52 protein-coding genes (1 of these 52 only partly in view) are annotated in these 57,671 nt (G+C 68.8%); 32 read left to right on the plus strand and 20 right to left on the minus strand.

Annotated elements, in window-relative coordinates:
• Positions 1–176 precede the first annotated feature (176 nt).
• From QM806_RS29260 to mshC, 5 genes are all read left to right on the plus strand, one after another.
• Positions 177–1,022 (plus strand): undecaprenyl-diphosphate phosphatase, encoded by an 846-nt coding sequence (locus QM806_RS29260; protein WP_043788485.1) that lies wholly within the window; start codon positions 177–179, stop codon positions 1,020–1,022.
• 40 nt (positions 1,023–1,062) lie between these two features.
• Positions 1,063–1,761, plus strand: a complete 699-nt coding sequence (locus QM806_RS29265; RefSeq protein WP_005564195.1) for a histidine phosphatase family protein — start codon at positions 1,063–1,065, stop codon at positions 1,759–1,761.
• A gap of 104 nt (positions 1,762–1,865) precedes the next feature.
• Positions 1,866–2,459, plus strand: a complete 594-nt coding sequence (locus QM806_RS29270; protein WP_005256347.1) for a DUF3090 domain-containing protein — start codon at positions 1,866–1,868, stop codon at positions 2,457–2,459.
• Positions 2,460–2,462: 3 nt separating this feature from the next.
• Complete coding sequence (locus QM806_RS29275; RefSeq protein ID WP_005564197.1) at positions 2,463–3,266, plus strand: SCO1664 family protein; 804 nt, start codon at positions 2,463–2,465, stop codon at positions 3,264–3,266.
• Positions 3,267–3,338: 72 nt separating this feature from the next.
• A complete protein-coding gene (mshC, locus tag QM806_RS29280) occupies positions 3,339–4,586 on the plus strand; it encodes a cysteine--1-D-myo-inosityl 2-amino-2-deoxy-alpha-D-glucopyranoside ligase (protein WP_133984384.1) in 1,248 nt (415 codons plus the stop codon).
• Between the two features lie 39 nt (positions 4,587–4,625).
• On the opposite strand, the gene QM806_RS29285 is transcribed toward mshC, so the two are convergent.
• The 6 genes from QM806_RS29285 to QM806_RS29310 form a co-directional block, all read right to left on the minus strand.
• On the minus strand, positions 4,626–8,783 hold the full coding sequence (locus QM806_RS29285) for a TIGR02680 family protein (RefSeq protein ID WP_167120026.1): 4,158 nt from the start codon (positions 8,781–8,783) through the stop codon (positions 4,626–4,628).
• Positions 8,780–10,174, minus strand: coding sequence for a TIGR02678 family protein (locus QM806_RS29290; protein ID WP_133984380.1), 1,395 nt, complete (start codon positions 10,172–10,174; stop codon positions 8,780–8,782). The genes QM806_RS29285 and QM806_RS29290 overlap by 4 nt, the downstream gene beginning before the upstream one ends.
• Complete coding sequence (locus tag QM806_RS29295; protein WP_007299036.1) at positions 10,171–11,622, minus strand: TIGR02677 family protein; 1,452 nt, start codon at positions 11,620–11,622, stop codon at positions 10,171–10,173. Before QM806_RS29295 ends, QM806_RS29290 begins: the two co-directional genes overlap by 4 nt.
• 308 nt (positions 11,623–11,930) lie before the next feature.
• Entirely contained in the window at positions 11,931–13,094 is a 1,164-nt protein-coding gene (locus QM806_RS29300) for a hypothetical protein (protein ID WP_037203530.1), read from the minus strand.
• 183 nt (positions 13,095–13,277) lie between these two features.
• The gene (locus QM806_RS29305) at positions 13,278–14,399 is read right to left on the minus strand and encodes a helix-turn-helix domain-containing protein (protein WP_005562906.1); all 1,122 of its coding nucleotides are present in this window, start codon (positions 14,397–14,399) and stop codon (positions 13,278–13,280) included.
• A 170-nt stretch (positions 14,400–14,569) separates the two neighbouring features.
• Complete coding sequence (locus QM806_RS29310; protein WP_133984378.1) at positions 14,570–15,421, minus strand: class I SAM-dependent methyltransferase; 852 nt, start codon at positions 15,419–15,421, stop codon at positions 14,570–14,572.
• A 47-nt stretch (positions 15,422–15,468) separates the two neighbouring features.
• On the opposite strand from QM806_RS29310, the gene QM806_RS29315 reads away from it, so the two are divergent.
• A complete protein-coding gene (locus tag QM806_RS29315) occupies positions 15,469–16,050 on the plus strand; it encodes a helix-turn-helix domain-containing protein (RefSeq protein ID WP_133984376.1) in 582 nt (193 codons plus the stop codon).
• 11 nt (positions 16,051–16,061) lie between these two features.
• Positions 16,062–16,274 carry a helix-hairpin-helix domain-containing protein gene (locus tag QM806_RS29320; RefSeq protein ID WP_133984374.1) on the plus strand — a complete coding sequence of 71 codons (213 nt, stop codon included), beginning with the start codon at positions 16,062–16,064 and terminating at the stop codon, positions 16,272–16,274.
• A gap of 16 nt (positions 16,275–16,290) precedes the next feature.
• Here the strand turns inward: QM806_RS29320 and QM806_RS29325 are convergent, their stop codons facing one another.
• Positions 16,291–17,091, minus strand: coding sequence for a helix-turn-helix domain-containing protein (locus tag QM806_RS29325; RefSeq protein ID WP_054246583.1), 801 nt, complete (start codon positions 17,089–17,091; stop codon positions 16,291–16,293).
• 65 nt (positions 17,092–17,156) lie between these two features.
• Here QM806_RS29325 and QM806_RS29330 point away from each other — a divergent pair, with 65 nt between their 5' ends.
• Positions 17,157–17,597 carry a DUF3224 domain-containing protein gene (locus QM806_RS29330; RefSeq protein ID WP_054246582.1) on the plus strand — a complete coding sequence of 147 codons (441 nt, stop codon included), beginning with the start codon at positions 17,157–17,159 and terminating at the stop codon, positions 17,595–17,597.
• A 38-nt stretch (positions 17,598–17,635) separates the two neighbouring features.
• On the opposite strand, the gene QM806_RS29335 is transcribed toward QM806_RS29330, so the two are convergent.
• The 6 genes from QM806_RS29335 to QM806_RS29360 form a co-directional block, all read right to left on the minus strand.
• Positions 17,636–18,214 (minus strand): carboxymuconolactone decarboxylase family protein, encoded by a 579-nt coding sequence (locus QM806_RS29335; RefSeq protein ID WP_054246581.1) that lies wholly within the window; start codon positions 18,212–18,214, stop codon positions 17,636–17,638.
• 99 nt (positions 18,215–18,313) lie between these two features.
• Positions 18,314–20,500 (minus strand): acyltransferase family protein, encoded by a 2,187-nt coding sequence (locus QM806_RS29340; RefSeq protein ID WP_133984372.1) that lies wholly within the window; start codon positions 20,498–20,500, stop codon positions 18,314–18,316.
• Between the two features lie 124 nt (positions 20,501–20,624).
• A complete protein-coding gene (locus QM806_RS29345) occupies positions 20,625–20,951 on the minus strand; it encodes a Rieske 2Fe-2S domain-containing protein (RefSeq protein ID WP_283293714.1) in 327 nt (108 codons plus the stop codon).
• Positions 20,948–23,443: a nitrite reductase large subunit NirB gene (gene nirB / locus QM806_RS29350; protein ID WP_283293715.1), complete on the minus strand. Its 2,496-nt coding sequence runs from the start codon at positions 23,441–23,443 to the stop codon at positions 20,948–20,950. Before nirB ends, QM806_RS29345 begins: the two co-directional genes overlap by 4 nt.
• A 90-nt stretch (positions 23,444–23,533) precedes the next feature.
• Entirely contained in the window at positions 23,534–24,685 is a 1,152-nt protein-coding gene (locus QM806_RS29355) for an MFS transporter (RefSeq protein ID WP_005562921.1), read from the minus strand.
• A complete protein-coding gene (locus QM806_RS29360; RefSeq protein WP_005256316.1) occupies positions 24,682–25,623 on the minus strand; it encodes a PAC2 family protein in 942 nt (313 codons plus the stop codon). Before QM806_RS29360 ends, QM806_RS29355 begins: the two co-directional genes overlap by 4 nt.
• Before the next feature lie 51 nt (positions 25,624–25,674).
• On the opposite strand from QM806_RS29360, the gene metH reads away from it, so the two are divergent.
• The 6 genes from metH to hisG are packed head-to-tail and all read left to right on the plus strand — an operon-like array spanning position 25,675 to position 32,903.
• On the plus strand, positions 25,675–29,244 hold the full coding sequence (gene metH / locus QM806_RS29365; protein WP_005562922.1) for a methionine synthase: 3,570 nt from the start codon (positions 25,675–25,677) through the stop codon (positions 29,242–29,244).
• The gene (locus QM806_RS29370) at positions 29,237–29,929 is read left to right on the plus strand and encodes an HAD family hydrolase (RefSeq protein WP_005562923.1); all 693 of its coding nucleotides are present in this window, start codon (positions 29,237–29,239) and stop codon (positions 29,927–29,929) included. Before metH ends, QM806_RS29370 begins: the two co-directional genes overlap by 8 nt.
• Before the next feature lie 15 nt (positions 29,930–29,944).
• A complete protein-coding gene (gene trhO, locus QM806_RS29375) occupies positions 29,945–30,802 on the plus strand; it encodes an oxygen-dependent tRNA uridine(34) hydroxylase TrhO (protein ID WP_007299048.1) in 858 nt (285 codons plus the stop codon).
• 1 nt (position 30,803) lies between these two features.
• Positions 30,804–31,697, plus strand: coding sequence for a pseudouridine synthase (locus QM806_RS29380; protein ID WP_005562925.1), 894 nt, complete (start codon positions 30,804–30,806; stop codon positions 31,695–31,697).
• A gap of 25 nt (positions 31,698–31,722) precedes the next feature.
• Positions 31,723–32,004, plus strand: coding sequence for a phosphoribosyl-ATP diphosphatase (locus QM806_RS29385; RefSeq protein ID WP_009473527.1), 282 nt, complete (start codon positions 31,723–31,725; stop codon positions 32,002–32,004).
• Between the two features lie 47 nt (positions 32,005–32,051).
• A complete protein-coding gene (gene hisG, locus QM806_RS29390) occupies positions 32,052–32,903 on the plus strand; it encodes an ATP phosphoribosyltransferase (protein ID WP_283293719.1) in 852 nt (283 codons plus the stop codon).
• A gap of 64 nt (positions 32,904–32,967) precedes the next feature.
• Here the strand turns inward: hisG and QM806_RS29395 are convergent, their stop codons facing one another.
• Both QM806_RS29395 and QM806_RS29400 read right to left on the minus strand, forming a co-directional pair.
• Positions 32,968–33,804 carry a thioesterase family protein gene (locus tag QM806_RS29395; RefSeq protein WP_054246576.1) on the minus strand — a complete coding sequence of 279 codons (837 nt, stop codon included), beginning with the start codon at positions 33,802–33,804 and terminating at the stop codon, positions 32,968–32,970.
• Positions 33,801–34,706, minus strand: coding sequence for a RecB family exonuclease (locus QM806_RS29400; protein WP_005573973.1), 906 nt, complete (start codon positions 34,704–34,706; stop codon positions 33,801–33,803). The genes QM806_RS29395 and QM806_RS29400 overlap by 4 nt, the downstream gene beginning before the upstream one ends.
• A 94-nt stretch (positions 34,707–34,800) precedes the next feature.
• Here QM806_RS29400 and QM806_RS29405 point away from each other — a divergent pair, with 94 nt between their 5' ends.
• Positions 34,801–35,655: a tRNA (adenine-N1)-methyltransferase gene (locus QM806_RS29405; RefSeq protein WP_043793627.1), complete on the plus strand. Its 855-nt coding sequence runs from the start codon at positions 34,801–34,803 to the stop codon at positions 35,653–35,655.
• A 48-nt stretch (positions 35,656–35,703) separates the two neighbouring features.
• Here QM806_RS29405 and QM806_RS29410 read toward each other — a convergent pair whose 3' ends face one another.
• A complete protein-coding gene (locus QM806_RS29410) occupies positions 35,704–36,204 on the minus strand; it encodes a WKL family lipoprotein (RefSeq protein ID WP_043793623.1) in 501 nt (166 codons plus the stop codon).
• A gap of 182 nt (positions 36,205–36,386) precedes the next feature.
• Between QM806_RS29410 and arc the strand changes: the two genes are divergently transcribed.
• Positions 36,387–38,162 carry a proteasome ATPase gene (gene arc / locus QM806_RS29415; RefSeq protein ID WP_005256296.1) on the plus strand — a complete coding sequence of 592 codons (1,776 nt, stop codon included), beginning with the start codon at positions 36,387–36,389 and terminating at the stop codon, positions 38,160–38,162.
• 65 nt (positions 38,163–38,227) lie between these two features.
• Here the strand turns inward: arc and QM806_RS29420 are convergent, their stop codons facing one another.
• Positions 38,228–38,776: an NUDIX domain-containing protein gene (locus QM806_RS29420; RefSeq protein ID WP_005573976.1), complete on the minus strand. Its 549-nt coding sequence runs from the start codon at positions 38,774–38,776 to the stop codon at positions 38,228–38,230.
• Positions 38,777–38,858: 82 nt separating this feature from the next.
• On the opposite strand from QM806_RS29420, the gene QM806_RS29425 reads away from it, so the two are divergent.
• The 5 genes from QM806_RS29425 to prcA all read left to right on the plus strand — a co-directional run bounded on the left by QM806_RS29425 (position 38,859) and on the right by prcA (position 42,831).
• Positions 38,859–39,236, plus strand: coding sequence for a nitroreductase family deazaflavin-dependent oxidoreductase (locus QM806_RS29425; RefSeq protein ID WP_005573978.1), 378 nt, complete (start codon positions 38,859–38,861; stop codon positions 39,234–39,236).
• A 74-nt stretch (positions 39,237–39,310) separates the two neighbouring features.
• Complete coding sequence (dop, locus tag QM806_RS29430) at positions 39,311–40,810, plus strand: depupylase/deamidase Dop (RefSeq protein WP_005242993.1); 1,500 nt, start codon at positions 39,311–39,313, stop codon at positions 40,808–40,810.
• A 169-nt stretch (positions 40,811–40,979) separates the two neighbouring features.
• Positions 40,980–41,174 (plus strand): ubiquitin-like protein Pup, encoded by a 195-nt coding sequence (locus QM806_RS29435; RefSeq protein WP_005242990.1) that lies wholly within the window; start codon positions 40,980–40,982, stop codon positions 41,172–41,174.
• Positions 41,171–42,055, plus strand: a complete 885-nt coding sequence (gene prcB, locus QM806_RS29440) for a proteasome subunit beta (RefSeq protein WP_005256288.1) — start codon at positions 41,171–41,173, stop codon at positions 42,053–42,055. Before QM806_RS29435 ends, prcB begins: the two co-directional genes overlap by 4 nt.
• Positions 42,052–42,831: a proteasome subunit alpha gene (gene prcA / locus QM806_RS29445; RefSeq protein WP_005256287.1), complete on the plus strand. Its 780-nt coding sequence runs from the start codon at positions 42,052–42,054 to the stop codon at positions 42,829–42,831. Before prcB ends, prcA begins: the two co-directional genes overlap by 4 nt.
• Here prcA and QM806_RS29450 read toward each other — a convergent pair.
• Positions 42,822–44,288, minus strand: a complete 1,467-nt coding sequence (locus tag QM806_RS29450) for a phosphatase PAP2 family protein (RefSeq protein WP_054246573.1) — start codon at positions 44,286–44,288, stop codon at positions 42,822–42,824. The two genes, prcA and QM806_RS29450, sit on opposite strands and share 10 nt — an antisense overlap.
• Before the next feature lie 73 nt (positions 44,289–44,361).
• Here QM806_RS29450 and pafA point away from each other — a divergent pair, with 73 nt between their 5' ends.
• The 8 genes from pafA (at position 44,362) to QM806_RS29490 (ending at position 53,795) form a co-directional block, all read left to right on the plus strand.
• Entirely contained in the window at positions 44,362–45,720 is a 1,359-nt protein-coding gene (pafA, locus tag QM806_RS29455; RefSeq protein WP_005256282.1) for a Pup--protein ligase, read from the plus strand.
• A 47-nt stretch (positions 45,721–45,767) separates the two neighbouring features.
• Positions 45,768–46,760: a helix-turn-helix transcriptional regulator gene (locus QM806_RS29460; protein WP_085990310.1), complete on the plus strand. Its 993-nt coding sequence runs from the start codon at positions 45,768–45,770 to the stop codon at positions 46,758–46,760.
• Positions 46,757–47,737, plus strand: a complete 981-nt coding sequence (locus tag QM806_RS29465) for a helix-turn-helix transcriptional regulator (protein WP_005563472.1) — start codon at positions 46,757–46,759, stop codon at positions 47,735–47,737. The genes QM806_RS29460 and QM806_RS29465 overlap by 4 nt, the downstream gene beginning before the upstream one ends.
• Positions 47,734–48,795, plus strand: coding sequence for a 2-dehydropantoate 2-reductase (locus QM806_RS29470; protein WP_283293726.1), 1,062 nt, complete (start codon positions 47,734–47,736; stop codon positions 48,793–48,795). The genes QM806_RS29465 and QM806_RS29470 overlap by 4 nt, the downstream gene beginning before the upstream one ends.
• 72 nt (positions 48,796–48,867) lie before the next feature.
• Positions 48,868–49,143, plus strand: coding sequence for a Sec-independent protein translocase subunit TatA (tatA, locus tag QM806_RS29475; RefSeq protein ID WP_005256278.1), 276 nt, complete (start codon positions 48,868–48,870; stop codon positions 49,141–49,143).
• A gap of 71 nt (positions 49,144–49,214) precedes the next feature.
• Positions 49,215–50,255, plus strand: a complete 1,041-nt coding sequence (gene tatC, locus QM806_RS29480; RefSeq protein ID WP_283293728.1) for a twin-arginine translocase subunit TatC — start codon at positions 49,215–49,217, stop codon at positions 50,253–50,255.
• Positions 50,256–50,273: 18 nt separating this feature from the next.
• Positions 50,274–53,003 carry a DEAD/DEAH box helicase gene (locus QM806_RS29485; protein ID WP_283293729.1) on the plus strand — a complete coding sequence of 910 codons (2,730 nt, stop codon included), beginning with the start codon at positions 50,274–50,276 and terminating at the stop codon, positions 53,001–53,003.
• Between the two features lie 102 nt (positions 53,004–53,105).
• A complete protein-coding gene (locus QM806_RS29490; RefSeq protein WP_081792281.1) occupies positions 53,106–53,795 on the plus strand; it encodes a DUF4333 domain-containing protein in 690 nt (229 codons plus the stop codon).
• A 24-nt stretch (positions 53,796–53,819) separates the two neighbouring features.
• On the opposite strand, the gene QM806_RS29495 is transcribed toward QM806_RS29490, so the two are convergent.
• Positions 53,820–54,776 carry a 5'-3' exonuclease gene (locus QM806_RS29495; RefSeq protein WP_283293732.1) on the minus strand — a complete coding sequence of 319 codons (957 nt, stop codon included), beginning with the start codon at positions 54,774–54,776 and terminating at the stop codon, positions 53,820–53,822.
• A 36-nt stretch (positions 54,777–54,812) separates the two neighbouring features.
• Here QM806_RS29495 and QM806_RS29500 point away from each other — a divergent pair, with 36 nt between their 5' ends.
• A complete protein-coding gene (locus tag QM806_RS29500) occupies positions 54,813–55,952 on the plus strand; it encodes a M24 family metallopeptidase (RefSeq protein WP_005256261.1) in 1,140 nt (379 codons plus the stop codon).
• A gap of 118 nt (positions 55,953–56,070) precedes the next feature.
• A complete protein-coding gene (locus QM806_RS29505) occupies positions 56,071–56,829 on the plus strand; it encodes a polyprenol monophosphomannose synthase (protein ID WP_005256260.1) in 759 nt (252 codons plus the stop codon).
• Here QM806_RS29505 and QM806_RS29510 read toward each other — a convergent pair.
• Complete coding sequence (locus tag QM806_RS29510; RefSeq protein WP_005564285.1) at positions 56,789–57,202, minus strand: TIGR03618 family F420-dependent PPOX class oxidoreductase; 414 nt, start codon at positions 57,200–57,202, stop codon at positions 56,789–56,791. The genes QM806_RS29505 and QM806_RS29510 overlap by 41 nt on opposite strands.
• A gap of 30 nt (positions 57,203–57,232) precedes the next feature.
• On the opposite strand from QM806_RS29510, the gene dprE2 reads away from it, so the two are divergent.
• Positions 57,233–57,671, plus strand: partial view of a decaprenylphospho-beta-D-erythro-pentofuranosid-2-ulose 2-reductase gene (gene dprE2, locus QM806_RS29515; RefSeq protein WP_005256257.1) — the 5' portion only. 338 nt of this gene lie beyond the right edge of the window; 439 of the gene's 777 nt are visible here — the first part of the coding sequence; its start codon is at positions 57,233–57,235; its stop codon lies off the right edge, out of view.

A 57,671-nucleotide genomic window follows, 5' to 3' on the forward strand; every position in this document is an offset into this window, starting at 1 on the left:
CCCCCCGGAACCGGCCACCACAGGTGCAGAGTAGTGGGGTATCGCGTGGCAGGGGTCCTGCCACGCCGGATTCTGCCGGAGGTCGCCCTCCCCGGTACCGTGGCGCCGGTGAATTACGAACGCGACATGGGAAATTGGCGTCAGAGCGGCACATTCGACCTCGGGACCGGTGAGTGATGGGCGAGGCGATGTCCTGGCTCCAGGCGATTGTCCTCGGTGCGGTCCAGGGATTGACCGAGTTCCTGCCGATCTCCTCGTCCGGCCATCTCCGGATCGTGTCGGAGATCTTCTTCGGTGACGACGCCGGTGCGTCCTTCACCGCAGTCACCCAGCTCGGCACGGAAGCCGCGGTGCTCATCTACTTCGCCCGCGACATCGGACGGATCATCGCCGGATGGTTCCGGGGACTGTTCCATCCCGAGCATCGCAGTGATCTCGATTACCGGATGGGCTGGTATGTGATCATCGGCACGATCCCGGTGGGTGTGCTCGGCTTCCTCTTCAAGGACCAGATCCGCACCGGTGCCCGCAACCTGTGGCTGATCGCCACCATGCTGATCGTGTTCGCGTTGGTCATCGCGGCGGCCGAGTACTACGGGCGGAAGGTGCGTCCCGTCGAGGACCTGCGTGCCAAGGACGGCATCATCATGGGTTCGGCCCAAGCGCTCGCCCTGATCCCGGGCGTCTCGCGCTCGGGCGGCACGATCAGCGCCGGCCTCTTCCTCGGACTCACCCGTGAAGCCGCGGCGCGCTACTCCTTCCTCCTCGCGATCCCCGCGGTTGTCGCGTCCGGGCTGTTCAGCCTGCCGGACGCGTTCGAACCGGCCGGTGAAGGTCTCAACGCGAGCGGCCCGCAGCTCCTCGTCGCGACCGCGATCGCGTTCGCCATCGGCTACGCGTCGATCGCGTGGCTGCTCCGTTTCGTCGTCGACCACTCGATGTACTGGTTCGTCGGCTACCGCATCATCCTCGGCGTGATCGTCCTGTCGCTTCTCGCGACCGGCGTCGTGTCGGCCACCTGAGATCGGGCGGCCAGGGAGTGCACGACACTAGGCTGGTCCAATGACAGTTGTGCTGCTGCGCCACGGGCGGTCGACCTCGAACACTGCACACACGCTTGCCGGCCGGTCGCCGGGAGTCGAACTCGACGACCGCGGCCGCGAGCAGGCTCAGGCCGTCGTGTCCCGCCTCGCCGACGTGGCGATCGAGGAGATCGTGCATTCGCCCCTCGTGCGGTGCGAGCAGACCGTGGAACCGCTCGCCCGGGCCCGGGGCCTGACCCCCGTGGTGGAACATCGGCTGGTCGAGGTCGACTACGGCGAGTGGACGGGTCGCGAGCTGAAGGTCCTGCTCGAGGAACCGCTGTGGAAGATCGTGCAGCAGCACGCGTCCGCCGCGGTGTTCCCGGGAGGAGAAGGTCTGGCGCAGGTCCAGGCCCGGGCCGTCGCCGCGGTCCGCGAGCACGACGCCCGGCTCGCGGAACTGCACGGCCGCGACGTCGTGTGGGTGGCGTGCTCGCACGGCGACGTCATCAAGTCGGTCCTCGCGGACGCCCTCGGCGCGCACCTCGACGGATTCCAGCGGATCGTCGCCGAGCCGGCCTCGATCAGCGTCGTCCGGTACACCTCCACCCGTCCGTACGTGCTGAAGATGAACGACACCGGGGCCGATCTGTCCGGAGTGAACACGCCACCGGTGTCCGGCGACGGCGCCCGCGCCGAAGTATCCGGATCGGTGCCCGGCGGGGAGGTCCGCCTGTGACGATTGACGGATAATGAACGCAACATGCTGCGAGGAACAGTCCGAGACGGAACAACGAGTGGGCAGCGCCGCAGTAGGGCCCGGCTCCAGCCGAAGGAGGTGCAATGTCACGCGCAATTCACGTATTCCGCACTCCTGACCGATTCATTGCCGGGACGGTGGGTGAACCCGGTGACAGGTCGTTCTATCTCCAGGCAGTACACGAGGCGCGAGTGATCAGCGTCCTGCTGGAGAAACAGCAGGTCCAGGTACTGGCCGACCGGATGGGACTCCTCCTCGAGGAAGTGCACCGCCGGTTCGGGACGGAGGTTCCCCCGCAGGGGGCCGAACTCGACGACGCGAGCCCCCTCGTCACCCCGATCGACGCCGAGTTCCGGGTCGGCACGATGGGCCTGGGCTGGGACGCGGACGCCGGAGCCGTCGTGGTGGAACTGCTCGCCGTCAGCGAAACGGAGTTCGACGAGTCCGTCGTTCTCGACGACTCCGAGGACGGACCGGACGCCGTGCGTGTGTTCCTCACCCCGTTGCAGGCGCGGGACTTCTCGTTGCGGTCCGAGCGGGTCATCGCCGCCGGGCGCGCGCCGTGCCCGCTGTGCGGTGAGCCGCTGGCCCCGGAGGGGCACATCTGCATCCGGACCAACGGGTACCGCCGTGGCCAGAGCTTCGGTCTCACCCCGGAGATGGACGAGGAGGACTGACGGTTGCCTGCCGAGGAGTCCGATCCTCTGGAGTCCGGCGAGCTGACCCTCATCGGCCAGATCACCCACGCCAGTAACGCCACCCTGGTGTGCGACGCGGTCGAGGGCGAGACCACCGTCCGCTGCGTGTACAAGCCGGTCCGCGGGGAGCGTCCGTTGTGGGACTTCCCGGACGGCACGCTCGCCGGCCGTGAATACGCGTCGTACCTCGTGTCCGAGCAGCTCGGATGGGGCGTGATTCCCCGCACTCTCCTGCGGGACGGTCCGTTCGGCCCGGGGATGGTGCAGCGGTGGGTCGACACCCCCGACCGGCACGCCGACGACCCCGGCGGTCTCGACCTCGTCGACATCTGCGCCCCCGACGCCGTCCCCGAGGGCTGGTTCGAGATCCTGCGCGCCACCGACATGGACGGCGAACCGGTCGCGCTCATCCACGCCGACGACCCGCGGCTGCAGCGGATGGCGGTCCTCGACGTGCTGATCAACAACGCCGACCGCAAGGGCGGCCACGCACTCGAGGGGCTCGACGGTTCCGTCTACGGCGTCGACCACGGCATCTGCCTGCACACGCAGAACAAACTGCGGACCGTGTTGTGGGGGTGGGCCGGGACGGAGGTGCCGGGCGCCCTCGTCGTCGACATCGCCGAATTGATCTCCGCGCTCGAGGGCGACTTCGGTGCGCGCCTGGGTGAGCACATCACGTCCAACGAGGTCGCCGCCCTGTACGAACGTGCCGTGGACCTCCTCGCGGCGCCGGTGATGCCCCGGCCGAACGGTCACCGGCCCATCCCGTGGCCCGCGTTCTGACGAACCCGATCAGCGGCCTGCGGGCGGCGGCTCCCTCCGAGGCGGAAACGCGGGTCCACTAGGCTCGCTGTCATGCAGTCTTGGTCCGAAACCGCTGTCCCGTCCGTTCCAGGCCAGGGGCCTCCGCTGCGGTTGTTCGACACCGCTGACCGGCAGGTTCGTCCCGTCACTCCCGGGCGCACGGCCACGATGTACGTGTGCGGTATCACCCCCTACGACGCCACCCACCTCGGTCACGCGGCCACATACCTGACGTTCGATCTGGTGAACCGGATCTGGCGTGACGCCGGGCACGACGTGCACTACGTCCAGAACGTCACCGACGTCGACGACCCGCTGTTCGAGCGCGCCAACCGCGACGGCGAGGACTGGGTCGTCCTCGGCATGCGCGAGACGGCGCTGTTCCGCGAAGACATGGAAGCCCTCCGGGTACTGCCCCCGCGCGACTACGTCGGCGCGGTGGAGTCGATCGGCGAAGTGATCGAGATGGTCGAGAAGTTCGTCGCGTCCGGCGCCGCCTACGTCGTCGACGACCCAGAGTTCCCCGACGTGTACTTCCGCGCCAAAGCGACGGAGCAGTTCGGCTACGAGTCCGGATACGACCGCGAGACGATGGACAAGTTCTTCGCCGAGCGCGGCGGCGACCCCGACCGCCCCGGCAAGGAAGATCCCCTCGACGCGCTGGTGTGGCGTGCGGTGCGCCCGGGCGAGCCGTCCTGGCCGTCGCCGTTCGGTCCCGGGCGTCCCGGCTGGCACATCGAGTGTTCGGCCATCGCCCTCAACCGCATCGGCTCGGGTTTCGACGTGCAGGGCGGCGGCAGCGACCTGATCTTCCCGCACCACGAGTACTCCGCGGCGCACGCCGAGTCGGCCACGGGCGACCGTCGCTTCGCCCGCCACTACGTGCACACCGGCATGATCGGTCTCGACGGCGAGAAGATGTCGAAGAGCCGCGGCAACCTCGTGTTCGTGTCGAAGCTGCGCGGCGAGGGGGTCGACCCGGCCGCCATCCGCCTCGGACTGCTGTCCGGGCACTACCGGCAGGACCGTCCGTGGACCGAGCAGGTTCTCGCCGACGCCCACACCCGGCTGAAGCTCTGGAAGGACGCCGCGGCACTCGAGTCCGCGCAGTCGGCCACCGACACGATCGCCCGGCTGCGCCAGCATCTCGCGGACGATCTCGACACCCCGAAGGCGCTCGACGCCCTCGACGGCTGGGCCCGTCGCGCCCTCGACAACGGTGGCTCGGACGCGAACGCGCCGGGCGAATTCGCTGCCGCCGTGGACGCTCTCCTCGGTGTGCGCTTCCGGCGCCCGTGAGTACTTCTTAACCGCCCGCGGTTAAGAAGTACTCACGGGTCAGGCGAACTCGAAGGCACCCTCCGCGGGCGTCGGGACGCGCCGGCGGAGGGGCGAACCGAGCGCCTGCGCCAGGTCGGTGCCGTCGTGTTCGGCGAGCAGTTCGCCATCCGACCACACGAGCAGCGTGGCGCTGACACTCTGCTCGGCCGTCGAGTGCGCCAGATCGTAGTGCGCGCACCCCGGGACGCCGCCGTACGTGATCCACAGGTCGAACCCGGTCATGAACAGGTCGAGGTCGAATTGCACGCTGAGGCCGAGCAGTTCGGCCCGGCCGTTGTCGTCGACGCCGGCGAACGCCTCGTCCAGCGCCAGCAGTCGCGGTGCATGGGGGTCGGCCGAATCGAGCATGACGTGTGCCGCGGCGAACAACGGCAGGTGCAGCGAGACGGACTGCTCGCCGCCGGAGAGTGCGCTGTGCCGGGCGACCGTCAGCCGGTCCTCGTTGCCGTTGCCGCTGATCAGGGTGAACGAGAACACCCGCCACCGCCGGTAGTCGAGGGCTGATGCCAGGATCTCCGGGTACGAACGCTCCGGGTGGGCGGCGCGGGCGGTTCTGATCTGGTGGGCGAAGTGGGCGCGCATCGTGGCGAGCTCGTCCGGCCCCAGCGCCGAGGTGTCGCGCTCGAGCAGTTTGGAGATCGCCTTCGCGCTGTCGTCGAGGTTGTCGGCGAGCACCCAGTGGACGCCGATGGTGTTGCCGGACGACATCCGCCGCTCCCGCATCTCGGTGCCCATCCGGGCGATGAGTTCGCGGGCGTCGACGGTCCGTTCGTGGATCTGCTGTGCGAGACCCGTGAGCAGCGCGTCCTCCAGGATGCGACGTTCGGATTCGGTGAGCAGCAATTCCTGATCGGAGCGAGCGGACGCGATGCGGGCGGCGAACTCGCCGATCGACGAGTATCCCTCGTCGTCCTGCACCTGCACCACGGTCACGCCGTCCGGGGCGTCCCACTGCAATCGGTAGTCCTGGCCGGCGACCGCCAACTGTGCGTCGAAGTCCTGCAGGGCGGTGGTGAGCGCGGTGCGCGTCGATTTGCGCGCCGAGTCACTGACCCGCACCGATTCGGTGGCGCCGTCCAGTGCGTGGAACAGCGCATCCACTTCGGGCGGCAGGATCGGGGTGTCGCCTTCGGCGTTCTGGATGCGGTACACCAGCTGTTCGGCACTCATCCACGCCGCCGAGCTCGCCGGCCAGGTGTGGCCGCCGTCGACGCCGAGGAGTTCGAGCAGGTCGCGCCGGGCATACGGGGCGAGGCGGGCGGCGTCGGCGTGCGTTTCCGTGAGCGCCAGCCGGAGCGTCTGGACAGCGGTGTTGTACGCGCCCTCGGCTTTACCGATCGCCTCACCCGCGTCCTTGTCCGCCTTGCGGGCGTCGCGCTGCTCCTTCTTGCACGCCTCGATCCGCGCGTGCGCCTCCTCGAGCTGCCGGTCGAGCTGCTCGGCCCCCGCTCCCAGCGTGTCGCGAAGCGTCTCGAGACGTTGGATCTGTTGCGCGAGAACCTCTTCGGCGATGGCCGCCTCTTCCGCGAACTCCTCTGCGTTGCCGCGCGCCTCGTGCAGTCGGTCCTCGGACTCGCGAGTATGCTCCACCTCCTTGGCGTGTTCGCGCCTGCACCGCTGCACCATCTCGCCCTGCTTCTCGAAGTGCCGGACGGCCGCGGCGAGCGAGTCGATCTCGCGGGCGACGTGGGGAGTCCGATGTGTGGACGCGGTGGCCCGGAGCTGCTTCTCCTTCGCGGACAGGTCGGCGATGGCCTGGTCGAGTTCGCGTCCGACCGCGGTCGCCGTGTCCGAGCGGCTGCGAAGCGCGCCTGCGGATTCGGTGACCTTCTTCAGCGCGGTGAGGATCGACCCGGTGCGGGGCAGGGCCTGCGCCGCCGCGGTCGTCCGCGTCAGCAGTGCCGCCGTCGCATCCGCCGACGCCCGGGTTTCGTCGAGGGTCGCCCGGGTTTCCTCGAGGGTGCTGTCGAGTTCGGTGATACGGGCGGCGCGCCTGCGGGCCCGTGCGGTGGTGCCGATGTACTCCGCGTCCGATTTCGTGTGGCGTCCCCGCTGGATTCCCTGCCGGTACGCACCGTCTTCGGCGACACCTACAGGTCCTTCACACAGGTCGAGGGATTCGAGGGCGATGGACTCGAGGAGCCCGCGCACGCGATCGTCGGGAACACCCGTGTCCTGCTCGACCTCGAGAACGTCCGCGAGGGTCTTGCCGGTGGGCCGATCCGCGGCCGGAAGGGCCACGAGGAACTGTTCGGATTCGACGTCGGGGAGCGCGTCGTCGACGGTCACCCAGCCGTCGAGGAGATTCGCGGCCTCCAGCGCGGCCTCGATTCCCGCCGCCGCTGCGGCGTCGACACCGTCGGTGAAGCGGACAAGGCGCCACAGCGGTGCGCCGGTCAGCCGGGAACGGGCGTCCTGCCGGGCGGCCGAGAGCGGTGGGGCGTCGTCGTGCTCGGATTCGATGGCCGCGCGGGCCGATTCGTGTTCGGCGATCGCTTCCTCGGCGGCGGCGACGTCGCGGTCGTACTGCTGACGACGCAGCCGGAGCGAGTCGACGGCGTCCGTGGTCTGTTCCGTCAGCGTTTCCGACAGGGTGGCGGCGTCGTCGTCGCCGATCCGGCCGAGGGCGGTGTCCAGGGAGTCGAACAGTGAAGCGGGCGCGTCGATCTCGGCGTAGAGGGACGACTGTTCCGTCCACCAGGACCGGAGTTCGGTGGCGCACCGGCTGCGGGCCGACTCGACCGCGGTCTCGGCCTCGAGTACGGCCACCTTCGCGGTGTCGAGTTGCTCCTGGCCACGGCGGGCCGCCTCGTCGGCGCGGGTCCGCTCGGTGGCGGCCCTCTCGACGGTGGCGAGCGCGGCCCGGACCGCGCGGATGTCGCCGTCCCGTTCCTCGGCGTGCCCGCGCAGCGCAGCGGTCAGCTGGTCGGTGCGCGCGTTCTCTGGGAGTGCGGTCCAGGTGATTCCCGCGTCCTCGGCGGCGAGGTGAAGCTCGTCCTCGGCATGGGTGAGCGCCTCGACGGCGCGGGCAACGGCGTCACCGGCCTTGTCGTGCTCCTCGGCTCGCTGTTCGAGGGTCGCCTTCGCCTTGCGTGCCTTCTCGGCCTGCAGTTCGGTCGATTTCTCGAGGGTCGCGACAGCCTGCGCGAGGTCGTCGAGCTGCGTCCGTCCCTCGTACGCCGTCGATCGCTTCAGTGCGTCGAGGGTGGCATTGGCCTGGTCGAGTGCGCGTTCGGCGGCGGTGAAGCGTTCCTCGGCGGCCGCTCGGCTCTCCTGGCTGCGGGCCCGGTCGGCCGCCGCGTCGTGGAGGGCGGCGATGCCGGACCGGACGGTCTCGAGACGGGTCGCGAGGTGATCGACGTCCGTACGCGCCTGCTGGCGAAGGTATTTCGCGTACACGCCGACGAAGCTCTGCGCTGCCTGGTCGGCCGCGGCCAGCCCCTCGAGCGCGCGGCCGACCTCCTCCATGTCGCTGAACGAGCGGGCGGCCTCGAGGACCAGTTGCTCGTCGAGCGGTCGCAGACCGTCGGTGAGTGCCTGCGACAGTCCCTTGGGGTCGAGGTTCTTCGCGAGCTGGGGCCGCCGGAGCGTGAGGATGAGGTTGATCAGCTGGTCGTAGCGTTGGACGCCGAGCCCGAACATCCGGGCGTCGATGGCGGCGCGGTAGTCGAGCGGCCGGTCGGTGATGGAGTCGGTGCCGATCTGTTCGCCCAGTTGCTTCTTCGTGAGCGGACGGTCGTCGCTGCCGAGTAGGGAGAAGTCGACGCCGACGCGACCGTCGGCCACGAAGTACCAGCGGGTGACCTTGTCGTTGGTGCGGGTGGCGCGCATGCCGATGCCCACGGTGACGGCCTCGGGGTCGTCCTTCGCGCCGCGGCAGAATTCCATCCAGACGTACGAGTACGCGCTCTCCTGTCCGCGGTACAGGAGGTTCGACTTCATGGTGCGTTCCTCGCCGGCGAACGGATTGAGCCGCCGGGGTTCGATCCTGCCGTCGAAGACGAACGGGAACAGCACTTCGAGGGCCTTCGTCTTGCCGGATCCGTTGGGACCGCGGAGAACGAGGCGACCGTCGGCGAAGGAGAACTCCTGATCGCGGTAGTCCCAGAGGTTGATGATCCCGGCGCGGGTGGGCCGGAAACGCGCACTCGTCATGCTGTGACTTCCTCGCTGTCGTTCGCTGAGCTCTGGAACAGGTCGATCTCGGGTGTGCGGTCGCGGATCGTGACCACCACACCCCGGTAGCGGGCGAGTGCCGGGAGTGCGAGCACACCACCCGGGACCGCCGCGGTGAGGCGCAGCCGCTCGAGCAGCGCCAGCGCCGCGCGTCCCAGACCGTCGGGGTCCGCCTGCCACCCGGCGGCGAACGTGCGCCCGAACCGTTCGGTCAGTGTGCGGACGGTACCGGCGATCCATTCGTCCTCGACGACCGGGAACAGCCGGTCCGCGGGGGCGGGGTCGGCGGGTTCGAATCCGTCGTGGCCGGCGAGGCTGTCGAAGATCCCGGACTGCGGAATGGCGCTGTCGACCTGTTCGATCAGGTCGTCGCACCGGCCCCGCGGCAGCGGCATCCGGGCGGTCTCCGGGGCATCGGGATCCAGTACGTGATCGGCGATCTCCCCGGCGAGCAGGAGTGCGACCTGCGCGACCGTTCCAGTCCCGGGGAACCGGACGTCGGAGAGACGCCCGGAGGAGTCGATCATCGCGACGCCCTCCTCACGCCGTTCCGCGACCAGTCCGGTGAGCAACTCGACATCGGCTGCGGTGCGGGGGAGCGCGAGTTGCACCAGTTCGTCATCGTCCAGGTCGGCGGCGTAGACCACGGGCCGTTCGACGAGGGCACGCCGCACCCGCCGCGCCGTCTCCTTCACGTCCACCGGCCTGGCCGTCCCGAACTCCGAGGTGTCGTCCTCGGTCGCCGAGTCCGCACCGGCAAGCAGTCCGCGGATGGACCGGAGGTGCTGCAGTGCGCGCGGCGGCCGGAACAGGGCGATGACGACGGACCTGTCGATGTCGTACAGCGCCTCTCCCGCATCGGGATTGGCGGCCCAGCCTCCCGCGTCACCGTCGGCGAGTGCGATCGCGCCGCGGGCGGCGAGCCAGCCGACGGCGTCGACGAACGCGTCCCGGTCGGACGCGCGTTCCGTGGACAGATCCACACCGTCGACCTGTGCGGCGTCGGCGGCCACGTGATCGGCGAGTTCGGACAGGGTGATCTGGTTTCCGGCGCGGCCCAGCGCGGCCAGCGCCAACGCGAGGTAGGCGTAGCGGTACCGGTCGAACGTGCGGTCGGTGGCCGTCTTGGCCGGCGTCCCGGCGTCGAGTCGGTCGCTCACCGTGAACAGCCGGGCGGTCGTCTCGGTGACGTCGAGTCGGTACCCGAAGAGCGTCATCAGATCGTCGCGTAGTTCGGTCGCCCACCGGCGGAGCAGGGGAAGAGCGATGCGATCCGGATAGGTCTGTGTCACCAGGTGATTCGACAGGATGACACGGGCGGCGCGCTGATACGAATCGAGGGCGAGCGGCGAGATCTCCCGCGCCTTCACCGAACGCTCACCTGAAGTCCGTCGAGGTGCAGACGTCCCCGGGCGGTGCGCACCACCGTCGATTCGCTGTGCGGGCTGAGGGTCAGCTTCACGCCGTTCTCCGATCCTGTGCTGCTTTTCACTCGGCCGCTGACCGGTACCCGCGCCGTCAGCGCGGCGTTGAGCAGACTCAGCAGCACGTCGGTTTCGGCCTCGTCGAGTTCCCGCTCGTAGACTCCGCCCCGGGCCAGCGACTGGGCGGCGGCGGCGCGAAGTCGTTGCGCGGTCAGCTGTTCCTCCCGCAGGCGGCGCACGCTGCCCTCGTTGCGCTGCACCCGCGCGGGCAGACCGGGCGACGGGGGACGTCCGGTCTCGGCCAGCGTGCGGGAGATCTCCACGGGCTGGGCCTCCCACCACGACCGCGTGTCGGGAATGATGTCGGCATCCGGATGCACCATCGACAGATGGCGCGGACGCCCGAGGTCGAACACGGCTCGGAACAGCGCATGCGCGGCGTCCTCGGTCGGAGTGGCGGCGAACCAGCCTGCGAGGTGACGCAATTGGCTCTCCCTGCTGACACCACCCCTGCGGGTTTCGGTGACGCGGCGCAGCAGCGACAGGACGGCGGCGATGGCGCTCATCGTGCCCTCGCGCAGGCGTTCCGACTCGCTGAGACCGGCCTCGCTCCCGACGAACCAATGCGTCAGGCCCGCCCACCGCGCGCGCCAATCGGCTTCGCGCTCGTCGATGCCGAGGAACACCCGCTCGTCGCTGGCGGCGGCTCGCGCCACCATCGTCTCGACGCCGGTGTCTTCCACGAGCGCGATCGCCGCCGCGAGTTTCGGTGCATAGCGCGAGAGGTCGGAGCTGAACTCGCGCATGTGCGTGAGGAGAGCGTCCTTGTGGGACATGAACGTCTCCGGCGTGATCTCCGTGGTGCGGACGAGGTCGCCCAGGGTCAGGTAGAACTGCGCGGCGCGCCCGGCCATGTCCGACAGCGTCGCATCAAGGCGGTTGAGTTTCCGGTACACCAGGTCGTTGTCGGCCGCGCGGTTCGCCGCGGCCAGGTCGTTCATGTCGGCGAGGAGGTCGGGCAGCGCCAGCCGGGACAGCGACGCGTCGTCGAGCCGGGCTGCCAGAGCGTCCTCGACGGCTCGGAACACCTGGTAGCCGGCCTGGCTGAACTGATAGACGAAGTGCCGGTTCCGGTATTCGGCCAGCGTCGCGGCGCGTGTTCCGTCGTAGCTGCGTTCGAGCACTTCCCAGACGTGAAGTTGCTCGAGCAGTGGAGTGACGTCTCCGGCGCCGAGTTGTCCGGCCGGATCGTCGCCGGCGAGGCCGTCCAGAATCCGGGCGACGTCGGCGGCGTGCAGCAGGACGACGTAGTTGGCGCGGGCGTGGTCGAAGGCCCGCAGCACCCACAGGTACTCCGCGCGCTTCTCCGCCGTGGTGAAGGCGAACAGTTTCAACCGGTCGTCCCGGAGAGGGGAAGCAACCGCCGGGCGCGCTGCACGCAGCCCCGAGGGGGACCGACCTGGAACGCTGCCTGATTCACTCACCGTGACAGGTTATGCGGTCGCGCAGCCGTCGAGCGAACGCCGTGCCGACCTGCGTCATCAACCTCATGTTCTGAATCAGCCCCTGACGGAACACCGTTAATTCACGAATTAGCGGTACCCGGCTCAGCACGAACCACCCACTGTCACCAATGTTTCATCGTCACGATCCGCCCCGCCTCACCCCACCGCTGCACCGATGTAGGGAGGGAGGCAGGCATTCAGAGGACGAACAGCACGAAGACGATCGCCACCAGCACGAGAGCCAGCCCGACCACCGCGGCGACGAGCCAGGACGCCCGGGACGTCGAGTCGGCGGTGGATTCGTCCCCGGCCTGCGCGACGGCGCGAGGTTCCGGCGGTGTCGCCACGGCCGTTCCGCCCGACACCCGGGCGGGGGACGCGCCGACCGCTGCGGCCGACGCCGGGTTGTGCGTGCGCGTCGCCGGCCGGCTCGGGGTTGTCGAGGTCGAGGGCACCGGCTCGCCGACGACGGCGTCGATCACCTCGGTGACGTCGTACGACGGCGGCAGGCCGATCGGGGTGACCTTGTGGGTGGTCGGGTTGAACCCGGCGGCGCGGATGGCGGCACCGAGCGCTGCGGTCTGCTCGGGGCCGGGGCCGACGACACACCGCACACCGAACTTCTCACCGACCGTGGTCGCGAACCCGTGAATGGTCGCGGAGTCCCGCGCGATCAGCCCGTCGCCCGTCACGACCACGGCATCGAGGTTGCTGGGCAGCCAGCCGAACGCACCGAGCGCGGTGGCGATCTGGGCCGTGGGGGAGCCCCCCGAGGAGAAGCGGAACGCCTTGCCTGCCTCGACACCCGAGCGGATCAGCGCGACAGTCGCGCCGGTGTCGTCGACGTGATAGATGCCGACCAATTGCCCGGGACGCTCCGCGATCTCGGATTCGAACCAGGCCGCGGCCGCTTCGGCGTCCGAGACGAGGGACAGGTAGGACATGTCGGCGTAGTCCAGCGCGTCGCGCAGCGCCGCGACGGCGGCCGAGTCCCAGCGGGTGGGGTAGGTGGCCATGATGTCGGGGGCGCCGCCGGTCCGGCCGCCGTGGTCGGGGAGAGGTTCGCACTCCCGGAGCAGGCATCGCATCGCGCCGGCGACCAGGTCTTCGGCGCGGTACCGCGATCCGTCGCCTACCGCGACACCGGCCGGGTCGCCGACGCGGGGAAGGAACCCCGACACGGTGTGGGTTTCGCCGATCGTGTGCGGCGCCGATCCGCCGAGAATTGCGGTGCCGTCCGGGCACATGTGCAGGACGGTGTCCCGGACGATGACGACCGGATCCGGGGATCCTGGATCGTTCGACGCCACCACGGCGGTGGACACGACACTGCCGATCCTGAGCCCGACTCCCATGGACATGCAAGTACCTCTATTCGTTTCACGAACGGATTGCGACTTCCGTCAGGCCCGTTCCGATTCGCTCGGTGAGGCCACAAGATGTACATCCTGCTACCCGAACGCGCTTGTGCGCGCCATCACGCGCGGCGTGGCGTGGTCGTGTTGCGCACACTCGGGTCGTTTTCGCTCCCGGCGTGCGATCCGTCAGGTAATCGTCGGTGCGCCGAGGGCCGTTCTCCATTCGGTCACGTTCTCGGTCATCCAGTCGAGGAGGTGCTCCGCCTCCTGCGGATGGCGACCGGTGCCGGCGAGAAGATCCGCGAAGGCCTGCGCGGGGGCGACCAGACGGACGTTGTCGCGGAAGAGGGTGCGCTCGAAGACCGCAGCCGATCGGGGAGTCGCGACGAGGACGTTGGCGCCCTGATCGACGGGGCGTAGCTCGAGTGCGCCGGCCAGCGCCTCGCCGTGGTCGGCGTAGATCTGGATCTGATGCGCCGGCGCGTATTCGACGAATGCCGCGGCGGCGAGTGACCCGGTCACCGCGTAGAGGTGGCCGGAGACCTTCGCGAGTTTCGCGACGAACGACTGCACCCCCTCGGGTGCGAAGTAGCCGACGGTGGGGCAGTCCTTGAAACTGGAGTCGCTGCTCCAGGCGCGCAGCATCGGCTGCCACCGGACGCTGGTGATGGGACCGCGGGGGAGTCGTTCGAGCAGATCGCGTTCTTCGAGGGTTTCGACCACCCGATAGGTCGCGCCGGTGGACGCGCCGGACAGCCGGACGAGTTGGGGGACCGTCAGCTGACCCGAATGATCGGCGAGGGCACGCACGACCCGGGCGGCAGGATCGCCGGTCAGCTGTGCGGCCGGACGGCCCGGGCCGCGCCATGGGTCGGCGTCCGCGCCCCGGTCGCGCACCCAGATCGCGGGCCGGTCCGCGGCAAGGGAGGTGTTGCCCGTCGCATCGGCGTAGGAGAGACCCCTGGCGTCGAGTTGGCGACGAACCGGCTCGGAAAGGTAACGGGCACAGACGAATCCGCGATCCGATCCGGACAGTCCGTCGGCGAACCGGGCGGCGTCGCCCGCGAGCACTCCTCGGGCGGGGATGACGGAGAAGGACGCGACCTCGCCGTTGGGCGCGCCGACCAGCAGCCGTTCCGGCGCGTCGGCGAGGGAGCGGGACTTTCCGGACGTCAAGGTCCAGCCGTGGGGGAGTGCGGCCTGGAGGGTGGCGATCGCCCGGCGGTAGAGATCGATATCGCGTTCAGGCTTGGGAAACGGCACCTTCGGCTCGCTACCTGCGAATTCGGCGTTTTCCTGATTCGGCACATCGCCAGTCTACTGAATCGGTCCGAGACGGAACCGGAAAATAGACCGAACAATCGTGGTCCGCTCCCAGCGCCACCGAGTAGTCGGATGCCACCACAACTCGCCACCTCCGCGTGAACGGTTCCCCGAGGCCGGGGCGGCGTGGGGGAGTTTCACTCCCTCCGGGGGGTTCAGGGGCGGCGGGCAATCCAGACGGTCCGGCTGCCCCGGACCGTCAGGTCCCCGCGGTGCAGGACGCTGTCGGGGTTGTCTTCCGAGAGAAGGCGATCGAGAGTCGCGCGGTCGTCGGCGGCAAGTTGCCCGTCGAGCGCGGAGCGGATGCGGCGCAGGAAATTCTGTGCGTAGCGTCCGGTGCTCGGCGGGGCCGGGGTTGCCTCGCTGGTGAAACTGCGCTCCTCGACGTCCACGAAACCGGCCCGCTCCACGTGGGCCCGCCAGTTCGGGTGTGAGTTCCAGTCCAACCGCGCCAAGGCTTCGTGGCAGCGCGACTCCAGGCCCGGGCGGCCCAGGCCGAGGTCGTCCGGCAGCAGGCGCGGCAGCGCGTCCATCTCGACGACCACCAGCACGCCGTCGGTGTTCAGCGCGCCGTACATGGCACGGAGCACCCGGTCGGGATCGGCGACCTCGTGCAACGAGGACGCCGCCCACACGACGTCCGCCGCGTCGACTGCCGGCCAGGCGACATCCAGATCGGCGTGCACGACGCTCAATCGGCCGGCCAGTCCCCACCCGTTCGCGGCCGTGCGGAGGCGCTCGAGCATCACCTCCGACCTGTCGATCGCGATCACCTCGGCCGCGGGGAATTGTCGAGCAAGGGTCAGGCTGCCGACGCCCGTTCCCGCCCCCACGTCCACGACCCGGTGCGTGGTCTCCCCGGTGCGCTGTCCGACCCATTCGGCCACCGGGTCGAGGTAGGAGCCGAAAACCTCGGCGTCCAGGTCCAGTAGATCCGCCAGCGCCGCCTCGTGGTCCCGGGTGTGCCCGCCGTGGTGAGGGGAGTGGTGATGAGAATGCTGTGTCATTACTCCAGGCTAGCCACATCCTGCGCGATACGCATACACTCTTGCCTATGACGCAAGAAGTGGGGTTGGACAGCGTGATCCGTCAACGCATCCGAGGCCTTCGGCTGGCCCGCGGCTGGTCACTGGACGTGCTCGCTGCGCGCTGCTTTCTCAGTCCGTCCACCCTCAGCCGCATCGAAACCGGCCACCGCAGGATCGCCCTCGACCAACTGGTTCCCATCGCGCGGGCCCTCGGCACCACGCTCGATCAGCTCGTCGAGTCCGTCGAGGACGAGGATGTGGTGATCCGGCCGCAGCCCGAACACACGCGAGGTCTGACGATCTGGCTCCTGTCCCGCGAACGCGCGCTCCACGGCGCGACCGTGGCGAAGATGCGCATCACCTCCGATCGGCCCGCGGGCCCGGAGCATGTGAGTGTGCACCCGGGCCACGAGTGGTTCACGGTGCTGTCGGGGACAGCCCGCCTGCAGCTCGGTGAGCGAACCATACTGATCGAAGAGGGTGCCGCAGCGGAGTTCTCGACCATGGTGCCGCACTCCATCGGCGCCCACGACGGTCCCGTGGAGATCCTCACGATCTTCGACCACGACGGGGAGCGTGCCCACCTGCACGCCGGTCACAACGAGTAGTGAGGACAGGCATGTCGACTTCCGACACCGCAGGCCAGACGGAGTTTCCGGCGAGCATGGGGAAGGTTTCCCGTCGTGAGCTCGCGTCTCACGGCTATACGCGTTTCGACCAACTGACGACGGTCACCGCCAAGGAGCTGTCGAAGATCCACGGCGTCGGACCGAAGGCGATCCGAATCCTCGAGGAGGAACTCGCGGAGCGGGGGCTCGGCTTCGCGAACTGAGTCGAGCCCGGCCGGGCTACAGCAGGCCGTGCGTGCGCTGATAGGTGGCCGGTGGTGTCCCGACCACGTGAGTGAAGACACGGGTCAGGTGCGCCTGGTCGCTGAACCCCAGTTCGTAGGCCAGCGCAGACCAGTCGATCCTCTCGCCCGAGTGGGCGGCGCCGGCCGCGTCGAGGATGCGGAATCGCTGGATCACCCACTTCGGGCCGATGCCGACGTACTCGGTGAACAGCCGTTGCAGGGTGCGCAGGCTGCAGCCGGCATGTGCGGCGAGCTGGTCTGCCCGGACGATGTCGCGGCGGCGCTGGGCGTCGCCCACCAGGGCTGTGATCTCCCGACCCGTGGGATCCGGAACGGGATCGGTGTGAAGAAGGTATCGCTCGAAGGCGTCGATCATCTCCGCGCTGTCCGTGCCGGTCAGAATTCGCTCCGCGACCGGGCGATCGTCACCGGCGAGCAGATCCCGGCCGGGCTGGACGGTTCCCGAGATCGCGCCGACGCTGCCCCTCAGCAGAGGCCGGAACCCGCCGGCGTGGAAGGCAGCTCCCAGGACGTGGCCGTTCCCGGTCAGCGTTCGGTAGAACGGCGACCGGGAAATCCCGTGCACCAGCAGCTGTCCGTCCTCGGCAGCGACATGTACGCGGGGCTGGGGCACCACCTGCTGTCGATGGGGTTGCGGCACCGACCACCTCACCAGCCAGTGGTAGTCGACGAACTCGGCCAAAGCCTCTCGGGGAGCGACCCGTTCGACCTCGAACCCCGGTGCGGCGGCCGTCGGGTGGACGATCGCCTCGGGATGTCCTGGCACGGTCGGCATTCGCTCATCCTAGTGTCGCGAATGTTCAAGAATGCCACGCTGCCGCGTACCTAGAGTCACGTGTCATGAGCTACTCACACACTGCACGTGGCAAGTTCTCCATCGCCTCGTGGTCGGAATCGATGATCGTCGACATCGACGGCGAAGGTACGACCGCCGGCGACACCTATTACCCCACTCGCGGTGCCAACCGAGCGACCGTCGCGTACTCGTACTCCGGGGACATCGACGGGACGAGCACGGTGGTCTACCTGATCGCATACAAGGCCGATGCCGCGCCGGTGCTCGGACTCGAGCGCTTCGAGGGCTCGATCGGCGGGCACGACGGAACGTGCGTGTTCCAGCACATCGGCAGCCAAGACCAGGGTTCGGTGTCGGCACGGATCGAGGTGGTGCCGGGTATGGGCACCGGCGGTCTGATCGACCTACGCGGCAGCGCGGACCTGTCCATCGCGGGCCCCGGCGACAGCGGCTACGAATTCGTTCTGTCGTACGACATCGGATGAGCTTTCGTCGTCGATCGTGTCTTCGCGCCCGGCGGCCGTCATGTCGTCGAGGGTGCGGCGAGGGGCTTCAGGCCACACGCCGTCGCGAAGCCCTGTGATTCGATGCCGAACGCGGTGTTGGTGCGGGTCGCGAAGTTCGCCAGCGCGATGAACGCGGTCAGTTCCACCAGCGCGGCCGGGCCGAGCGCGTCGAGCAGCCTGGCCGACATTTCGTCGGTGACCGTCGGCGGGGTCAGGGTCATCGCTTCGGCGTACTCGAGCACGTCCCGCTCCAGCGGCGTGAACACGTCCGACTGGCGCCAGCGGGGTACTTCGCGTGCCTTGGTCAGATCGAGCCCCTCGTTGTGGGCTTGGAAGTAGCCGAAGTCCAGGCAGAAGCTGCAGCCGACCAGGCCGGCCACCGCCATGTGGGCAAACGACTTCAGGTTCGCGTCACACCGATCCCACTTCTGCGCTTGGCGACCGACGCTGAAGCTGAAGTTCAGCACCTTCCGGTTGTGCCACGCGACCTCGACCGGCTCGGCCACCTCGCCGAGCATCTTGCGGGACATCCGCTTGACGATCGCGCCGTAGATGCCGGTCAGCTCGGCCTTCGGGATCCGGGTATTGCCGGCCATGATTCCTCCTCCGGTTGTCGTGCTCTCGGCATGAGACACCGGCCACGAACCGAATGTGACACCCGAACCGGAATTGGCGGCAGGAACCTTCGCTACCGCTCAGCCCGGTGCGAGTGCGCGGTCGGCCAGCGCGGCGACGACGGGCGAGAGTGCCTGAGCGTGTTCGAGGGTCAGGTGATTGTCGTCGCGGTAAACGAGGTCGTTGCCGACGATGACGGGGCAGCGCTCGGTGGTGCAGAACAGGGCGGTGAGGTCGGCGTACCGTCCGCCGCCTGCCGCGGTGGCCACCGCCTCGGCCACGACGCCGGCGTCGTTCACCGCGACCGGCCGTGGCGGCGAGCAGGCGGTCGCGTCGTCCAGGTGGGCGGATAGGCACGTCGGCACGGTCGACTGCGGATCCGGGATCGGTCCGAGGACGAGGACGGCCGCACCCGTGGCCCGCAGTTCCGTGACCAGGCGGGTGAGGCTGTCGAGCCAGGCCTGACCGTAGACGGTGAAACCGAAATCGGCGCCGTACCGCCGGGACATGCTCAGCACGACCAATCGGGGCCGTTCGGTCCGCAGCCGATCGACGATCTCGCCGCGCCACTGCTCGCACTCGGTGTATTCCCGCCCGAGGTAGGGGCTGGTGAGTGGGAGGTCGAGAAGCGGGCAGGTGACCTTGCCCATCGTCTCGAGCCGCCAATGATTCTGCTGGGCTGCCGATTCGAATGCCGGGGCCCACATCGCGGCATGCGAATCGCCGACCAGCGCCACCGTCGTCGGAGACGCCACGTCCCCCGACGCGCACTCGCCCTGACCCACTTCGAGCCACGACCGCACACAGCCGTTGACGAACACCTCCGGCTTGTCTGCCGGCGCGTCGGCGAGCGGTGGAGAAAGATTCGACGGGACCGCTTGCAGCCCTGCCGATTCCGCGACCGCTGCCTGCACCTGCGCGGTCATGTCGTGCACCGCCGCGTCGCGCGGATCGACTGCGGTAGGCGCCGATTCGGCCGGCGCAGAGACGGTGAGGGCTGTGGCCGCGGCTCCGTGTCCGACCGGAACCGGCCGCGCGATCAGCAGCACCAGTGCCGCACACACTGCGATGGCGGTGACGGCGCCGCCGAGTACGAGGCTGCGCGTGGCCGAACGACGCAGCGGAGCAGCGAAGCGGACGGGATTCTCGACCAGGACCAGTGTCAGTCCGGCCAGACCCGCGGACACCATGACCATCGCCAGACGATCGGTCAGGTCGAGCGAGCGGCCGAGCACGATCGGCGCGAGCAGCAGTACCGGCCAGTGCCACAGGTACCAGGAATAGGACACCCGACCGACCGCCCGCATCGGCGGCAGCGACAGGCTCCGACCGACCCCCAGCCGGGGTGTGGCACACCCCGCCCCGATCACCAGCACCGTGCCGACGACCGGAACCAGCGCGGCGGTTCCGGGGTAGGGCGTCGTCTCGCCGAGTCGAAAACAGGCGACCACGATCAGTGCGAAACCCGTCCATCCGGCCGCGGCGGCGACCACCGACGGCAGCCGCTGCCAGTGTCGAACCGACAGGGCGACCAACCCGCCTGCGGCCAGTTCCCAGCCGCGGGCGGGCAACGAGAAGAACGCCCACGGCGGCAGGGTCCGGGTCCAGTCGAGTGAGACCGCGAACGACACTGCGGCGACCACGGCGAGCACGATCAGATACGGGGTCGTCGACGGTGTTTCGTCCGCGTCGAGGCGCCGTGTCCTGCGCCGGACGAGCCAGGCGACCCCGATGATCAGCGCCGGCCACAGCAGGTAGAACTGCTCTTCCACGCCGAGCGACCAGTAGTGCTGGAACGGTGACGGGGGTGCGTCGGCGGCCAGATAGTCGGTGCCGTGCAGCGCGAACCGGTAGTTACCGACGTAGAGCGCACTGGCGATCCCGTCGCCGAGGACCGCGCGGGCCTGCAGAGGGGGCAGGAGCAGGGCCGAGCCGATCGCAGTGGCCACCAGCACGATGCACCCGGCGGGCAGCAACCGGCGGGCCCGGGCACCGTAGAACTCGGCCAACCGCACACGGCCGGTGCTGGCGACGTTCCGCCACAGCAGGCCGGTGATGAGAAACCCCGAGACGACGAAGAAGATGTCGACACCGACGAACCCTCCGTCGATTCCGGGCACGCCCGCGTGAAAGAGGACCACGGCCAGCACGGCGACGGCGCGTAGACCCTCGATGTCCGCGCGGAACCTCGGCTCGGCCGGCCGGACACCGGCCGGAGGGCGGTTACCGGATCGGCGTCGCCGTTCCGGACTCGCGACGGTATTCACTCGACCAGCGATCTGTCCATGCGACGCGCCCCTTCAGCTGCAGCATTGAGCTCATGATGACAGCGGTGCCGAGACTTTCCCGAAAGGCACGCCGTATCAGGGCAGAGCGCTCGTGAATGGCCAGTCACACGTGCACGACGACCGACCCCTCGCGAACCGAGGCGGCGTAGGTGCGGACCGAGCCCACACCCTCGGATGCGCAGGCGCCCGTGTCGAAGGCGAACGCGTACTGGTGGAGCGGGCACGTCACGCCGGCGGCGTCGATCTGTCCGTCGGCGAGGGGGCCGCCCTTGTGCGGGCACACCGCATCCATCGCCCGAACGGTGCCGTCCGACAACAGGAACACGGCCACCTGACGGTTCTGCACGACGTACATCCGGCCTTCGCCCGGCGTCAGGTCGCTGACCGGCCCCACCGCGACCTCGGAAGGCCCCTCGACCAGGGCGGTCATCGGACCGGCACCTGGGGAAGCGGCAGCAGCGGGAGCGACGGAGCGAACTGTGCGGGCGATTTCGGCGCGCTGCGCTCCTTCCAGGGATCCCGGTAGCCGTCCACCGCCGTCTGGATCCGCTCGTCCAATCCCGTCATGATGTCCTCCTCGTCTCGGACCAGTAGCGCCTGAAGATGTTCGAGTCCCATCCGCGGCACGAAGTCGTACGTGCGCTCGAGCCATTTCGCGTTCTCGCGGTAGTACTGGATGAACCGTCCGCCGAGTTCCACTACGGCGTCCGGTGATTCGACCGTGGCCAGCAGATCGCCCTTGCGGATGTGCGCTCCGGCGGCGCCGCCGACGTAGATTTCCCACCGGCCGTCGCCGACCGCGACCACACCGAAGTCCTTGCACAGGGCCTCCGAGCAGTTGCGTGGGCACCCGGCGACCGCGAGTTTCAGTTTCGCGGGCGTCTCCAGGCCCTGGAACCGCTCCTCGAGCGCGATGCCGAGGCTGGTCGAATCGCCGAGACCGTAGCGGCAGAAATCGGCTCCGACGCACGTCTTCACCGTGCGCATGCTCTTGCCGTAGGCGAACCCGGACGGCATGTCGAGGTCACCCCACACCTTGGGTAGATCCTCCTTCTTGATGCCGAGCAGGTCGATGCGCTGCCCGCCGGTGACCTTCACGAGCGGCACGCCGTACTTGTCGGCAACGTCGGCGATCTTGCGGAGTTGCTCCGGCGTGGTGACGCCGCCCTTCATCTGCGGGACCACCGAGAACGTGCCGTCGCGCTGGATGTTGGCGTGCACGCGGTCGTTGATGAACAGCGCGCCGCGCTCGTCCACCCAGTCGGGTCCCCAGATGGTGCGGAGCAGCGAGGCCAGGGGCATCTTCGCGGACGCGTCCTCCTTCGCGTCCGTCGCGAGCTCGGCGAACACCTGGGACACGGCGCGGAGATCGCGTTCCCGGATGGTCGCGATGAGTTCGGGCTTCGTCATCGGGATGCAGGGCACATACCAGTCTGCGGAGGGGTCGGCCTCGAGTTCGCCGCCCGCGGCGCAGGCCACGATGTCGGCGACGAGACCCTTGCACGAGCCGCAGCCCTTGCCTGCCCGGGTCTGGGCGCAGACGTCGGTGAGTGTCTTGGCACCGGAATGGACGCACGCCACCAGATCGCCCTTGCTCACACCGTTGCAGTTGCACACCTGCAGGTCGTCGGGGAGATCGGCGACACTCGTCGCGGCGCTCGGGGCTCCGACGTCGAAGAGCATGCTGATCCGCTCCTCGGGCAGCGGCACTTTGCCGTCGAACGCCTGCGTGAGGAAACCGGCCTTGCTGATGTCGCCCATCAGGGTGGCGCCGATCAGCTTGCCGTCTCGGACTACGAGGCTCTTGTACGTGCCGCTGCGCGGTTCGTAGTACTGGACGAACTCGTCGTCCGCCGTCTCCGGTCCCTTGACGCCCATCGCGGCCACGTCGACGCCGGCGACCTTCAGTTTGGTGGTGGTGCGCGAACCGATGTACGCCGCTTCGGGATTGGAGCCGGTGAGGACTTCGGCGAGGATGACCGACTGCTCCCACACCGGGGCGACGAGGCCGTAGGTCTCCCCACGGTGCTGTGCGCACTCGCCGACGGCGTACACGGAACCCTCGTCCTCGCAGCGCATCTGGTCGTCCACCACGACGCCGCGTTCGACCACGAGCCCGGCGGCCCGCGCGAGTTCGGTGTTGGGCCGGATTCCGGCGGTGACGACGACCATGTCGGCGTCCAGGGTGGAGCCGTCGACGAACGACACCCCGGTCACGAGGCCCGCGTCGTCGCGCAGCACGGCGGTGGTCCGCATCGAGGTGTGGACGCCGACACCGAGTTTCTCGATCTCGGCGCGCAGGACACTGCCGCCGCGTTCGTCGAGCTGCTGGTTCATCAGGTGCCCGGGGGAGTGCACCACGTTGACGGTGAGACCCTGAGTGCGCAGCCCGTACGCGGCTTCCAGGCCGAGCAGACCGCCGCCGATCACCACCGCGGACACGTCGTCGCGGGCCTGCGCCATCTGCAGCATGCCGTTGGTGTCGGCGATGTTCCGGAAGCCGAACACCCCGCGGGCCAGGCGCCCGTCGTGCTCGCGCAGTCCGTCCATGTTGGGGAAGAACGTGTTGCTTCCCGTGGCGATGATGAGGACGTCGTAATCGACGACGCGGCCGCTCTCACACGTGACGGTCTTCGCGAACCGGTCGAGTGCGACCGCGCGGTCGCCGGCGTGGAGTTTGACGCCGTTGGCGGTGTACCAGCCCATGGGATTGAGGATCAGGTCCTCGTCGTCGACGGCCGCCTCCCCGGACAGCACGTGCGAGAGCATGATCCGGTTGTAGTTGCCGTAGGGCTCGTCGCCGATCATGGTGATCTCGAAACGCTCGCCGCCGCCACGGTTCAGGATCTCCTCGACGGTGCGTGCGCCGGCCATACCGTTGCCGACGACCAGCAGCTTGCTCGAACTCGGTGTGTTGGCCATGCGTCGAGGCTCCGCCCCGGGAGTGTCGTAACGGCTGCGAGCACGTTACGTGGGAATCAGGAACACCTCACAGCCCTCCCGGAAGTCGTGTCAGGCAGGTGCGCGGTCGCGGGGCATGAGCAGCGGGGCCAGCACGGCGAGGAGCAGGGCGGGCAGCAGGAAACCGGCCGCGGGCGACACCGAATACACCGGGGTGAGGGTGATCGGGGCGAGCGCGTTGCCCATGAATCGCAGCGCCTGCACGACGGATACCGCGCCGCCCCGGTTCGGGCCCGGCGAACCCAGCACGGCGGCGTTGACCCCCACCAGGATGAACTGACCGGCGATTCCGGCCGCGAACCACGCCACGGCCGCGACCGCGAGGAGGGACACGGTCCCGGTGGCCGCGACGAGAATCGCGCCGCCGAACGCGCCGATCAGGACGGCCGCCCGGGCCCCGATCTTGTCGATGACACCGCCGACGAAGCGTGCGGTGAGGATGCCGGCGACGCCGAACCCCGTGAGCAGCAGCCCACGCTGGGTCGGGCTCAGCCCGAAGGCGTCCTCGGCGCGGAACGCGACCAGGAAGCTCAGCCCACCGAGCGCACCCCAGCCGAGGAGTGCGACCGCCCCGATTCTCAGCACCGACGGGGTGAGGGCGTCGCGCAGTCGCGGGCGCGGTGCCCCCGGCTCGGCGGGAGCACTGTCGGGAACACCGATCAGACCCAGCACCGCGGCGACGAGGGCGATGACGAGGAATGCGAGACGCCAGTCGACCTCCGCCGCGAGCCCGCCGACGAGCGGCGCGCTCGACTGTCCCGCGGCTTGGAAGGCGCCGAAGATTCCCAGTGCCCGGCCGAGATGTTTCTTCGGAGTCGAGGCGGCGAGCGCCGCCAGCAGCAGCGGCGTCGTGAACGAGTTCGAACACCCCTGGAGCACACGGGCGCCGAGAAAGAGCGGCAGCGTCGGCGCCACGAAACACGCCAGCGACGACAGCAGGTAGACGCCGTACGCGATCCGCACGGTCCGCGTCTGCCCCCACCGGGCGCCCAGCGTGCCCGATACCAGCATCAGCAACGCGAACGGCAGCAGGTACGCGGTCAGCGAGCCGGCCGCGGCGGACGCACTCACGCCGAGGTCGTCACCGATCTCGGGAAGGATCGAGGCGACGACCCCGCCGCCGAACGGACCGAGGAAACCGCCGGCGTAGAGCGCCGTGCGCTGGAGCGAGGAACGAAGCGACTCGGATGAGTTCTTCGTCACAGCCCGAAGCTGCCGGGCCCACGCCTGCGGAGATACCGCTCGAACTCGGCCGCCAGCGCGTCACCGTCGATCTTCGAGATGGCGTCGGAGATGTCGGTCTCGGCGTCGCCGCGCTCCTCGAGTGAGCGGACGTACTCGCCGATCTCCTCGTCGTCCGCGGTCATCTCGGTGACCGCTTCCTGCCAGTCGTCGGCCTGGGCCGGGAGTTCCCCGAGGGGCACCTCGATGTCCAGGACATCCTCGACGCGTTGCAGCAGCGCCACCGTGGCCTTCGGATTCGGCGGCTGGGACACATAGTGGGGCACGGCCGCCCAGAACGACACGGCAGGCACACCGGCTCGGACGCACGCGTCCTGCAGCACCCCGGTGATCCCGGTCGGCCCCTCGTAGCGGGTCTGTTCGAGCTTGAACCGCTCGGCGGCCTCGCTGCTGTACGCGCTGCCCGTCACCGGGACCGGCCGCGTGTGCGGGGTGTCCGCGAGCAGTGCCCCGAGGATCACCACGGTGTTGATCTGCAGCTGATCGATCAGCTCGAGGAGGTCCTCGCAGAAGCTGCGCCAGCGCATGTTCGGTTCGATCCCGCGCAGCAGAACCACGTCGCGGTCGCTGCCGGGAGGCGAGCACACCGACAGGCGGGTGGCGGGCCACACGATCTCCCGGGTGACACCGTCGACCTGCCGCACCGTGGGTCGATTGACCTGGTAGTCGTAGTATTCCTCGGAGTCCAGCTCGGCGAGCGGCTGGGCGTCCCAGGTCAACTCGAGGTGCTCGACGGCTCCGCTCGCGGCGTCGCCGGCGTCGTTCCAGCCCTCGAAGGCGGCGACGAGGACAGGGTCACGAAGTACGGGCACGCCACTGTCCGCCGCACCGGCATCCGCGGTGTCGGGGGTGTCGTCGGCGCGGCCCGCAGGCGTGACGGGGAACTCACTGGAACTCACCCACCCAGCCTACGGCCAGCATTGGTTCGCGCGCCCACTAGTCTGGACGGCATGTCTGCGCCATTTCACTCTGCCCTGCTCGATGCGTTGAACCAGCGCGTTGTCATCGGCGACGGAGCCATGGGCACCATGTTGCAGGCCGCGGACCTCACGCTCGACGACTTCCTCGGGCTCGAAGGCTGCAACGAAATCCTCAACGACACCCGCCCTGACGTGCTGAAAGACATCCACCGCGCGTACTTCGAGGCCGGGGCGGACGCCGTCGAGACCAACACGTTCGGGTGCAACCTACCCAACCTCGCCGATTACGACATTTCGGACCGCATCCGGGAACTGGCCGAGAAGGGCACCCGGCTGGCGCGTGACGTGGCCGACGAGATGGGGCCCGGACGCGACGGCATGGGCCGCTTCGTCCTCGGCTCGATGGGACCCGGAACCAAGCTGCCGACGCTGGGCCACGCGCCGTTCGCGGTCCTCCGCGACGCCTACGCGGAGGCTGCGATGGGCATGATCGACGGGGGAGCGGACGCGATCCTCGTCGAGACCTGCCAGGACCTGCTGCAGGTGAAGGCCGCCATCCTCGGCAGTCAGCGGGCGATGGAGACGCTGGGGTCGCGGCTGCCGATCATCACCCACGTCACGGTCGAGACCACCGGCACGATGCTCCTCGGCAGCGAGATCGGTGCCGCGCTGACCGCGCTCGAGCCGCTCGGTATCGACATGATCGGCCTCAACTGTGCGACCGGACCCGCCGAGATGAGCGAACATCTCCGCCACCTGTCCAAGTACAGCTCCCTGCCGGTGTCGGTGATGCCCAACGCCGGACTGCCGCAGCTCGGCCCGAACGGCGCCGAGTACCCGCTCACCGCGGAGGAGCTCGCCGAGGCGCTCAGCGGTTTCGTCACCGAGTTCGGTCTCGGTCTGGTCGGCGGTTGCTGCGGGACCACCCCGGAGCACATCCGGCAGGTGGCCGAAGCGGTCCGCCTGGTCGAGAAGGCCGAGCGGAACCCGGTGCACGAGTCGGGGACGTCCTCGCTGTACACGGCGGTGCCGTTCCAGCAGGACGCCAGCATCCTGATGATCGGTGAACGCACGAACACCAACGGCTCCAAGGCGTTTCGTGAGGCGATGATCGCCGAGGACTATCAGAAGTGCCTCGACATCGCGAAGGACCAGACCCGCGACGGCGCCCACATGCTCGACCTCAACGTCGACTACGTCGGACGCGACGGTGCCGTCGACATGGCCGCCCTCGCAAGCCGGTTCGCGACGTCGTCGACGCTGCCGATCATGCTCGACTCCACCGAGCCCGCGGTCCTGCAGGCCGGCCTCGAGCACCTCGGCGGCCGGTGCGCCGTGAACTCGGTCAACTACGAGGACGGCGACGGACCGGACTCGCGGTTCCAGAAGATCATGCGGCTCGTCACGGAGCACGGTGCCGCCGTCGTCGCGCTGACCATCGATGAGGAGGGCCAGGCGCGCACCGCGGAGCACAAGGTCCGCATCGCCGAGCGTCTGCTCGAAGACCTCACCGTGAACTGGGGTCTCGACGAGTCCGACATCATCATCGACGCGCTGACCTTCCCGATCTCCACCGGTCAGGAAGAGGTCCGCCGCGACGGCATCGAAACGATCGAGGCGATCCGCGAGCTGAAGAAGCGGCATCCGCGGGTGCACTTCACCCTCGGCGTGTCCAACATCTCGTTCGGTCTCAACCCGGCGGCCCGGCAGGTCCTGAACTCGGTGTTCCTGCACGAGTGCACCGAGGCCGGCCTGGACACGGCCATCGTGCACGCGTCGAAGATCCTGCCGATGGCGCGGATCCCCGACGAACAGCGGGAAACGGCTCTCGACCTGGTCTACGACCGCCGCCGTGAGGGCTACGACCCGCTGCAGAAGCTGATGGAACTGTTCGAGGGCGTCTCCGCGGCGTCGGCGCGCGAATCCCGTGCCCAGGAACTGGCGGCGCTGCCGCTGTTCGAGCGGCTGGAACGCCGCATCGTCGATGGTGAACGCAACGGCCTCGACGACGACCTCACCGCGGCGATGGAGGAGAAGCCGCCGCTCGCGATCATCAACGAGACGCTGCTGTCCGGCATGAAGACCGTCGGCGAACTCTTCGGGTCCGGGCAGATGCAGCTGCCGTTCGTGCTGCAGTCCGCCGAGGTGATGAAGGCGGCCGTGGCATACCTCGAACCGCACATGGAGGCCACCGACGAGGACGGCAAGGGCCGGATCGTCATCGCCACCGTGAAGGGCGACGTCCACGACATCGGCAAGAACCTCGTCGACATCATCCTGAGCAACAACGGGTACGACGTGGTGAACCTGGGCATCAAGCAGCCGATCGCGACGATCCTCGACGCGGCGATCGAGCAGAAGGCCGACGTCATCGGCATGTCCGGGTTGCTCGTGAAGTCGACCGTGGTGATGAAGGACAACCTGCAGGAACTCAACGCCAAGGGTGTCGCGGAGAAGTTCCCCGTCCTCCTCGGCGGTGCCGCGCTGACCCGTTCCTACGTGGAGAACGACCTGGCCGAGGTGTACGAGGGCGACGTCAGCTACGCGCGTGACGCGTTCGAGGGCCTGCACCGGATGGACGAGATCATGGCCGTCAAGCGTGGCGGCGGACCCGACCCGGACAGTCCGGAAGCGATCGCGGCCCGCGAGAAGGCGGCCGAACGGAAGGCACGGCACGAGCGGTCCAAGCGGATCGCGGAGAAGCGCAAGGCGGCCGAGACCCCGATCGAGGTGCCGGAGCGATCCGACGTGGCCACCGACATCGTCGTCCCGAGCCCGCCGTTCTGGGGCAACCGGATCGTCAAGGGCGTCTCGCTGTCGGACTACTCCGGGCTGTTGGATGAGCGCGCCCTGTTCCTCGGGCAGTGGGGTCTGCGCGGGCAGCGTTCCGGCGACGGTCCCACTTACGAGGAATTGGTGGAAACCGAGGGCCGCCCCCGCCTGCGGTACTGGCTCGACCGGCTGAGCACCGAGGGAATCCTCGCGCACGCCGCCGTCGTGTACGGCTACTTCCCCGCCGTGTCCGAGGGCGACGACGTGGTCGTGCTCACCGACCCGACACCCGACGCCGAGGAACGCTTCCGGTTCACGTTCCCGCGCCAGCACCGCGACCGCTTCCTATGCGTCGCCGACTTCGTCCGGTCCCGCACCGAGGCGAAGGAGACCGGCCAGGTCGACGTGTTCCCCATGCAGCTCGTGACCATGGGGCAGCCGATCGCGGACTTCGCGAACGAGCTGTTCGCCGCCAACGCGTACCGCGACTACCTCGAGGTGCACGGCATCGGCGTGCAGCTGACGGAATCGCTGGCCGAGTACTGGCATCAACGGGTCCGCGAGGAACTCGTGCTGCCCGGCGGTCACAACGTGGCCGAGCAGGACCCGTCCGAGGTGTCCGGATTCTTCGACCTCGCCTACCGCGGTGCCCGCTACTCCTTCGGGTACGGTGCCTGCCCCAACCTGGAGGACCGCGCGAAGATGGTCGCTCTGCTCGAACCCGAACGGATCGGTGTGAAGTTGTCCGAGGAATTGCAGTTGCATCCCGAGCAGTCCACGGATGCGTTCGTGCTGCACCACCCCGAAGCGAAGTACTTCAATGTCTGATGCATTCGACGGTCTCGCAGGTGTTCTGTGGGACATGGACGGAACGCTGCTCGATTCCGAGAAGATGTGGGACGTCGCGGTCCGCGAGTTGTCGCTGCACCTCGGCGGTCCGATGACCGAGGAAACGCGGCTGAAGACGATCGGTGCGTCGAGCGCCAACGCTCTCGGCGTCATCTTCGACGCCCTCGGGCTCGACCGGGATCCGGCGGCGCTCGCCGAGGCCAAGGAGTGGATGTTCACCCGCGTCGAGGAATTGTTCGGCGACGGGATCCCGTGGCGACCGGGCGCCCACGACGCACTGCGGACCGTCCGGGCGCACGGTCTGAGGTCGGCGCTGGTGACCAACACCGAGCGTCGGCTCACCGAGCGGGCACTCGAGACACTCGGCAGGCACCACTTCGACCACTCGGTGTGCGGCGACGAGGTGCCGGCGGGCAAACCGCATCCCGACCCGTACCTGCGGGGCGCGGAACTGCTGGGACTGGATCCGTCGCAGTGCCTGGCCATCGAGGACTCGCCCACCGGTGCGGCGTCCGCGCAGGCCGCGGGGTGCGTCGTCCTGATCGTTCCGTGCGAGATCGTGGTGGCCGACGGCCCGGGGCGGGTGTTCCGGGACAGTCTCGAGGGTCTCACCGGTTCCGACCTGGCCGAGGTGTGGGCGCAGCGGAGTGCCGTCCGTCTCTAGGTAGTCTGGTTTGCCGTGGCTGTCCCGAAAATCGTGCTGTTCTACGTGTTCACTCCGCTCGCCGACCCGGAGGCGATACGGCTGTGGCAGTACACACTCGCCGAGGCGAACAACCTGACCGGTCGGATTCTCGTCTCCGAGCACGGCATCAACGCGACGGTCGGTGGTGACATCCACGACGTCAAGCGGTACGTGAAGGGGACGCGCAGCTACGCCCCGTTCAAGGACGCCGACATCAAGTGGTCGAACGGGCTCGGTGACGACTTCCCGCGGCTGAGCGTCAAGGTGCGATCGGAGATCGTGACGTTCGGTGCGCCGGGCGAGCTGAAGGTGGATGCGGACGGTGTCGTCGGCGGTGGTACCCACCTGGCACCGGACGAGGTGCACCGCCTGGTCGAGGGTCGCGGTGACGACGTCGTCTTCTTCGACGGACGCAACGGTTTCGAGGCGGAGATCGGCCGATTCCGGGACGCCGTCGTGCCCGACGTGTCCACCACGCGCGAGTTCGTGCACGAACTCGACAGCGGCAAGTACGACCATCTGAAGGGCAAGGCCGTCGTCACCTACTGCACCGGGGGAGTGCGGTGCGAGGTCCTGTCCTCGCTGATGCGCTCGCGCGGGTTCGGCGAGGTCTATCAGCTGGACGGCGGCATCGTCCGCTACGGCGAGGCGTTCGGTGACACGGGCCTGTGGGAGGGGTCGCTGTACGTCTTCGACAAACGGATGAACATCGAGTTCAGCGATCAGGCCAAGACTCTGGGGCGCTGCAGCAAGTGCGGGGGTCCGACGTCCCGGTACGAGAATCTGCCGGACGACCGGGGCCGCGAACTGGTGCTCGTCTGCGCCGGCTGCACCGAGAATCGGGCGGGCTGAGGTGGCGGGGGCGCCCCTGCCGGTCCGCAACGGCCTCGGTCCCGACCGCATCCGGATGCCGGCAGGCGTCGGCGCGAAGACGGTCGCCGAATTCCTGGTCGAGACGTACCCGGACGAGCGCGCGCACTGGCTGTCGCTGATCGACGGCGGGGAAGTCGTCGACGAGCACGGCAGGGTGGTCGACCGCGGGACCCGTTATGCCCCGACCCGTTTCGTGTACTTCTACCGCGACCCCGCACCCGAGATCCCGGTTCCGTTCGAGATCGACGTCCTGCACCGCGACGACCACCTCGTGGTGATCGACAAACCCCATTTCCTCGCGACCATTCCGCGGGGCGCGCACATCACCGAGACGGCGGTGGTGCGGCTGCGGAGGGCGCTCGACCTGCCCGACCTCACACCGGCCCACCGGCTCGACCGGATGACGGCCGGCGTCCTGGTGTTCCTGATCAGGCCGGAAGACCGCAGACCGTATCAGGAACTGTTCGTCTCCCAGCAGGTCACCAAGGAATACGAGGCTGTCGCCGGACACGATCCGACGCTCGCGTTTCCGCGGACCATCCGCAGCCGCATCGTCAAGGAACACGGGATCATGACGGCCACGGAGGAACCGGGAGAACCGAACAGCGAGACCGTAGTCGAGCTGATCGAGACCCGAGACGGCCGCGCGCGGTACCGGCTGCTGCCGAAGACCGGCCGGACGCACCAACTGCGGTTGCACATGTCGTCGCTGGGGCTGCCGATCGAGGGCGACAACTACTACCCGGACTTCCGCCGGTCCGAGCCCGGCGACTTCTCGACGCCGCTGCGGTTGCTGGCGCGGGCCATCGAGTTCACCGACCCCCGTTCGGGCGAGGTCCGCCGGTTCGAGAGTCGCCGCACACTCGGGTGGTGACCGGTTCGGAGAGGTCCGCGGCGGCGTGAAACAATGGGTCCTCGTGAAGACCTTCGAATCCCTGTTCGCCGAGCTGACCGAGCGTGCCGCTACCCGCCCCGAGGGGTCCGGCACCGTTGCCGCCTTGGACGCCGGCGTCCATTCGCAGGGAAAGAAGATCCTCGAAGAGGCGGGTGAGGTGTGGATCGCCGCCGAGCACGAGAGCGACGAGGCACTCGCCGAGGAGATCTCTCAGCTGCTGTACTGGACGCAGGTGCTGATGGTGGGTAAGGGCCTGAAGCTCGAGGACGTCTACCGACATCTGTGATCGGTGATCGAGACTCCTCCACCCGCTCCCGAAAGGAACCCTCAGCCATGCTGCGCGTCGCAGTCCCCAACAAGGGCTCGCTGTCCGAGTCCGCCGCCGAAATCCTCAGCGAGGCCGGCTACCGCCGTCGCACCGACTCCCGTGACCTGACCGTCCTCGACCCGTCCAATCAGGTCGAGTTCTTCTTCCTGCGCCCCAAGGACATCGCGATCTACGTCGGATCCGGTGAACTCGATCTCGGCATCACCGGCCGCGACCTCGCCCGCGACTCGGGGGCCTCCGTCTCCGAACGGCTGTCGCTCGGCTTCGGCCGTTCCACGTTCCGGTACGCCGCCCCCGCGGGCAAGGACTGGTCGGTCGAGGACCTCGCCGGACTCCGGATCGCCACGTCCTACCCCAACCTGGTGCGCGACGACCTGTCCGCACGCGGCATCGACGCCTCGGTCATCCGCCTCGACGGCGCCGTGGAGATCTCGGTCCAGCTCGGCGTCGCCGACGCCATCGCCGACGTCGTCGGCTCCGGCCGCACGCTGCGCCAGCACAACCTGGTCGCGTTCGGCGACACCCTGTGCGATTCCGAAGGCGTGCTCATCGAGCGCGCCGGTTCGCCCGACGACGATTCCGCGCGCAACCAGCTGGTCGAGCGGGTGCGCGGTATCGTCTTCGCGCAGCAGAACCTGATGCTCGACTACGACTGCCCCAAGACGATCCTCGACGACGCGTTGAAGATCACCCCGGGCCTGGAGTCGCCGACACTGTCGCCGCTCGCCGACGAGAACTGGGTCGCGGTCCGGGCGATGGTGCCGATCAAGGGCCACAACGGAGTCATGGACGAACTCGCGGACCTTGGCGCCAAGGCCATCCTCGCGTCCAACATCCGGTCCTGCCGCGCACTCTGATCTCGTTCTGCCGCAACACGATCCGCGCCCGCTCCGCCCGCAACACGATCCGCGCCCGCTCCGCTCAGGGGCGGGCGCGGACCTGTACGGTCTGGGCGATCCGGCCGACGGCGCCGGTCTCGTCGTAGAGCACGCCCGCGCACATGCCCACTCCGTCGGGTCCGATGGAGGTTTCGGAGCTGACCCCCACCCAGTCGCCCTCGGGGACCCGGAAGATGTGCACGGTGAGGTCGGTGTTGAGGAACGTCCAGTCCGCCGGGTCGAGTTTCGATCCCACACCGTTCGCGATGTCCGCGATGGAGAACAGCCGCTCGAGCGGCGTCATGGTCTCGCCGAGAACCAGTGCGGGCCGCGGCTTCGCCCACAGCTTGCCCGGGCCCTCGCATCCCATCTCGGCGATCCACCGCCAGTCGAGGGTCGTCAGGTAGCCCGAATTCCAGACCTCGCCGAACTTGCCGTCCCGGCCGGTGGACCGCGGTTCGAGTGGCGGGTCGACGACGTGGACGGCGTCGCTGGTGTCGACGGTCTCCATCCGCCACGCCGAGCCCCGCGCGACGGCACGGGGCCGGTCGCCGACGGTCCACAATTCGGCGACCACCAGCTCCACCCGGCGTCCCGGTCGCTGCACCCAGGACCGGACCTCGAGTTCGGCGATCGGGATGGGACCGAGGATCTCGACCACGACCCGCGTGAGACGCACGTCGTCGCGTGGGGCGCAGCGCTCGAGTGCCCGCACGAGCAGCGCGGACGGGGGAGCGCCGTGCTGCATCGTCTCGGCCCACACACTGATCGTCAGATCCGTGCTGTCGAACCGCTCGACGGTGATCTTCTGGTCCGAGCCCACTTCCGGCGCACTCAGTGCTTCCGAACCGAGTGGTACGTAATAGGACTCGGAACTCATTCGACAATCTCCTCGAAACCCGGTGCGTCTTCTGCGGGCCCCTCCGGCCATCCCGGGTAGGGAGGCGGCGTTCCGCCGAACGAGGGGCACAGGGACTTATGATCACACCAGTCGCAGAGCCGGCTCGGCTTGGGTCGGAAATCGCCGGTGACCCCGGCCGCCAGGATGGCCTTCCAGATCGCCGACAGCGTGCGCTCGAACCGCAGCAGTTCGTCCTCGTCGGGTGCGTAGGTGAGGACCGTGCCGGACGCGAGGTACAGCAGCCGCAACTGCGCGGGGACGATGCCGCGGGTGCGCAGCAGGACCAGCGCGTAGAACTTCATCTGGAACAGTGCCTTGGACTCGGACATCTCGCGTGGTGCACGGCCGGTCTTGTAGTCGACCACCCGCACCTCCCCGGTGGGGGCGACGTCGATGCGGTCGACGAATCCGCGGAGCAGCACCCCGTCGGCGAGTTCGGTCTCGACGCGCTGTTCGCACGATTCGGCCTCGAACCGGGTGGGGTCCTCGAGCTCGTAATACGCGGTGACGAGGGACCGCGCCTCGTCGAGGAACGTGTCGCGTTGGTCCTCGGGGACCAGGTCGATCAGGTCGGGGGCTTCGGCGAGAATGCGCTCCCACGACGGGAGGACCAGATCGACAGCCTTCTGCGGAACGCGTTCGGCCGCGGGCAGCCCGAACAGGGTCTCCAGTGCGGCGTGCACGACCGTGCCCTTCACCTGCGCGCGCGACGGCGCCTCGGGGAGCCGGTCGACCGCGCGGAAACGGTAGAGGAGCGGGCACTGCTTGAAGTCGCCGGCACGGGACGGTGACAGGGCGGGGCGCCTGCGGGTGGCCGAAGTGTCGCCGGGTTGTGACGGGGAACCCTGTGTGACGGGGGCTGGCGACTCTGAGATGCTCACACCTGGCAGGGTAGGCCCCCGGTCCGACAGTCGAGTCGGGGCGCGGTGTGGGCGTCGGACGGCGCCGGACGAACAGGCTGAGGAGTCGGTGAAGATGGTGGGACGCGAAACGCGACCGAGCGGACCGTTTCGGGTGGGCGATCGCGTCCAGTTGACGGACGCCAAGGGCCGGCACTACACGGTCAACCTGGAGGCCGGCAAGGAGTTCCACACCCACCGCGGCGGCATCCTGCACGACGACCTGATCGGCACCGACGAGGGCAGCGTGGTCAAGTCGACCAACGGCACCCCGTACCTCGCGCTGCGACCGCTGCTCGTCGACTACGTCCTGTCGATGCCCCGTGGGGCGCAGGTCATCTACCCGAAGGACGCCGCGCAGATCGTCCACGAGGGTGACGTCTTCCCCGGCGCCCGCGTGCTCGAGGCCGGCGCCGGCTCGGGCGCGCTGACGTGCTCACTGCTGCGGGCGGTCGGACCGGAAGGCCGGGTCATCTCGTACGAGGTGCGCGACGACCACGCCGAACACGCGGTCCGGAACGTCGAGACGTTCTTCGGGGAACGCCCCGAGAACTGGGACCTGACCATCGCCGACGTCGCCGAGTTCGACGCCGAGGCGGCGGGCGGTCAGGTCGACCGGGTGGTCCTCGACATGCTCGCCCCCTGGGACGCGCTGCCCGCGGTGTCCAAGGCGCTGGTTCCCGGCGGTGTGCTCATCGTCTACGTCGCCACTGTGACGCAGCTCTCGAAGGTGGTCGAGGCGATGCGCGAGCAGGAGTGCTGGACCGAGCCGCGGTCCTGGGAATCGATCGTCCGCGGGTGGCACGTCGTCGGGCTCGCCGTGCGCCCGGAACACCGGATGCAGGGCCACACCGCGTTCCTGGTGAGTGCCCGGCGTCTGGCCGAGGGAACCGTCACCCCCAAGCCGCAGCGCCGGTCGGGCAAGGGCTGAGACACGCTTCGGCGGCGCCCGGACAGGACGCCGCCGAAGGAGGGAAAACTAGCAGCCGGCGCGTGCCATGCCCAGCAGGGTGCACGTGCTCTCGTCCGACACCTTCCAGGTGCCGTCGACGTTCTGCCACGTCCACGCGGTCGGAGCGGCCGTGCCGTGCGGGCTGACGATCGCGACGTTCGCCGTCGCGGTATCGCCCTCTACCTGCACATCCGTGACCGTGAAGGACACCGGGTAGTTGGCCATGGCCGCCGTCATGGCCTCGAGATTCGGGCGGCGTTCGTCGCCGTCGACGACCACGACGGTCTTCTCGTCGACCGGTCGGGCGGGGTCCACGAGGACCTGGAGCGTACCGAGCAGTTCGTCCGACGTGGGGGCGGCAGTCGCCTCGCTCGCCGCGGACGACGTGGCCGCGGACGTCGTCGCCGCGGTGTCGGACGCGTCGTCGGACGAGCAGGCCGACATCCCGAGCGCGAGGACCACCGCGCCCACGGCAACCACGGACCTACCGATGAAAGATGTTCCGTTCAGGGGCTTGCGGATTATCACGACGAACCCTTTCGTTACACAGAACAGAGAGAAACTGCTCGACAGGTAGGTAAGGCTAACATGAGAGGTTCGGTGGCCCAGGGCGTCACGTATGCCGATTCGCAATCGGCAGAATCCGTGTCACGGCGCAGAATTCGGGCAGTGCCGGTAGCGTTGATAGATCTCATTGGGAGGAGACGCACATGAGCTCGACAGAGAACCCCGATTCGGTTGCGGCCGCACGAGAGCTCGAGGCGTTGCGCGCAGAGGCGTCGGCACTGCGCAGGCAGCTCGCGGAGTCGCCGGAACAGCTTCGTGAGATGGAATCGCGAGTGGACTCGCTGTCCATCCGGAACACCAAGCTGATGGACACCCTCAAGGAGGCCCGTCAGCAGCTCATCGCCCTTCGAGAAGAAGTCGATCGCCTCGGCCAGCCGCCGAGCGGGTACGGCGTGCTGCTCGGAGTGCACGACGATCAGACCGTGGACGTGTTCACCTCCGGACGCAAGATGCGGTTGACCTGCTCCCCGAACGTCGACGCCGAGACCCTCAAGCTCGGCCAGACCGTGCGCCTCAACGAGGCGCTCACGATCGTGGAAGCGGGCAACTTCGAGCGTGTGGGTGAGATCAGCACGTTGCGCGAGGTCCTCGACGACGGTCAGCGCGCCCTCGTGGTCGGCCACGCCGACGAGGAACGGATCGTGTGGCTGGCCGAACCCCTCGCGACCGTCTTCGAGGAGAGCGAGAGGGAGTCGATCGCGTACGACGCGGAATCGCCCACCCGCAAACTTCGGCCGGGCGACTCCCTCCTCGTCGACACCAAGGCCGGGTACGCGTTCGAGCGGATCCCCAAGGCCGAGGTCGAGGATCTGGTCCTCGAAGAGGTTCCCGACGTGCACTACGACGACATCGGCGGCCTCGGACGGCAGATCGAGCAGATCCGTGACGCCGTCGAGTTGCCGTTCCTCCACAAGGACCTGTTCCACGAATACGAGCTGCGGCCACCGAAGGGTGTGCTCCTCTACGGTCCGCCCGGGTGCGGTAAGACGCTCATCGCCAAGGCGGTCGCCAACTCGCTCGCGAAGAAGATCGCGGAGGCCCGGGGTCAGGACAGCAAGGAAGCCAAGTCCTACTTCCTCAACATCAAGGGCCCCGAGCTGCTGAACAAGTTCGTCGGCGAGACCGAGCGGCACATTCGGCTGATCTTCCAGCGGGCCCGGGAGAAGGCGTCCGAGGGCACCCCGGTGATCGTGTTCTTCGACGAGATGGATTCGATCTTCCGTACCCGTGGGTCGGGTGTCTCCTCCGACGTCGAGACCACCGTCGTGCCTCAGCTGCTCAGTGAGATCGACGGCGTCGAGGGACTCGAGAACGTCATCGTGATCGGCGCGTCGAACCGCGAGGACATGATCGACCCCGCGATCCTGCGTCCCGGCCGCCTCGACGTGAAGATCAAGATCGAACGCCCCGACGCGGAGTCGGCGCAGGACATCTTCTCGAAGTACCTCGTCGAGACGCTGCCGGTGCACAGCGACGACATCGCGGAGTTCGGCGGCGACCGCACGGCCTGCATCCGGGTGATGATCGAACGGGTCGTCGACCGCATGTACGCCGAGAGCGAGGAGAACCGCTTCCTCGAGGTCACGTACGCCAACGGCGACAAGGAGGTCCTGTACTTCAAGGACTTCAATTCCGGCGCGATGATCCAGAACATCGTCGACCGCGCCAAGAAGTACGCGATCAAGTCGGTGCTCGACACCGGTGCCCCGGGCCTGCGGGTCCAGCACCTGTTCGACTCCATCGTCGACGAGTTCTCGGAGAACGAGGACCTGCCGAACACCACCAACCCCGACGACTGGGCCCGGATCTCGGGCAAGAAGGGTGAGCGGATCGTCTACATCCGCACACTGGTCACCGGTAAGAACGCGAGCGCGAGCCGCGCCATCGACACCGAATCCAACACCGGCCAGTACCTGTAAGCCGTTCGGTACCACCTGCGCGGCGGGAACTCGAACACGGTTCCCGCCGCGCAGGCGGCTGTGTGTCAGCGGTCCGGTGTGACGAGGTAGTCCTCCAGGAGCGCCCGGGTGTCCGGCACGAACGGCCACTGCGGGTCGCGCAGATGCGTCACCAGTTCGTGGGGCGTCCACCACCAGCCCGCCGCGATCTCGCTGGCCTGGTGGACGATGGGTCCGTCCCAGTGGGTCTCGTAGGCGTACAGGTGGCACCGCAGCCGCATTCCCTGCCAGTGCCCGTCCCACGCCACCGCCGCGATGGGGGTGAGGCCCACTCCGGTGACGCCCAGTTCCTCCGCCAACTCCCGGGCTGCGGCCTCCTCCGGGGTTTCCCCGGGATCGACGACCCCACCCGCCAGGCAGTCGTGATGTCCGGCGAACACCGTCTTCGTGTCCGAGCGTCGGTGCACGTAGAGGCGCTTCCCGTCCCCGGATCGGACGAGGACGCCGGCGCTCGCGTGCCACAACCCCTCGGCGTAGACGCGGGAACGCGCGGCGGACCCCACCGGTCGTCCCGCACTGTCGAACACCGCCACCACTTCGTCCGTGCCGGGTGGGGTGTTCGGTGCGGAATCCATGTGTCGATCCTGCCAGCCCCCCGGTGGACCTCGGTACTGTCGAGGTCGGGTGCTCGTTCCCGTGCCGAAGGGGTGAGAGGTCATGGCGTTGCCGCGTTCGATCGCCCGGTTCAACCGGGTCGTCACCAATCAGGTGAGCCGGCACGTCGCGACGATCCTGCCCGGTTTCGCCATGGTCGAGCACCGGGGCCGCAGGTCGGGCAAGACGTATCGCACACCCGTCAACGTGTTCGTCGTGGACGGCCGCTACCGGTTCGCGCTGACTTACGGTGCGCAGAGCGACTGGGTGCGAAACGTGGTGGCGGCGGGCGGATGCACCATCGTGACGCGCCGCCGGACGGTGCACCTGACGGGCCCGAGGATCGTCACCGACAGCACCCACTCCTGGGCTCCCGCCGGGGTCCGCACGGTGCTCCGGGCGATCTCGGCGGACGAGTACCTGGAGTGCTCGCCGGACTAGCCGCCGGGAGCGGACGGCTCGCGTAGCAGGAGTGTGCCACCGGGTGGCGTGGGTGATCGCATAGGCTCGGCAGCATGCAGCGGATCATCGGTGTCGAAGTCGAGTACGGAATCTCCTCACCCAGCGAGCCTTCGGCCAATCCGATCTTGACGTCCACCCAGGCGGTGCTGGCCTATGCGGCGGCAGCGGGAGTGCCGCGCGCCAAGCGCACCCGATGGGACTACGAGGTGGAATCCCCGCTCCGGGATGCCCGCGGGTTCGACCTGGGCCGGCTGAGCGGCCCGGCGCCGGTGATCGACGCCGACGAGGTCGGCGCGGCCAACATGATCCTCACCAACGGCGCCCGGCTCTACGTCGATCACGCGCACCCCGAGTACTCGGCCCCGGAGGTCACCGACCCCCTGGACGCCGTCATCTGGGACAAGGCCGGCGAACGGGTGATGGAGGCGGCCGCCCGGCACGCGTCGAGCGTCCCCGGCGCCCCGCGACTGCAGCTGTACAAGAACAACGTGGACGGCAAGGGGGCGTCGTACGGCACCCACGAGAACTACCTGATGTCCCGGGCCACGCCGTTCTCCGCGGTGATCAACGGGTTGACGCCGTTCTTCGCGTCCCGTCAGGTGATCTGCGGGTCGGGCCGGGTGGGCATCGGCCAGTCCGGTGACGAGGCCGGTTTCCAGCTGTCGCAGCGGGCCGACTACATCGAGGTGGAGGTCGGGCTCGAGACGACACTCAAGCGCGGCATCATCAACACCCGCGACGAACCCCACGCGGACGCGGACAAGTACCGGCGTCTGCACGTCATCATCGGCGACGCGAACCTCGCCGAGATGTCGACGTACCTGAAGGTCGGGACGACGGCTCTGGTCCTCGATCTCATCGAGGCCGGCGTCGACCTCACCGACCTGCAGCTAGCCCGCCCGGTGACCGCCGTGCACCACATCAGCCACGACCCGACGCTGCGCGCCACGGTCGCGCTGGCCGACGGCCGGGAACTGACCGGGCTTGCCTTGCAGCGGATCTACCTGGACCGAGTCGACAAGTTCATGTCCGCCGAGGGCAACGACGACCCTCGCGTCGCCGATCTGATGGAGAAGTGGGCGATGGTGCTCGACCTCCTCGAGCGGGATCCGATGGAGTGCGCTCACCTGCTGGACTGGCCGGCCAAGCTGCGTCTGCTCGAGGGTTTCCGGAACCGGGAGGGCCTCAACTGGTCCGCACCGCGACTGCATCTCGTCGACCTGCAGTACTCGGACGTGCGCCTGGACAAGGGGCTCTACAACCGGCTCGTCGCCCGCGGGTCGATGGAACGCCTCGTCTCGGAGCAGGCCGTGCTCGACGCCGTCGACACCCCGCCCACCGATACCCGCGCCTACTTCCGGGGTGAGTGCCTGCGCAAGTTCGGCGCCGACATCGCGGCCGCGAGCTGGGATTCGGTGATCTTCGATCTCGGTGGCGACTCCCTGGTCCGTATCCCCACCCTCGAGCCGTTGCGGGGCAGCAAGGCGCACGTGGGGGAGTTGCTGGAGTCGGTGGAGACCGCGAAAGAACTCGTCGACGAGCTCACGAACTGACCCGTCGACCGGTCGCGGACGGATCTGCCCCGAACTCGCCGTCGCGTCGGCACACGTGCGGCGGCGCCGCTCGGTAGGGTGAAGGTCCGAGCGGATGATGTAGTCAGACTGCTTGGCAGGACAGGACGCTCGGAAGAAGAGCTCCCTTCACACAAGGAGGTCGGCTGCGATGGCACAAGAGCAGACCAAACGTACTGGTGGCGGCGACGAGGACGACACCCCCGGCGGTGACGGTGCCGCGGGTCAGGAACGTCGCGAAAAGCTGGCCGAGGACACCGACGACCTGCTCGACGAGATCGACGACGTGCTCGAGGAGAACGCCGAAGACTTCGTCCGGGCCTATGTCCAGAAGGGCGGCCAGTGACGGCGGATCGACCGGCATTGCGGACAGGCGACGGTGACACGAAGCTCAGTTTCGGTTCGAATCTGAGCTCGTTCACCGAGTATCTGCGTGGTCACGCACCAGAATTGCTGCCGGAGAATCGGATCGGCCATCGTTCGCACTCGACACGGGGTGGTGACGGGATGGACAGCGGTGATCTCGCGCCGCACGGAACGACGATCGTGGCGCTCACCTACAAGGGTGGCGTCCTGCTCGCCGGCGACCGGCGCGCGACCCAGGGCAACCTGATCGCCAGCCGGGACGTCGAGAAGGTGTACGTCACCGACGAATATTCGGCGGCCGGTATCGCCGGCACCGCGGGGATCGCCATCGAACTGGTCCGCCTGTTCGCCGTCGAACTCGAGCACTACGAGAAGATCGAGGGCGTTCAGCTGACCTTCGACGGCAAGGCCAACCGCCTGGCGTCGATGGTCCGGGGCAACCTCGGGGCGGCGATGCAGGGTCTCGCAGTGGTCCCGCTGCTCGTCGGCTACGACCTCGACGCGGACGACGAGGCCCGGGCGGGCCGCATCGTCTCGTACGACGTCGTCGGCGGCCGGTACGAGGAACGCGCCGGATACCACGCGGTCGGTTCGGGATCGTTGTTCGCGAAGTCGGCACTGAAGAAGATCTACTCGCCGGACAGCGACGAGGAGACCGCCCTGCGGGCGGCCATAGAATCGCTGTACGACGCGGCCGACGACGACTCGGCCACCGGCGGGCCCGACCTGACCCGCGGCATCTACCCGACCGCGGTCACGATCACCCAGGCCGGTGCCGTGCACGTGTCCGAGGAGACGACGTCCGAGTTGGCTCGGCGCATCGTCGCCGAGCGCACCGAAGAAGGGGGGTCTGGGCGATGACCATGCCGTATTACGCGTCCGCCGAGCAGATCATGCGGGACCGCTCGGAACTGGCGCGCAAGGGAATTGCCCGCGGACGCAGCGTCGTGGTGCTCACGTTCCGCGACGGCGTGCTGTTCGTCGCGGAGAATCCCTCCACCGCGCTGCACAAGGTCAGCGAACTGTACGACCGACTCGGCTTCGCAGCGGTCGGCAAGTACAACGAGTTCGAGAACCTGCGGCGCGCCGGGATCGTCCACGCCGACATGCGCGGCTACTCCTACGACCGCCGAGACGTGACGGGCAGGTCGCTGGCCAACGCGTACGCGCAGACCCTCGGCACGATTTTCACCGAGCAGCCCAAGCCGTACGAGGTGGAGATCTGCGTCGCGGAGGTCGGACGCGTGGGCAGCCCGAAGGCGCCCCAGCTGTACCGCATCACCTACGACGGATCCATCGTCGACGAACAGCATTTCGTCGTGATGGGTGGCACTACCGAGCCGATCGCGACCGCCATGCGCGAGTCGTACCGTGCCGACCTCGATCTCGAGGCGGCGGTCGGCATCGCGGTCAACGCCCTGCGTCAGGGCGGTGCCGGGGAAGGCGAGAAGCGGAACGTCGACATGGCCAGTCTCGAGGTGGCCGTGCTCGACCAGTCCCGGCCGCGCCGCGCGTTCCGGCGAATAACCGGATCCGCGCTCGAACAGCTGATCCCCGCAGCGCCTGCGGCCGCCTCGGAGCCCGCTCCGGAGTCGAAGCCGGACACCGAGACGAAGCCGGCCGACGCTCAGGACTGAGGCCGGTACACCGCGATCGCTTCGGGCACCGTCCGGAAGTCGAACCTCAGGGCGTCGGCGACCACTTCACCGTCGGTGGCCAGTGCAACCGGCGAGCCGTCCACGCGGACGGTGAGCCGGGGCACGAGGGATCGCACGTACACCCGGCTGCTTCCGAGCGTCCCGGTGGCGGCAGCGAACAGCAGCCGCGGCCGGGACGCTCGCCGGTCGGCCCGCACGTACCGGACGTCGAGCAGTCCGCCGGTGATGGCGGGACGCGACATCGGAACCTGATCGCCGGGGGAATACCGACCGTTCCCCACGAACAGCATCCAGACTTTCACGGGCCTGCCGTCGATGGTGACGGCGAGCGGTGTTGCGGCGGAGAGAATCCGGATCATCGCCACACATGCCGCAGGCCACTTTCCGTACCGCGGCTGCCACTTCTCCCGCAGTCGCACCGCGTCGGGATAGCCGCCGAGACTGGCGGTGTTGAGGAACGGCGCCGGCTCCTCGACATCGGTGTGGACGACGGCCTGATCGACGAGAACCGCATGCCCGGTCTCGACGGCGTTCACCGTATCCGAGATGTCGGCGGCGCCGGCATCCCGCGCGAAGTGATTGAGCGTGCCGCCCGGGAACACCGCCAGCGGCAACGCGTGACGCACTGCAGCGGACGCGACGGCCACCACGGTCCCGTCTCCACCGCACACTCCGAGGGCGCGCGGCTTCCTGTCGGTCACCCAGGCGTCGAGTTGTTCGGCGAAATCGCGGGCGGTGTCGAGTGCACGCACGTCGGCCTTGGGGAGAGCGGTTGTGATCTCCTCACTCGGATCGACACTGTCGGGCCCGGACTCCGGGTTGACCACCACGAGCAGATCTTCACCGCCCCGAAGTGCCGGTGCGTCGACGGCGGGGCCCAGCTCTGCCGGTTCCTCCGTGCGCACCGCCCACCAGCGGCGGGTGCCCGACGCGACGGCCCCGCCGAGTAGCAGTCCGGCGGCAACGTCGGTCGGCCAGTGCACGCCGTTGTGCACACGGGAGTAGGCGACCGCGGCGGCAAGGGGGGCCACGACGGCAGCGGTCGCGGGCGATTCCAGGGCGACACCCGTGGTGAACGCCGCCGCCGACGCGGCATGTCCCGACGGGAACGACGAGGACCGGGGGATCGCCACCCCGCGCATTACGTTCGTCCATACGCGGGCGGGCGGGCGCCGCCGGGGGAACAGCGGTTTGAGGATGCCGTTGGCCAGACCGCTCGCCATCATGAGGGACAGCAGTCCGCGCACACCACCGCGGCGGGCGCGCCCGCCGACCAGTCCCAGGACCGCCGCCACGAACCACCACAGGAGCCCCTTGTCGGCCGCGCGGCTGAGGAAGCGCATGGCCCGGTCGAGCTCGGAGGGGCTCAGATCGGCGCTGCGGTCGAAGACGATCTCGTCGGCCCGGTGGATTCGGCGTAGGTGTCGGTTCACCATCTCAGGGTATGCGCGGGGTGTCGCCGGAGGGTTTTTCCGCTCCGCCGGGTGATCGGCGTTGTACTGTCGAGGTGTGCAGCGACGAATCATGGGAATTGAGACAGAGTTCGGTGTGACCTGCACCTTCCATGGTCACAGGCGACTGAGCCCGGACGAGGTTGCGCGCTACCTGTTCCGGCGGGTGGTGTCGTGGGGCCGGAGCTCCAACGTGTTTCTCCGGAACGGTGCCCGCCTGTATCTGGACGTCGGCTCGCACCCCGAATACGCGACAGCCGAGTGCGACAACCTCATCCAGTTGGTCAACCACGACCGGGCGGGGGAGCGCGTTCTCGAGGAGCTGTTGATCGACGCCGAACAGCGGCTCGCCGAGGAAGGCATCGGCGGCGACATCTACCTGTTCAAGAACAACACGGACTCGGCAGGCAATTCGTACGGCTGTCACGAGAACTTCCTCGTTGCCCGGGCCGGCGAATTCTCCCGGATCTCGGACGTGCTGCTCCCGTTCCTGGTGACGCGGCAGCTGATCTGTGGCGCGGGCAAGGTCCTGCAGACGCCGAAAGCGGCCACGTTCTGCCTGTCGCAGCGCGCCGAGCACATCTGGGAGGGCGTGTCCTCGGCGACCACGCGGTCGCGGCCCATCATCAACACCCGTGACGAGCCGCACGCCGACGCGGAGAAGTACCGCCGCCTGCACGTGATCGTCGGCGACTCGAACATGTCCGAGTCCACCACCATGCTGAAGGTGGGCACGGCGGCGCTCGTGCTCGAGATGATCGAGGCCGGGGTGTCGTTCCGCGACTTCGCGCTCGACAACCCGATCCGCGCCATCCGCGAGGTCAGCCACGACGTCACCGGACGCCGCCCGGTGCGGCTCGCCGGCGGCCGGCAGGCCAGCGCCCTCGACATTCAGCGGGAGTACCACGCGCGTGCGGTGGAACACCTGCAGAACCGGGATCCCGATCCGCAGGTCACTCAGGTCGTCGACCTGTGGGGTCGCATGCTCGACGCCGTCGAGACACAGGACTTCGCGAAGGTCGACATGGAGATCGACTGGGTGATCAAGCGCAAGCTGTTCCAGCGCTATCAGGACCGGCACGGCTTCGAGCTGGCCGACCCGAAGATCGCGCAGCTCGATCTGGCGTACCACGACATCAAACGCGGTCGCGGCGTGTTCGACGTGCTGCAGCGCAAGGGTCTGGTGAAGCGGATCACCGAGGACGAGACGATCGAGGCGGCGGTGGACACTCCGCCGCAGACCACTCGGGCGAAGCTGCGCGGCGAGTTCATCACGGCGGCGCAGGAGGCCGGACGCGACTTCACGGTCGACTGGGTGCACCTCAAGCTCAACGACCAGGCCCAGCGGACCGTGCTGTGCAAGGACCCGTTCCGGTCGGTCGACGAGCGGGTGGAGCGGCTGATTGCCTCGATGTAGCGGCGCTGTGAGAGTCCGTAACGGGCTCACCCACTAGGCTTCCGGGCGTGCCGACTTCCAAGATCGAGCGGTTGATGAACCTGGTGATCTGTTTGTTGTCCACCAGACAGTTCCTCACCGCCGAGAAGATTCGCGAGAGCGTTGCCGGGTACGCCGACTCCGCGAGCGACGAGGCGTTCAGCCGCATGTTCGAACGCGACAAGAACGAGCTCCGGGATCTCGGTGTTCCGCTCGAGACCGGGCAGGCGTCGCGCTTCTCGACGGTCGAGGGCTACCGCATCAACCGCAACGCGTACGAGCTTCCCGACATCGACCTCAGTCAGGAGGAGTCCGCGGCGGTCGCGGTGGCGGTCCAGCTGTGGGAGTCCCCGGAGTTGACGTCCGCGGCTCAGGGGGCACTGCTCAAGCTGCGTGCGGCGGGTGTGCAGGTGGATCCGGATTCGGCGGCCACCCCGATCACCGCGGTGCCCGCCCGCACCCGAGGGTCCGAACCGGCGCTCGGCAAGTTGCTGGCGGCGGTCGATGCCGGCCGCGCCGTGCATTTCCCGCACCGCGGCGCCCTGAACGAGCCGTACACCCAGCGCACCGTCGAGCCCTGGGGAGTCGTCACCGCGCACGGCCGGTGGTACCTCGTCGGTCACGACGTCGACCGGGGGGCCGTCCGGACGTTCCGGCTGTCGCGGATCGGCGACGACGTGACGGAGTTCGGACCGTCCGGGGTCGTCCACAAACCGGCGGGCGTCGACCTCCGGGAGATCGTCGACCGGGTCACCGGTTCGGGTGAGGTCACGGGGACCGCCACCGTGTGGGTGGCGGAGGGCCGTGCCCAGGAACTGCGCCGACTGGCGACCACGGCGGAGGAGAAGCGGGTGAACGAGCGCAGCGGCACCGTGCTCGGGATTCCGGTCCGCTCCCGGGACTGGATCGCGCGGCTGGTCGCGGGCCACGGGGCGGACGCCCTGGTCCTCGATCCACCCGAACTGCGTCACGATGTGCTGACCAAGCTGAAGGACGCCGCACGGGGAGGGGGGACGTCGTGAGCAACAGGCTGTCGTCGAGACTGTCCCGGCTCCTCAACCTGGTGCCGTACTTCATCGCGAACCCCGGGATGAGTGCGGCCGAGGCCGCCGCCGAACTGGGCGTCACCACCACACAGCTGATGTCGGACCTCAACCAGTTGTGGGTGTGCGGCCTACCCGGCTACGGTCCCGGCGACCTCATCGACCTCTCGTTCTCCGAGGAGAGCATCGAGGTGACCTTCTCGGCGGGCATCGACCGCCCGCTGCGGTTGACGTCCACCGAGGCGACAGCCCTGCTGATTGCCCTGCGTTCGCTGGTGGAGATGCCGGGCATGGTCGATCCGTCCGCGGCGCACAGTGCGATCGCGAAGATCGAGGACGCCGCGGGCACCGCGGCGGCCCGCGCGGCGGTGACGCCGACGTCGGAGCGGGAGGCGGTGGAGGACGTGGCGGAAGATCCCATCGCCGCCACGGTGCGGTCCGCGCTTCATCATCGGCGTGCCCTCCACCTGACGTACTACTCGGCGTCCCGGGACCGCGTCACCGAGCGCACCGTGGATCCGGTGCGGGTCGTGCTGGTCGACAATCAGAGTTACCTGCAGGCGTGGTGCCGGCAGGCCGAGGGGGTCCGGCTGTTCCGGCTCGACCGGATCGACGCCGCCACCGAGTTGGACGAGCCGTCCACACCGCCGGCGCAGGCTCTCGTGCGGGATTCCAACCTGGAATTGTTCAGCGGCGACGCGTCCCTTCCCCAGGCCCGGTTGCACGTCGGTGCCGACTGCGTCTGGGTGCTCGACTACTACCCGATGGATGTCCGGACGGTCGCTCCCGACGGCTCGGTCGAGGCGAGCATGAGTTACGGGGCGCTCGAGTGGATGGCCCGGCTCGTGCTCGGGTTCGGTTCCGGAATCACCGTGCTCGAACCTGCGGAACTGGTCGACGAGGTGCGCCGCCGGGCCGTGGAGGCGCTGTCCGCCTACGACGCCGTCGAGGCATGAGCTGCGACGGGCGTCCGCTGCGGATCAGCGTCTTCGGCGCGGGCAGCATCGGTTGCTATGTCGGGGGCCGGCTCGCGGCGGCCGGCGCCGAGGTGACCCTGATCGGCCGGGAGCGTGTCGGGGCGGAGATCCGTGACGGGTTGCGGCTGACGGACCTGCACGGAGCGGACATCCGGGTCGGTGCCGCCGACATCGTCTTCGCGACCGGTCCCGAGTCGGCGGCCACGGCCGATCTCGTCGTGGTCTCGGTGAAGTCGGCGGGGACACCGGAGGCAGGTGCCGCACTGGCGTCGGCGATCGGTTCCGACACGGTGGTGGTCAGTGCGCAGAACGGGTTGGGCAATGCGGACACCCTGCGCGCGGCACTGCCGGAGCAGGTCGTTCTCGCGGCGATGGTGCCGTTCAACGTGGTGCACCGCGGCGACGGGCATTTCCACCAGGGCTCCGAGGGTGATCTCGAGATCGAGCAGCATCCGGCGGTGCGCGCATTCGCGCCGGTCTTCGACGACGCCGGGCTGCCGCTGCACGCACGTGCGGACTTCCGCTCGGTGCAGTGGGCGAAGCTGCTGCTCAACCTGAACAACGCGGTGAACGCCCTCTCGGGCCTGCCGCTCCGCGAGGAGTTGTCGCAGCGGTCGTTTCGGCGCGCGGTCGCCCTGGCACAGCGGGAGGCGCTGACTCTCCTGACCGCCCGCGGCATCGCTGTCGCCAAGCTCACACCGCTGCCGCCGCAGTGGATTCCCCGGTTGCTGACCGTCCCGGACGGGGTGTTCCGGGTGGCGGGCAGCCGGATGCTGGCCATCGACCCGCACGCACGATCCTCGATGTGGGACGACCTCGAAGCGGGCCGGCGCACCGAAGTGGACTGGATCAGCGGGGAGATCGTGCGCCTGGCCGCGGCGTCGGGCACGGCCGCGCCGGTGAACGCGAGGCTGGTCGAATTGATCCGCGAGGCCGAGGCGGGCGGGAACCGGCACTGGTCCGGGGACGCCCTGCTCGACGATCTGCGCTCACGGCGGGGACCCAGGAAACCGACAGGTAAACGGCAGCGCAACTAGCCGGTTTCGACCGGACCGGTGCCGTGTATGTCCGGTAGCATCGTGGTCACCTGATCTTTTGGAGGTTTCATCATGGGAGCCATGAGCCCCTGGCACTGGGCCATCGTCGCGCTGGTCGTCATCATCCTGTTCGGTTCCAAGAAGCTGCCCGACGCGGCTCGTGGACTCGGCCGTTCGCTCCGCATCTTCAAGAGCGAGGTCAAGGAGATGCAGAATGACAACAGCACGCCGGCGCCCACCGCGCAGCAGAGCGCGCCCGCCGAGCTGCCCGTGGCGGACACCACCACCGCACCGGTCACCCCTCCGGCGCCGGTGCAGCCGCAGCGCACCGAGCCCAAGTCGGCATAGCCCGAGCCGCCTGACGACCGGGGTGACTCGTCACCCCGGTTGTCTGCTGACCAAGACTAGGGCGAACAACAGTGCGAATTCCGTTCGATCCGCGCCACAGCAAGCGGAGGACCAATCCCGACGGCACCATGTCGTTGGTCGATCACCTCTACGAGCTGCGCACGCGGTTGCTCCTGTCGGTGCTGGCCATTGTGGTCACCACCGCGGTGGGCTTCTTCTGGTACTCCCACCAGATTCTCGGGATCGAGAGTCTCGGTGAACTCCTGCGCGGGCCGTACTGTTCGCTGCCGGCGTCGAGTCGCGCCGACCTGAGCAACGACGGGTCGTGCCGGCTCCTCGCGACCGGACCGTTCGAGCAGTTCATGCTCCGCTTCAAGGTCGCGCTGACGGCAGGCATCGTCCTCGCCTGCCCCATCTGGCTGTACCAGCTGTGGGCGTTCATCACGCCCGGCCTCTACTCGAAGGAGCGCCGCTACGCGATCGGCTTCGTGGTGTCCGGCGCCGCGCTGTTCCTCGCCGGCGCCGTCCTCGCCTATGTGGTCGTCGCGAAGGCCTTGCACTTCCTGCTGACGATCGGCGACAACGTCCAGATCACCGCACTCGGCGGCGCGGAATACTTCGGGTTCATCATCAACCTGCTGATCATCTTCGGTGTCAGTTTCGAGATCCCGCTGCTCATCGTCGCGCTGAACTTCGTCGGCATCCTGCCCTACGCGAAGCTCAAGGCGTGGCGCCGCGGCCTGATCTTCGCTCTGTTCGTGTTCGCCGCGATCGCCACCCCCGGGCAGGACCCGTTCTCGATGCTCGCGCTCGCGTTCGCGTTGACCCTGCTGTTCGAGGTCGCCGTGCAGATCGCCCGCATCAACGACCGCCGCAAGGCTCGTCGGACGGAGCAGGAGTGGGGTGCCCTCGACGACGACGAGGCGTCGACGATCGCCGCGCCGTCGGACCTGAACGAGGCGTTCGACGTCGCCGCCACACCGGTCCCCGAGCCGGCGGGCCGGTTCCGGCGGTCACGCAAGTCCGGGAGGTCCGGCGCTGCGAACAAGAACGACGAGGCGAGCACGACCGGTAGCAACACACCGGGTCAGGACTTCTCCGACACCCTGTGACAATCTGACGGGGTGGCAGTGACAACAGGTGACACGACCGGCGGCACCGAACTCGATGTGTTCTCGGCGCAGCTCGGCTTCGTGCTCGACCCCTTCCAGATCAACGCCTGCCGTGCTCTCGAGGGCGGTCACGGCGTCCTCGTCTGCGCCCCGACCGGCGCGGGAAAGACCGTGGTCGGCGAATTCGCCGTGCACCTGGCGCTCGCCGCCGGCCGGAAGTGCTTCTACACGACACCCATCAAGGCGCTGAGCAATCAGAAGTACGCGGAGCTGGTGCGGCGGTACGGCAAGGACACGGTCGGGCTGTTGACCGGCGATTCGAGCATCAACTCGGACGCCCCCGTGGTCGTCATGACCACCGAGGTGCTGCGGAACATGCTGTACGCCGACTCGCCGGCGCTGCGCGGGTTGTCCCACGTCGTCATGGACGAGGTGCACTTCCTGGCGGACCGGTTCCGTGGGGCCGTGTGGGAAGAGGTGATCCTGCACCTTTCCGAGGACGTCCGCCTCGTGAGCCTGTCGGCGACCGTCAGCAACGCCGAGGAGTTCGGCGCGTGGATGGAAACGGTGCGCGGCGACACCACCGTGGTGGTCGACGAGAACCGCCCGATCCCGCTGTGGCAGCACATCATGGTCGGGAAGCGGCTGTTCGACCTCTTCGACACGAGGGCGCGCAGCGGGGACGCGCTCAAGGATCTGGTGGTCGACCAGGATCTGGTCCGGCACGTCAAACAGCGACAGGCGCTCGAGCGGGCCGACTCGTGGGAGACCCGGGGTAGGGGACGCCGCGGCGGCGGGTTCTCCAGCGACTTCCGGCCGCTGCCCCGACCGGAAGTGATCTCCCGCCTCGACGACGAGGGACTCCTCCCGGCGATCACGTTCATCTTCAGCCGCGCCGGGTGCGACGCCGCGCTGGCGCAGTGCCTGCGGTCCCGCCTCGATCTGACGACGCCGGAGCAGGTCGCCGAGATCCGGACCATCATCGACGCCCACACCGCCGAACTGCCGAAGGCCGATCTGGAGGTCCTCGGGTACTGGGAATGGCGCAAGGCGCTCGAGCGGGGGCTCGCCGCGCACCACGCGGGGATGCTGCCCGCGTTCCGGCAGACGGTCGAGGAGTTGTTCGTCAAGGGGCTGGTCCGGGCCGTGTTCGCCACCGAGACGCTGGCGCTGGGCATCAACATGCCCGCCCGCACGGTCGTCCTCGAACGCCTCGTCAAGTACAACGGCGAGGCCCACGCCGAACTCACCCCCGGGGAGTACACGCAGCTCACCGGCCGGGCGGGACGTCGCGGCATCGACATCGAGGGTCACGCGGTGGTCCTGTGGCAGCCCGGGGTGGAACCCGTGGACGTCGCCGGGCTGGCCTCCACGCGCACCTTTCCGCTCCGCAGCTCGTTCCGTCCCGGCTACAACATGACCATCAACCTGGTCGATCGCATGGGCGCGGCGGAATCACGGGCCCTGCTCGAGCGGTCGTTCGCCCAGTTCCAGGCCGACCGGTCCGTGGTCGGCCTGACGCGCGGCATCGAACGCAACGAGGTCGCGCTCACCACGCTCCGCGAACGGCTGGGCGGCGAGGACGGCGAGTACTTCGAGTACGCGCGCCTGCGGGAGGAACTGAGCAGCCGGGAACGGTCACTCGAACGGGCAGGCCGAACCGAACGGCGGGACGCCGCCGTCGCCTCGCTCGTCGCACTGCGGCGCGGCGACGTGATCGCGATCCCCGTGGGACGGCACTCCGGTCTGGCCGTGGTGCTGGAACCGGACCGGGACCCGACGGATCCGAAGCCGTTGATCCTCACCGAGGCGAAATGGGCGGGCCGGGTGTCGGCCGGTGACTTCCCCGAGCCTGCACGGTCTTTGGGGTCGATGCGGTTGCCGCGGCGCTTCGATCACCACACCGCCCGCGTGCGACGCGATCTGGCATCGGCATTGCGCAGCACCGGAATCGTTGCGCCGGGTCGCCGGAAGCGTAAGAAGTCGGGTGCCGGCGTCGACGACGCCGAGATCGCGCGGCTGCGGCGCGCCATCCGGCAGCACCCGTGCCACAGTTGGCCCGACCGCGAGCAGCTGAGCCGGATCGGTGAACGCTACAACCGGCTGGCCCGCGAGACCGAGACGATGCGGCAGAAAGTGGCTGCCACGACGAACTCGTTGGCGCGCACGTTCGATCGCATCCTGTCGCTGCTCGCCGAGCGCGACTACATCTCGCCGGGCGAACACCCCGACGCCACCGAGCACGGCACGCGGTTGAGTCGAATCTATTGCGAGAGCGACCTCTTGGTGGCCGAGTGCCTCCGGCAGGGTGTGTGGAAGGGGCTCGGGCCCGCGGAGCTCGCCGCCGTCGTGTCCGCCGTGATCTTCGAATCGCGCCGTGAAGGGGACACCGTCGAAGGCGGCGGTCCGGGAGCATTGCGGCACGCCCTCGACGAGACGGTGCGGGTGTGGCGGGAGCTGCGGGCGGACGAGATCCGGCACAAACTGCCGCCCACCCGTGAGCCGGACCTCGGCTTCGCTGCCGCGATCTTCCACTGGGCGAGCGACAATTCGCTCGTCGAGGCGCTGATCGCGGCAGGAGATCAGGGGCGTGCACTGTCTGCCGGCGACTTCGTTCGGTGGTGCAGGCAGGTGATCGACCTGCTCGAACAGGTCCGGTCGACGTCCCCCGATCCGGAGGTCGGCAAGGCCGCAGGTCGTGCGGTCGCGGCGATCCGCCGCGGTGTCGTCGCCGTGGATGCTGCGTGACCCGACGCCGTGTGGTTGGATTCGCACGCCGTCCGAGGGCCCGAATCCGATGGTGGGGCGTTACGGTAGGTACAAAACTTGACACGTGAGCGGGAGGCGACGATGAGCGGCCCTTACGGACCGAACGACCCGAACGGGCAATGGGCCCAGGGACAGCAACCGGGCCAGGGTAACCCTGACCAGACCGGCGGCCAGTACGGGGCGCCGCAGTACGGTCAGCAGCCGCCCGCCCAGCCGTGGGGACAGCCGGGACCGGGTCAGCCTCAGCAGCCCGGGCAGCCGCAGTGGGGCCAGCACCCGCAGCAGCCCGGACAACCGCAGTGGGGTCAGCAGCCGCAACCCGGTCAGCTCGGACAGCCGGGTCCGGGACAGTGGGGTCAGCAGCCCGGGCAGCCGCAGTGGGGGCAGCAACCGGGTCAGCCGCAGCAGTGGGGCCCGACCCCCGGCCAGCAGCAGTGGGGGCAGCCGCCGTCGTCGGGGAAGTCGAAGCTGCCGTTGATCATCGGTGGTGTGGTGGCTCTGCTGGTGATCGTGGGTATCGCCCTGGTGCTCGCGTTCACGGTCTTCGGCACGGACACACTCGATCAGAAGGCGGCCGAGGACGGTGTCGAGCGCATCGTCACCGATTCGTACGGCGCCGAGAACGTGTCCGGTGTCACGTGCCCCGCGGATCAGGAAGTGAAGAAGGGCAACAGCTTCACGTGCAGTCTTACCGTCGACGGTGAGAAGAAGCAGGTCACTCTCACCTTCACCGACGACAAGGGCACGTACGAGGTGAGCCGCCCCAGTTAGACACGTCCTCGGCCCACCCGTCCGTCACGGAACCCGTGCGGCGGCCACCTTATTCATCGCCGCAGTGAGGCGGCCGACGGAATTCTCGATTCCGAGTTCCTCCGCCAGCCTGCCGAGCCGGTCCGCATCGACCGGTTCGGCGGGCAGCGTGTCTTCACGGGACAGTTCGACATCCGCGTTCCGCACCACCCGCACCACCGGCAGTGCCGCGTCGAGATAATCGGCTGCGGCGGCGAATTTCGCGCGCGCACCCTTCGCCATGTCGGATTCGGGATCGACTGCGGCGGCCCGCAGGGCGGCGAGCGATCCGTATTGCATGATCAGGCTCGACGCGGTCTTCTCGCCGATTCCCTTCACCCCCGGCAGCCCGTCGGACGAGTCGCCGCGCAGCAGGGCGAGTTCGGCGTAGGCCTCACCGGCCCGGTCGGCGGGCACCCCGTATTTGGCTGCGACCTCTTCCGGCCCGAGCAGTTCGGCCTTGGCAAGGCCGCGCACCACGTACAGCACCCGCACCGGCACGGGGTCGTCCGTGACGACCTGCAGGAGGTCGCGGTCGCCGGTGACGACGATGGTGGTATCGCGAGTCTCGGTGGCGGCCAGGGTGCCGAGAACGTCGTCGGCCTCGAGCCCTTCCGCACCGGCGGTCGCGATTCCGCTGGCGGCCAGGACATCCAGGATCATCGGGACCTGCGGCGACAGGGTGTCGGGCACCTCTTCCTCCGCCCCGCCGGTGTCCTCGGCGACCCGGTGCGCCTTGTAGGTGGGCACGGCCTCGACGCGGAACGCGGGCCGCCAGTCGAGGTCGAGGCACACTGCGAGCCGGGTCGGTTGGTGCTTGGTGATCAGTGCGGCCACCATGTCGGTGAACCCGCGCACCGCGTTGACGGATCGACCGTCGGGTGAGGTGATCGAGTCGGGTAGCGCGTAGTACGCGCGAAACCACAGGCTGGCACCGTCGAGGAGAAGCAGAGGCCCTGTCATGACCCTCATCCTGCCAAACCGGTTTAGCCTGAAGCCATGAGTTCCCTCGGCGCATCGACTTCACGCTTCCCGACCACCATCTATGCCGACCGGATCGCTCGCGCAGGCGCACTGGCCCGCGACGCCGGACTTGACGGCCTCCTCATCACCCCGGGACCCGACCTGCGGTATCTGCTGGGTTCGCGCGCGGAGTCGTTCGAACGGCTCACCTGCCTGGTGATTCCCGCGAACGGCGACACCGCGTCCGTGGTCGTGCCGCGGCTCGAACTGGCGTCGCTCACCGAGTCGGCGGCGTCCGAGCTCGGGTTGACGATCCGTGACTGGGTCGACGGGGTCGACCCGTACGCGTTGGTGTCGGGACTGCTGCCGTCGCCTGCCCGGACCGCCGTCACCGATGCGATGCCTGCGCTGCACCTGATTCCGCTGTCGGAGGCGCTCGGTGCGCTGCCGGTCCTGGCCACCGGGGTGCTGCGGGAGTTGCGGATGGTCAAGGACCAAGCGGAGATCGACGCGTTGCGCCGGGCCGGTCAGGCCATCGACCGGGTCCACGCACGGATGGGGGAGTTCCTGAAGGTCGGCCGCACCGAGGCCGAGGTGGCGGCGGACATCACCGCCGCGATCCTGGCGGAGGGGCACACCGAGGCGGCGTTCGTCATCGTCGGCTCGGGACCGCACGGAGCCGACCCGCACCACGAGGTGTCCGAGCGGGTCGTCGAATCGGGTGACGTCGTGGTCATCGACATCGGCGGGCCCGTCGAACCCGGCTACAACTCCGACTCCACCCGCACGTACAGCATGGGTGAGCCCGATCCGGGTGTGGCAGCCAAGTTCGCGGTACTGGAGGAGGCGCAGGCGGCGGCCGTCGACCTGGTGCGTCCCGGCGTCACCGCGGAGGCGGTCGACGCGGCCGCCCGCGACCTGCTGGCCGCGCAGGGGCTGGCCGAGGTGTTCGTGCACCGGACCGGGCACGGAATCGGGTTGTCGGTGCACGAGGAGCCGTACATCGTGTCGGGTAACGCGATCGAGCTGGCCGAGGGGATGGCGTTCAGCGTGGAGCCCGGCATCTACTTCCGCGGGGAGTGGGGTGCGCGGATCGAGGACATCGTGATCGTGACCGCCGACGGCTGTGAGCCGGTCAACACCCGGCCCCACGGGCTGACGGTGCTCCCCGGCTGAGCACCGGGAGCGTGCGGGGGCGGTGCGGCGCGGGTAGTAACATCTTCCATTTGTTCACGACCGCACTCGCCGCTGCACGTCCGCGGAGAGTCGGGATCACAGATCACGCGAAGGTGTCATGGAAAGCGTCGCCCCGAAGGTAACCGTCGTCGTACCGACCTACAACGAACGCGACAACCTGCCCAAGATCGTCGAGCTTCTCGCGGCGTCGGAAATTCCGAACCTGCATGTGCTGGTCGTCGACGACAACTCGCCGGACGGCACCGGTGAGGTCGCCGACACGCTCGCGCAGAGCGGTCCTATCCCGGTCGGAGTCCTGCACCGGACCGTGAAGGACGGCCTCGGACGGGCCTACGTCGCCGGGATGACCCGGGCGCTGGCCGAGGGCGCGGACATCGTGATCCAGATGGACGCCGACCTGTCGCACCCCACTGAGGCCATCCCGCGGATGGTGCAGACCCTGGCGACGACGGATGCGGCCGTCGTCCTCGGCTCCCGCTACGTGGCCGGTGGCGCGGTCGCCAGCGACTGGCCCTGGCATCGCAAGGCGCTGTCGGCGTGGGCGAACTTCTACGTCAACGCGATCCTGCGGTTGCGCGTCAAGGACGCCACCGCCGGGTTCAAGGCGTGGCACGCGGACACCCTGCGGGCCATCGACGTCGACGGTGTGCAGAGCAACGGGTACGCGTTCCAGGTGGAGATGAACTACCGCACGGTGCAGCGCGGCATGACCATCGCGGAGGTCCCGATCCGGTTCGAGGAGCGCACCGACGGGGTGTCCAAGATGAGCCTCGCCGTGCAGATCGAGTCCGCGCTGGTCCCGTGGAAGTTGCGGTTCAGTGGTGACGCAGCGCAGCCGAGCCGAGTACGCGGCTGACGGCGATCTCCACGACCACGCGGGTCGGGTTCACCCGGGGCTGGCGGTACCTGGCGGCGTAGCGGGCGACGGCGTCGGCGACGGAATCGGGGTCGGTCAGCACCCGGGCCGGGCCCTCGAGGGTCATCCAGCGCGGTCCGTCCACCTGGCTCACCGCGCCGTACCCTCCGCGTTCGGCGTTGATGGCCTTCTGCGAGGAGCCGTTGGTGATGACTCGCGCCAGCCCGTGCTCCTGATCCCAGGTGAAGCCGACGGCGACGACGTGCGGGGTGCCGTTCTTGCGGAGGGTGGTGAGCGTCCCGAGGTGGTATTCGCCGAGGAAGGTGAGCGCCGCGTCGGTCAGGCGGATCGGGGTGGAGGGGGTGCGGTCCATGCCCCGACGGTAATCCAGGACACTGGACGGGTGAGCCTGGGATCGAAGAAGAACAGCGGCAAGCCCGGCGACGACGGGGTGGTACTCCTCCTCGGTGGTCGCAGCGAGATCGGCCTCGAGATCGCCACCCGGCTCGCACCCGGTCGCACGATCGTCCTCGCCGCCCGCCGCAGCACCGAACTCGCCGCCGAACGGCAGGCGCTGCTGGACGCGGGCGCGTCCGTGGTGGACTGCGTGGAGTTCGACGCCGACGACCTCGACAGCCACGAGAAGCTGCTGCGGTCCGTGGTGGACACGCACGGACCGCTGTCGGTGGCGGTGCTGGCGTTCGGCATTCTCGGCGATCAGGCGCGCGCTGAGCGGGACGCGCGGCACGCCGTTGCCGTGGTCCACACCGACTACGTCGCGCAGGTCGGTGTGCTCACCCATCTCGCGACCCTGCTCCGGGAACAGCGGTCGGGACGGATCG

It is taken from the genome of Rhodococcus sp. IEGM 1351 (assembly GCF_030056875.1).
Classification (GTDB): domain Bacteria; phylum Actinomycetota; class Actinomycetes; order Mycobacteriales; family Mycobacteriaceae; genus Rhodococcus_F; species Rhodococcus_F opacus.

Coding starts and splice junctions, on each gene's coding strand:
- QM806_RS29260 (WP_043788485.1), top strand. CDS start 177: ATGGGCGAGGCGATGTCCTGGCTCCAGGCGATTGTCCTCGGTGCGGTC.
- QM806_RS29265 (WP_005564195.1), top strand. CDS start 1,063: ATGACAGTTGTGCTGCTGCGCCACGGGCGGTCGACCTCGAACACTGCA.
- QM806_RS29270 (WP_005256347.1), top strand. CDS start 1,866: ATGTCACGCGCAATTCACGTATTCCGCACTCCTGACCGATTCATTGCC.
- mshC (WP_133984384.1), top strand. CDS start 3,339: ATGCAGTCTTGGTCCGAAACCGCTGTCCCGTCCGTTCCAGGCCAGGGG.
- QM806_RS29285 (WP_167120026.1), bottom strand. CDS start 8,783: ATGACGAGTGCGCGTTTCCGGCCCACCCGCGCCGGGATCATCAACCTC.
- QM806_RS29300 (WP_037203530.1), bottom strand. CDS start 13,094: ATGTCCATGGGAGTCGGGCTCAGGATCGGCAGTGTCGTGTCCACCGCC.
- QM806_RS29310 (WP_133984378.1), bottom strand. CDS start 15,421: ATGACACAGCATTCTCATCACCACTCCCCTCACCACGGCGGGCACACC.
- QM806_RS29315 (WP_133984376.1), top strand. CDS start 15,469: ATGACGCAAGAAGTGGGGTTGGACAGCGTGATCCGTCAACGCATCCGA.
- QM806_RS29320 (WP_133984374.1), top strand. CDS start 16,062: ATGTCGACTTCCGACACCGCAGGCCAGACGGAGTTTCCGGCGAGCATG.
- QM806_RS29325 (WP_054246583.1), bottom strand. CDS start 17,091: ATGCCGACCGTGCCAGGACATCCCGAGGCGATCGTCCACCCGACGGCC.
- QM806_RS29330 (WP_054246582.1), top strand. CDS start 17,157: ATGAGCTACTCACACACTGCACGTGGCAAGTTCTCCATCGCCTCGTGG.
- QM806_RS29335 (WP_054246581.1), bottom strand. CDS start 18,214: ATGGCCGGCAATACCCGGATCCCGAAGGCCGAGCTGACCGGCATCTAC.
- QM806_RS29345 (WP_283293714.1), bottom strand. CDS start 20,951: ATGACCGCCCTGGTCGAGGGGCCTTCCGAGGTCGCGGTGGGGCCGGTC.
- nirB (WP_283293715.1), bottom strand. CDS start 23,443: ATGGCCAACACACCGAGTTCGAGCAAGCTGCTGGTCGTCGGCAACGGT.
- metH (WP_005562922.1), top strand. CDS start 25,675: ATGTCTGCGCCATTTCACTCTGCCCTGCTCGATGCGTTGAACCAGCGC.
- QM806_RS29370 (WP_005562923.1), top strand. CDS start 29,237: ATGTCTGATGCATTCGACGGTCTCGCAGGTGTTCTGTGGGACATGGAC.
- hisG (WP_283293719.1), top strand. CDS start 32,052: ATGCTGCGCGTCGCAGTCCCCAACAAGGGCTCGCTGTCCGAGTCCGCC.
- QM806_RS29395 (WP_054246576.1), bottom strand. CDS start 33,804: ATGAGTTCCGAGTCCTATTACGTACCACTCGGTTCGGAAGCACTGAGT.
- QM806_RS29405 (WP_043793627.1), top strand. CDS start 34,801: ATGGTGGGACGCGAAACGCGACCGAGCGGACCGTTTCGGGTGGGCGAT.
- arc (WP_005256296.1), top strand. CDS start 36,387: ATGAGCTCGACAGAGAACCCCGATTCGGTTGCGGCCGCACGAGAGCTC.
- QM806_RS29420 (WP_005573976.1), bottom strand. CDS start 38,776: ATGGATTCCGCACCGAACACCCCACCCGGCACGGACGAAGTGGTGGCG.
- QM806_RS29425 (WP_005573978.1), top strand. CDS start 38,859: ATGGCGTTGCCGCGTTCGATCGCCCGGTTCAACCGGGTCGTCACCAAT.
- dop (WP_005242993.1), top strand. CDS start 39,311: ATGCAGCGGATCATCGGTGTCGAAGTCGAGTACGGAATCTCCTCACCC.
- QM806_RS29435 (WP_005242990.1), top strand. CDS start 40,980: ATGGCACAAGAGCAGACCAAACGTACTGGTGGCGGCGACGAGGACGAC.
- prcA (WP_005256287.1), top strand. CDS start 42,052: ATGACCATGCCGTATTACGCGTCCGCCGAGCAGATCATGCGGGACCGC.
- QM806_RS29450 (WP_054246573.1), bottom strand. CDS start 44,288: ATGGTGAACCGACACCTACGCCGAATCCACCGGGCCGACGAGATCGTC.
- QM806_RS29470 (WP_283293726.1), top strand. CDS start 47,734: ATGAGCTGCGACGGGCGTCCGCTGCGGATCAGCGTCTTCGGCGCGGGC.
- tatA (WP_005256278.1), top strand. CDS start 48,868: ATGGGAGCCATGAGCCCCTGGCACTGGGCCATCGTCGCGCTGGTCGTC.
- QM806_RS29490 (WP_081792281.1), top strand. CDS start 53,106: ATGAGCGGCCCTTACGGACCGAACGACCCGAACGGGCAATGGGCCCAG.
- QM806_RS29495 (WP_283293732.1), bottom strand. CDS start 54,776: ATGACAGGGCCTCTGCTTCTCCTCGACGGTGCCAGCCTGTGGTTTCGC.
- QM806_RS29500 (WP_005256261.1), top strand. CDS start 54,813: ATGAGTTCCCTCGGCGCATCGACTTCACGCTTCCCGACCACCATCTAT.
- QM806_RS29505 (WP_005256260.1), top strand. CDS start 56,071: ATGGAAAGCGTCGCCCCGAAGGTAACCGTCGTCGTACCGACCTACAAC.
- QM806_RS29510 (WP_005564285.1), bottom strand. CDS start 57,202: ATGGACCGCACCCCCTCCACCCCGATCCGCCTGACCGACGCGGCGCTC.